The sequence below is a fragment of the Streptomyces sp. RFCAC02 genome, from assembly GCF_004193175.1.
Taxonomy (GTDB): domain Bacteria; phylum Actinomycetota; class Actinomycetes; order Streptomycetales; family Streptomycetaceae; genus Streptomyces.
Genome location: NZ_SAUH01000001.1, coordinates 4,187,501 through 4,245,171, shown reverse-complemented (window position 1 = coordinate 4,245,171; position 57,671 = coordinate 4,187,501). Strand labels below are relative to the sequence as shown.

At 73.0% G+C, this 57,671-nt stretch carries 42 protein-coding genes, 2 rRNA genes, 1 other RNA gene and 1 pseudogene (1 of these 46 cut by a window edge); 18 read left to right on the top strand and 28 right to left on the bottom strand.

Annotated features, from left to right (window positions below; all coding sequences use genetic code 11):
• Both EMA09_RS19715 and EMA09_RS29305 read right to left on the bottom strand, forming a co-directional pair.
• On the bottom strand, positions 1 to 971 hold the 5' portion of the coding sequence (locus tag EMA09_RS19715) for an ATP-grasp domain-containing protein (RefSeq protein ID WP_129842328.1). Its footprint begins 340 nt before the window's first position; only the first 971 of its 1,311 coding nucleotides appear in the window; the start codon lies at positions 969 to 971; its stop codon lies off the left edge, out of view.
• Positions 972 to 1,030: 59 nt separating this feature from the next.
• On the bottom strand, positions 1,031 to 1,159 hold the full coding sequence (locus tag EMA09_RS29305; protein WP_276324195.1) for a hypothetical protein: 129 nt from the start codon (positions 1,157 to 1,159) through the stop codon (positions 1,031 to 1,033).
• A gap of 215 nt (positions 1,160 to 1,374) precedes the next feature.
• Here EMA09_RS29305 and EMA09_RS19710 point away from each other — a divergent pair, with 215 nt between their 5' ends.
• The gene (locus EMA09_RS19710) at positions 1,375 to 2,301 is read left to right on the top strand and encodes a helix-turn-helix transcriptional regulator (RefSeq protein ID WP_129842327.1); all 927 of its coding nucleotides are present in this window, start codon (positions 1,375 to 1,377) and stop codon (positions 2,299 to 2,301) included.
• A gap of 23 nt (positions 2,302 to 2,324) precedes the next feature.
• On the top strand, positions 2,325 to 3,329 hold the full coding sequence (locus EMA09_RS19705) for a helix-turn-helix transcriptional regulator (RefSeq protein WP_129842326.1): 1,005 nt from the start codon (positions 2,325 to 2,327) through the stop codon (positions 3,327 to 3,329).
• 10 nt (positions 3,330 to 3,339) lie between these two features.
• Here the strand turns inward: EMA09_RS19705 and EMA09_RS19700 are convergent, their stop codons facing one another.
• From EMA09_RS19700 to ftsE, 6 genes are all read right to left on the bottom strand, one after another.
• The gene (locus EMA09_RS19700; protein WP_129842325.1) at positions 3,340 to 5,277 is read right to left on the bottom strand and encodes a penicillin-binding transpeptidase domain-containing protein; all 1,938 of its coding nucleotides are present in this window, start codon (positions 5,275 to 5,277) and stop codon (positions 3,340 to 3,342) included.
• Positions 5,278 to 5,424: 147 nt separating this feature from the next.
• Positions 5,425 to 5,794: a transfer-messenger RNA gene (gene ssrA, locus EMA09_RS19695) on the bottom strand.
• A gap of 139 nt (positions 5,795 to 5,933) precedes the next feature.
• Positions 5,934 to 6,413 (bottom strand): SsrA-binding protein SmpB, encoded by a 480-nt coding sequence (smpB, locus tag EMA09_RS19690; protein WP_129842324.1) that lies wholly within the window; start codon positions 6,411 to 6,413, stop codon positions 5,934 to 5,936.
• Positions 6,414 to 6,507: 94 nt separating this feature from the next.
• Positions 6,508 to 7,632 (bottom strand): S41 family peptidase, encoded by a 1,125-nt coding sequence (locus tag EMA09_RS19685; protein WP_129842323.1) that lies wholly within the window; start codon positions 7,630 to 7,632, stop codon positions 6,508 to 6,510.
• A gap of 80 nt (positions 7,633 to 7,712) precedes the next feature.
• Positions 7,713 to 8,624: a permease-like cell division protein FtsX gene (ftsX, locus tag EMA09_RS19680; RefSeq protein ID WP_129842322.1), complete on the bottom strand. Its 912-nt coding sequence runs from the start codon at positions 8,622 to 8,624 to the stop codon at positions 7,713 to 7,715.
• Positions 8,625 to 8,644: 20 nt separating this feature from the next.
• The gene (gene ftsE, locus EMA09_RS19675) at positions 8,645 to 9,334 is read right to left on the bottom strand and encodes a cell division ATP-binding protein FtsE (protein WP_129842321.1); all 690 of its coding nucleotides are present in this window, start codon (positions 9,332 to 9,334) and stop codon (positions 8,645 to 8,647) included.
• Positions 9,335 to 9,551: 217 nt separating this feature from the next.
• On the opposite strand from ftsE, the gene EMA09_RS19670 reads away from it, so the two are divergent.
• Complete coding sequence (locus EMA09_RS19670) at positions 9,552 to 9,746, top strand: hypothetical protein (RefSeq protein WP_129842320.1); 195 nt, start codon at positions 9,552 to 9,554, stop codon at positions 9,744 to 9,746.
• A 139-nt stretch (positions 9,747 to 9,885) separates the two neighbouring features.
• Here the strand turns inward: EMA09_RS19670 and EMA09_RS19665 are convergent, their stop codons facing one another.
• The 4 genes from EMA09_RS19665 to EMA09_RS19650 all read right to left on the bottom strand — a co-directional run bounded on the left by EMA09_RS19665 (position 9,886) and on the right by EMA09_RS19650 (position 15,224).
• Complete coding sequence (locus EMA09_RS19665; RefSeq protein WP_129842319.1) at positions 9,886 to 10,713, bottom strand: LPXTG cell wall anchor domain-containing protein; 828 nt, start codon at positions 10,711 to 10,713, stop codon at positions 9,886 to 9,888.
• Positions 10,714 to 10,942: 229 nt separating this feature from the next.
• Entirely contained in the window at positions 10,943 to 12,049 is a 1,107-nt protein-coding gene (gene prfB / locus EMA09_RS19660; RefSeq protein WP_129842318.1) for a peptide chain release factor 2, read from the bottom strand.
• Between the two features lie 47 nt (positions 12,050 to 12,096).
• Positions 12,097 to 13,404, bottom strand: coding sequence for a serine/threonine-protein kinase (locus EMA09_RS19655; RefSeq protein ID WP_129842317.1), 1,308 nt, complete (start codon positions 13,402 to 13,404; stop codon positions 12,097 to 12,099).
• 116 nt (positions 13,405 to 13,520) lie between these two features.
• Positions 13,521 to 15,224 carry a serine/threonine-protein kinase gene (locus EMA09_RS19650; RefSeq protein WP_129842316.1) on the bottom strand — a complete coding sequence of 568 codons (1,704 nt, stop codon included), beginning with the start codon at positions 15,222 to 15,224 and terminating at the stop codon, positions 13,521 to 13,523.
• Between the two features lie 433 nt (positions 15,225 to 15,657).
• Here EMA09_RS19650 and EMA09_RS19645 point away from each other — a divergent pair, with 433 nt between their 5' ends.
• The 7 genes from EMA09_RS19645 to galE all read left to right on the top strand — a co-directional run bounded on the left by EMA09_RS19645 (position 15,658) and on the right by galE (position 25,441).
• Positions 15,658 to 18,258: an FtsK/SpoIIIE domain-containing protein gene (locus EMA09_RS19645; RefSeq protein ID WP_129844142.1), complete on the top strand. Its 2,601-nt coding sequence runs from the start codon at positions 15,658 to 15,660 to the stop codon at positions 18,256 to 18,258.
• Positions 18,259 to 18,461: 203 nt separating this feature from the next.
• Entirely contained in the window at positions 18,462 to 19,823 is a 1,362-nt protein-coding gene (locus tag EMA09_RS19640) for an ABC transporter substrate-binding protein (RefSeq protein WP_129842315.1), read from the top strand.
• Positions 19,824 to 19,876: 53 nt separating this feature from the next.
• Positions 19,877 to 21,175 (top strand): ABC transporter permease subunit, encoded by a 1,299-nt coding sequence (locus EMA09_RS19635; RefSeq protein ID WP_129842314.1) that lies wholly within the window; start codon positions 19,877 to 19,879, stop codon positions 21,173 to 21,175.
• Between the two features lie 92 nt (positions 21,176 to 21,267).
• Positions 21,268 to 22,098, top strand: a complete 831-nt coding sequence (locus EMA09_RS19630; RefSeq protein WP_240796698.1) for a carbohydrate ABC transporter permease — start codon at positions 21,268 to 21,270, stop codon at positions 22,096 to 22,098.
• A gap of 192 nt (positions 22,099 to 22,290) precedes the next feature.
• Complete coding sequence (locus EMA09_RS29060; protein WP_240796473.1) at positions 22,291 to 22,881, top strand: glycosyltransferase family 2 protein; 591 nt, start codon at positions 22,291 to 22,293, stop codon at positions 22,879 to 22,881.
• Positions 22,882 to 22,901: 20 nt separating this feature from the next.
• Entirely contained in the window at positions 22,902 to 24,479 is a 1,578-nt protein-coding gene (locus tag EMA09_RS19625; RefSeq protein WP_240796472.1) for a CDP-glycerol glycerophosphotransferase family protein, read from the top strand.
• Positions 24,467 to 25,441: a UDP-glucose 4-epimerase GalE gene (gene galE, locus EMA09_RS19620; protein WP_129842313.1), complete on the top strand. Its 975-nt coding sequence runs from the start codon at positions 24,467 to 24,469 to the stop codon at positions 25,439 to 25,441. The genes EMA09_RS19625 and galE overlap by 13 nt, the downstream gene beginning before the upstream one ends.
• Positions 25,442 to 25,451: 10 nt before the next feature.
• Here galE and EMA09_RS19615 read toward each other — a convergent pair whose 3' ends face one another.
• Positions 25,452 to 25,970, bottom strand: a complete 519-nt coding sequence (locus EMA09_RS19615; RefSeq protein ID WP_129842312.1) for a CGNR zinc finger domain-containing protein — start codon at positions 25,968 to 25,970, stop codon at positions 25,452 to 25,454.
• Positions 25,971 to 25,996: 26 nt separating this feature from the next.
• On the opposite strand from EMA09_RS19615, the gene EMA09_RS19610 reads away from it, so the two are divergent.
• Positions 25,997 to 27,022, top strand: a complete 1,026-nt coding sequence (locus tag EMA09_RS19610; RefSeq protein ID WP_129842311.1) for an EamA family transporter — start codon at positions 25,997 to 25,999, stop codon at positions 27,020 to 27,022.
• Positions 27,023 to 27,037: 15 nt separating this feature from the next.
• Here EMA09_RS19610 and EMA09_RS19605 read toward each other — a convergent pair whose 3' ends face one another.
• The 5 genes from EMA09_RS19605 to EMA09_RS19585 form a co-directional block, all read right to left on the bottom strand.
• A complete protein-coding gene (locus tag EMA09_RS19605; protein WP_240796471.1) occupies positions 27,038 to 28,225 on the bottom strand; it encodes a hypothetical protein in 1,188 nt (395 codons plus the stop codon).
• A 10-nt stretch (positions 28,226 to 28,235) separates the two neighbouring features.
• On the bottom strand, positions 28,236 to 29,060 hold the full coding sequence (locus EMA09_RS19600; protein WP_129842310.1) for a polyprenol monophosphomannose synthase: 825 nt from the start codon (positions 29,058 to 29,060) through the stop codon (positions 28,236 to 28,238).
• Positions 29,061 to 29,130: 70 nt separating this feature from the next.
• A complete protein-coding gene (locus tag EMA09_RS19595) occupies positions 29,131 to 34,074 on the bottom strand; it encodes an NAD-glutamate dehydrogenase (RefSeq protein ID WP_129842309.1) in 4,944 nt (1,647 codons plus the stop codon).
• A gap of 240 nt (positions 34,075 to 34,314) precedes the next feature.
• Positions 34,315 to 35,016 carry an HAD family hydrolase gene (locus EMA09_RS19590; protein ID WP_129842308.1) on the bottom strand — a complete coding sequence of 234 codons (702 nt, stop codon included), beginning with the start codon at positions 35,014 to 35,016 and terminating at the stop codon, positions 34,315 to 34,317.
• Between the two features lie 46 nt (positions 35,017 to 35,062).
• Positions 35,063 to 35,566, bottom strand: coding sequence for a hypothetical protein (locus EMA09_RS19585; protein WP_129842307.1), 504 nt, complete (start codon positions 35,564 to 35,566; stop codon positions 35,063 to 35,065).
• Between the two features lie 217 nt (positions 35,567 to 35,783).
• On the opposite strand from EMA09_RS19585, the gene EMA09_RS19580 reads away from it, so the two are divergent.
• On the top strand, positions 35,784 to 36,215 hold the full coding sequence (locus tag EMA09_RS19580) for an Rv3235 family protein (protein WP_240796470.1): 432 nt from the start codon (positions 35,784 to 35,786) through the stop codon (positions 36,213 to 36,215).
• A 99-nt stretch (positions 36,216 to 36,314) separates the two neighbouring features.
• On the opposite strand, the gene secA is transcribed toward EMA09_RS19580, so the two are convergent.
• A complete protein-coding gene (gene secA, locus EMA09_RS19575; RefSeq protein ID WP_129842306.1) occupies positions 36,315 to 39,152 on the bottom strand; it encodes a preprotein translocase subunit SecA in 2,838 nt (945 codons plus the stop codon).
• Positions 39,153 to 39,284: 132 nt separating this feature from the next.
• Here secA and EMA09_RS19570 point away from each other — a divergent pair, with 132 nt between their 5' ends.
• A complete protein-coding gene (locus EMA09_RS19570) occupies positions 39,285 to 40,505 on the top strand; it encodes a crosslink repair DNA glycosylase YcaQ family protein (RefSeq protein ID WP_129842305.1) in 1,221 nt (406 codons plus the stop codon).
• Positions 40,506 to 40,518: 13 nt separating this feature from the next.
• Here EMA09_RS19570 and EMA09_RS19565 read toward each other — a convergent pair.
• From EMA09_RS19565 to mtnA, 7 genes and pseudogenes are all read right to left on the bottom strand, one after another.
• Positions 40,519 to 41,184, bottom strand: a pseudogene (locus tag EMA09_RS19565) (response regulator transcription factor); the annotation flags it as partial.
• Between the two features lie 205 nt (positions 41,185 to 41,389).
• Complete coding sequence (raiA, locus tag EMA09_RS19560) at positions 41,390 to 42,115, bottom strand: ribosome-associated translation inhibitor RaiA (protein WP_240796469.1); 726 nt, start codon at positions 42,113 to 42,115, stop codon at positions 41,390 to 41,392.
• A 323-nt stretch (positions 42,116 to 42,438) separates the two neighbouring features.
• Positions 42,439 to 43,200: a phosphoribosyltransferase family protein gene (locus EMA09_RS19555; protein WP_346655842.1), complete on the bottom strand. Its 762-nt coding sequence runs from the start codon at positions 43,198 to 43,200 to the stop codon at positions 42,439 to 42,441.
• Between the two features lie 113 nt (positions 43,201 to 43,313).
• Positions 43,314 to 45,206 (bottom strand): LpqB family beta-propeller domain-containing protein, encoded by a 1,893-nt coding sequence (locus EMA09_RS19550; RefSeq protein WP_129842302.1) that lies wholly within the window; start codon positions 45,204 to 45,206, stop codon positions 43,314 to 43,316.
• Positions 45,196 to 46,995 carry an MtrAB system histidine kinase MtrB gene (gene mtrB / locus EMA09_RS19545; protein WP_129842301.1) on the bottom strand — a complete coding sequence of 600 codons (1,800 nt, stop codon included), beginning with the start codon at positions 46,993 to 46,995 and terminating at the stop codon, positions 45,196 to 45,198. Before mtrB ends, EMA09_RS19550 begins: the two co-directional genes overlap by 11 nt.
• Before the next feature lies 1 nt (position 46,996).
• Entirely contained in the window at positions 46,997 to 47,674 is a 678-nt protein-coding gene (gene mtrA, locus EMA09_RS19540; protein WP_052848402.1) for a two-component system response regulator MtrA, read from the bottom strand.
• Positions 47,675 to 47,698: 24 nt separating this feature from the next.
• Positions 47,699 to 48,748 (bottom strand): S-methyl-5-thioribose-1-phosphate isomerase, encoded by a 1,050-nt coding sequence (gene mtnA / locus EMA09_RS19535; RefSeq protein ID WP_129842300.1) that lies wholly within the window; start codon positions 48,746 to 48,748, stop codon positions 47,699 to 47,701.
• A gap of 144 nt (positions 48,749 to 48,892) precedes the next feature.
• Between mtnA and EMA09_RS19530 the strand changes: the two genes are divergently transcribed.
• Genes EMA09_RS19530 through EMA09_RS19510 form a run of 5 tightly spaced genes read left to right on the top strand, consistent with a single transcriptional unit; the run spans position 48,893 to position 54,241 of the window.
• Positions 48,893 to 50,035, top strand: a complete 1,143-nt coding sequence (locus EMA09_RS19530) for a glycerophosphoryl diester phosphodiesterase membrane domain-containing protein (RefSeq protein WP_129842299.1) — start codon at positions 48,893 to 48,895, stop codon at positions 50,033 to 50,035.
• Between the two features lie 3 nt (positions 50,036 to 50,038).
• Positions 50,039 to 50,731 carry a DUF4129 domain-containing protein gene (locus EMA09_RS19525; RefSeq protein ID WP_129842298.1) on the top strand — a complete coding sequence of 231 codons (693 nt, stop codon included), beginning with the start codon at positions 50,039 to 50,041 and terminating at the stop codon, positions 50,729 to 50,731.
• Positions 50,728 to 51,963: a DUF4350 domain-containing protein gene (locus tag EMA09_RS19520; RefSeq protein ID WP_129842297.1), complete on the top strand. Its 1,236-nt coding sequence runs from the start codon at positions 50,728 to 50,730 to the stop codon at positions 51,961 to 51,963. The genes EMA09_RS19525 and EMA09_RS19520 overlap by 4 nt, the downstream gene beginning before the upstream one ends.
• Entirely contained in the window at positions 51,960 to 52,934 is a 975-nt protein-coding gene (locus EMA09_RS19515; RefSeq protein ID WP_129842296.1) for a MoxR family ATPase, read from the top strand. Before EMA09_RS19520 ends, EMA09_RS19515 begins: the two co-directional genes overlap by 4 nt.
• Positions 52,934 to 54,241, top strand: a complete 1,308-nt coding sequence (locus EMA09_RS19510) for a DUF58 domain-containing protein (protein WP_129842295.1) — start codon at positions 52,934 to 52,936, stop codon at positions 54,239 to 54,241. The genes EMA09_RS19515 and EMA09_RS19510 overlap by 1 nt, the downstream gene beginning before the upstream one ends.
• 105 nt (positions 54,242 to 54,346) lie before the next feature.
• Here EMA09_RS19510 and rrf read toward each other — a convergent pair.
• Both rrf and EMA09_RS19500 read right to left on the bottom strand, forming a co-directional pair.
• Positions 54,347 to 54,463: ribosomal RNA gene (gene rrf / locus EMA09_RS19505) — 5S ribosomal RNA — on the bottom strand.
• Between the two features lie 58 nt (positions 54,464 to 54,521).
• Positions 54,522 to 57,618: ribosomal RNA gene (locus EMA09_RS19500) — 23S ribosomal RNA — on the bottom strand.
• Between the last annotated feature and the right edge of the window lie 53 nt (positions 57,619 to 57,671).

Below are 57,671 nucleotides of genomic sequence, written 5' to 3'. Positions count from 1 at the left end.
CCGGCGCAGCGGCCCCGCGCGGCGGTGTCCGTCCGCGCCGGTGGCGGCGCGGGCAGGCCGAGCGCGGCGGCGATCGCGACGGCGTACAGGTCCGTGCCGGTGGCGGCGCGCACCAGCGCGGCGACGCACGGGTCGCCGGGGTGGGCGTGGGACTCGATCAGCCGCGGGCCGTCCGCCGTGCGGACGACCTCGGTCTGCGACAGGCCGCTGCGCTGGCCCGCCGCGGTGAGCGTGGCGGTGACGAGGCGGTGGATGTCCTCCTCCGCCGCCGGGTCGAGCGCGGCGGGCAGGTCGTAGCCGCCGGCGTGGGTGCCGTCGGGCGACGGCGGGTGTTTCCTGGTGACCGCCAGGACGGTGTGCCGGCCCGCCACCGAGAGCGCCTCCGCGCTGTACTCCGGTCCGTCGAGGAACTCCTCGACGATCAGGGCGGGTTCGGGAGCCAGTTCGGCGGCCAGGAGCGCCGCGTCCGCCGCGTCGCGCAGCAGGTGGACGTCCTGGCCGCCGGAACCGGTGCGTGGCTTGGCCACGCAGGGGAAGCCGACGCGTTCGGCGACGGGGACCAGATGCGCCGCGCGGTCGCACCGCTCGAACCGGACGGGGGCACCGGTGAGCTGGTTGACCTTCCCGCGCAGCGCGGCCTTGTCCGTCAGATACGCGACGGCGGCATGGGGGTTGCCGGGGAACCTGAGCGCCTCGTTGGCGCGGGCCGCGGCCAGGGCCGACCGTTCGGCGAAGCCGAGGACGGCGGCTCTGGCCGGCAGGTCGGCGAGATGGCCGACGGCCATCATCAGCCGCGGGTGGTCGCGCCATTCGACGGTGAGTGACGCGTCGGCGGCCGCGGCGGACTCCCGCATGTCCGGGGCCGACAGGTCGGGGGCGAGCACGAGGGTGCGCGCGCCGGCGCGGCGCGCGGCCGCGACGACCGCGGGGCGGGGGCTGAGCAGTACCGCCAGGGGTGCCTGGGGCGTCATCGTGCCGCCTCCTTGTCCGTCGTGCCGTTCCGGGGCAGTCCGCGCCCGGGACGTGCCCGTCAGGCCCAGACGCTGCTGGCCGGGGCGAGCGTGTCCGCGGCGGAGTCGACCGTGTCGGCGGCGGCGATTCCGGAGGACGCACCGACGATCAGGAACGCGGCGGCGAGGCTGAGAACGAACTTCTTCACGGGATTCCCTCTTCCGTGTCCACATCGGCGACCATGAGTGGCATGCTGGCGCCATCACTCTCACGAGCTTTCACACCGAAGTCGATAGAGTCGCTGTGGCATCATCTCGCCTGTCAGGTTGACGCCATGGGGCTGGCCGACGGCGTTCGGGGAAGAAGAGCGTGAGCGAAACCGGCAAAATAGACGCGACGGCGGCCCGAGTCTACCGACTCCGTGTGATCCATCCCACGGATTCGATCGCGCGCATCGCGGCCCGCGCCGGCCTCACGCCCGAGGACGTGGCCAACGCCGAGTCCCGGCTCTCCGCACTGGGGCTGCTGCGTCCCTCCCCCAGTGGCGGCCGGGTCGCCATCAGCCCCGAGAGCGCTGCCGACGCGCTGCTCGCGCCGGTGGAGCAGGAGATCATGGAGCGCAGGATCGCCATGGCGGCCACCCGCGCCCGGCTCCACGCCCTGTCCGGCGACTACCTGGAGGCCCGCAGCCTGCGGTCGGTCAAGAGCAGTATCGAGATTGTCGAGGGCCTGGACAACATCCGCGCCGTCATCGAGGATCTGGGCCGCACCTGCGCCAAATCCCTCGACTCGCTGGTGCCGGGCGGCGCCCAGCCCGACGCGTCGCTGCGGGCGGCCGTCGCCGTCGACATGGAACTGCTCTCGCGCGGCATCAGGATGCGCTCCCTGTTCCAGCACGCGGCCAGGAGCCATCGCGCGACCGCCGTCTACGCCGCCACCCTGGCCGGCGCGGGCGGCCAGGTCCGCAGCACCAGCGTCCTGCCGACCCGGATGCTCATCTACGACAACTGCGCCGTCCTGCCCATCGATCCGCTGGAGACGGGGGCGGGCGTGGCGATCGTGCGCGACCCGGCGGTGCTCACGTTCCTCAAGCAGCTCTTCGAGCACTACTGGGACCGCGCGCTGGACTTCGCCGACGACGGGCAGAAGGCCGGCCGTGAACCCACGGGAGTGGAGCGCGAGGTGCTCCTCCTCATGGCGACGGGCAAGAAGGACGAGGCGATAGCGCACCAGATGGGCATGTCACCGCGCTCGGTGAGCCGCATCGTCGCGCGTCTGATGGAGCGCCTTGAGGCGGAGAGCCGCTTCCAGGCCGGTGTGCGGGCCGCGCAGAGCGGCTGGCTGTCCTGAACGGCGGCTCCGTGGACGGCGGGATGACGAGCGGCGAGGGCGCGGACGGCGAACGGGAGCTGGACGCCGACATCCTCCGCGTCTACCAACTGCGTGTCACCAACCCGACGGACGGCCTGTCCCGGCTGGCGGCCCGCGCGGGGCTCACGCCGGAGGAGGCGGCCCGCGCGGAGGTGCGGCTGCTCGCGCTCGGCCTGCTCCAGCGCTCCCCCAGCGGCGGCTGGGTCGCGATCGACCCCGAGTCGGCCGCCGACCACCTCCTCGCCCCGGTCGAGCAGGAGATCCTGGAGAAGCGCATCGCCATGGCGGCGACACGCGAGCAGCTCCTCGCCCTCTCCGGCGACTACGTGGAGGCCCGCAGCCTCCGGTCGATCAGGAGCAGCATCGAGAACGTCGCCGGGATCGACAACATCCGCGCCGTCGTGGACGACCTGGTGCGCACCTGCGCCGGCACGCTCGACGTGCTCGTGCCGGGCGGCGGGCAGAGTGAGGCCGGCATCCGGTTCGCCACCCCGCTCGACCTCGACCTGCTCGCGCGGGGGGTGCGCATCAGGGCGCTGTTCCAGCACACCGCGCGCCGTCACCGCGCGACCCTCCAGTACATGCGGCGCATCGCGTCCGCCGGGGCGGAGGTGCGCTCGAGCAGCACGCTGCCCGCCCGGATGCAGATCTACGACCGCGAGTGCGCCGTCCTGCCGATCGACCAGGAGGACACCGGCGCGGGCGTGGCGATCGTCCGGGATCCGGCGATCCTCGCCTATGTCTCCCGGGTGTTCGACCAGTGCTGGGCGGACGGCACGGACGTCGCCGAGCATGCGGAGACACCGTGCGTCTCCGGTCCGTCCGGTACGGAGCGCGAGGTGCTCCACCTGCTCGCCGAGGGCCGTACGAACGAGGAGATCGCCCGGCTCCTCGGGCTCTCGCAACGCTCCGTGAGCCGTACGGTCGCCGCGCTCATGGCCCGCCTGGACGCCGGCAACCGGTTCCAGGCGGGCGCGGCTGCGGTCCTGCGGGGCTGGCTGGACTGACGCGCCGGCGTCACAGGGCGTTCAGGAACGCGGCGGCGACCGGCCCGGCGTCCGAGCCGCCCGACCCGCCGTCCTCCAGGACGACGGCGAACGCGAGGTCGCCCTCGCCGAGGTAGCCGATCATCCAGGCGTTGGTGGACGTCTCCCCGTCCCCGTCCGCGTCGAACTCGGCGGTACCGGTCTTCGCGGCCGGCTCCCCCGGCACGTCGCGCAGCGCGCTCGCGCTGCCCTCCGTGACCGTGTCCCGCATCATCGTGCGCAGGGCGGCGACGGTCTCGTCGCCGAGGGCGGCGGGCGCCTCGTACGGCTCGGTCACGGCGTCGGGCACCAGCACCGGCTGGTGGAAGGTCCCCTCGGCGACGGTGGCGGCGACCGACGCCATCACGAGCGGGCTGGCCTGGACGCGGCCCTGTCCGATGAGGGCGGCGGCGAGCGCGTTGTCGTTCTCGGGGGCGGGCACGGCGCCGTCGAAGCTGGCCGCGCCGACGCTCCACTCGCCGCCGATGCCGAACGCCTGGGCCGTCTCGGGCAGCGTCCCGGGGTCGATGAGGTCGCGGTTGCCGATGAACGCGGTGTTGCAGGAGGCGGTGAACGCGTCGTGCAGCGTGGTGTCGGCGCCCAGCGAGAACCCGCCCTGGTTCTCGAACCGCTGGCCGTTCACGACGACCTCCTCCGGGCAGCCGAGCACGTCGTCGGGCGCGGTGCCGCCCTCCAGGAGCGCCGCCGAGGTGATGACCTTGAACGTGGAACCCGGCGCGAGCTGCCCGAGGAAGGACCGGTTGAAGTCGTCCTGCGGCCAGTCGGCCGCCGCCAGCACATGGCCCGTGGAGGGCTGGACGGCGACCAGCGCGCCCGTCCGGTCGACCGCGCCGAGCGCCTCCTCGGCGGCCCGCTGCACGGCCGGGTCGATCGTGGTCCGCACCGGCGTCCCCGGCTCGCCGCCCTCCTGCGTGTACAGGGTGTCCACGGCGTCGCCCGACTCGCGGTCGGCGATGACGACGGCGGCGGACGGGGAGCCGGCGAGCTGCTCGTCGTACCGTTCCTGGAGGCCGGAGACGCCGGTTCCGGCGTCGTCGATCGAGCCGACGAGCGGACGCGCGGCCAGCGCGAGCGACCGGGTCGTCTCGGTGGACTGGAGCCCGGGCACGGCCCGCAGCTCCTCCTCGTGCTCCCGGAAGGCGGCGTCCCGCAGCGAGACGACGGCGACGGCCTGGTCCGGCTCGGCCGCCTCCACCCGGTCGGCGAGCGCGCCGGTGTCGATGCCGACGTCCAGCGCCTCCAGCGCCTCCCAGGCGGCCTCCGGGTCGGTGAGCCGCTCGGGCCACACGCTGATGTCCCAGACGGTGGCCGGGCCGGCGAGCTGGCTGCCGTCCGCGGCGAGCACGGGAGCGCGCTCGGGGCCGTCCACGGACAGCACGAGGGTCTGCCCTTCGGCCAGTTCGGGGTGGACGAGGTCGGAGCCCCACGCGACGGTCCAGCCGTCGTCGCCGTCCGGGCCGCCGTCGGGGTCGGGCACGAGGACGGCCGTCGAGCCGTAGCTCCACTCGCCGATGCCCTGCAGCGTGAACGTGGCGGTGAACGGCACGCCGACCGCGCCGGCCGGCAGCCCGTCGCCCTCGGCGTCACCCGGCTCCCCGGTCAGGTCGAACGCGACGGACTCGGGCCGCATGTTGTCCTGGACCGACTCCAGCAGTGACGCGGCGGACTCCGGATCGTCGGTGAGGCGCGCCGCTGCGTCGAGATCACCGGCGGCCCAGGCGTCGAGGAACCTCTCGGCCTCCGCTGAGGCGTCGCCGCCGCTGTCGTCCGATCCGCTCCCGCGCAGGAACAGCACCGCGACCACCGCGAGCACCGTCACAACGACCGCGCCCGCTATGGCTTTTGTCCGGTACGTGCGCCAACTGCCGGGCTGCCGTTCGGCGTCGGCCCCCGGTGCGTCGTTACCCATGGCGCGACCCTACCCCCCGTGCCGCCGGGAGCCCATGACCCACCGCGCCTGTCCGGGGGATGAGACACGCGAGCCCCGGCCCGGGTGACCCGGGTCGGGGCTCGTGAACGACGACGATCGCGACGGCGCGCGGCGCGATGGCACAGAGAGTGGAGATGGCGGGAATCGAACCCGCGTCCAACGAAGTGGAAGGAGGGCTTCTCCGAGCGCAGTCCGCTGCGATTTTCTCGGCCCCGGAGATCACGCGGACAAGTCTCCGACGGGCTCAGTCACTGTGTGATGTCCCGCGCCGCTCCCGTGACCGGAACGTGCGGTGAGTCCCCTCGCTGATGCCAGGACCCGGGCCGGGAACACTCCCGGGCTGACACTTCACCGTCGCTGCTCAGGCAGCGAGGGCGAAGGAATCGCGCTTGGTGTTGGCGATTATTTTTTTGCGACACATGGTTAACGAGATCATTGCCGCTTCCTCGGCTCGCTTCCCCTGCTTCGACATCCGCTGTCGAAACCGATCATCCCCGGGGTGGTGCAGCCTCTGTGCGCACGCGCTCTGCAGTTGTCAATCGTCGTCCGTCACCGGGTACAACACCCGGGGCGGCCCGGATGTTCCCGGACGGGGGTGTCCCCGCCGACGGGCCCCAGTGTACGACACCGGGGGCTCAGGCGCGCTGGCGCCGCCGGGCGGCGGAGATGGCGCGGTCCGCCTCGCGGCGGTCCTGCTTCTCCCGCAACGTCTGCCGCTTGTCGTACTCGCGCTTGCCGCGCGCGAGGGCGATCTCGATCTTGGCCCGGCCGTCCACGAAGTACAGGGCCAGCGGCACCAGGGTGACGCCCGTCTCCTGCGTCTTGCCGATCAGCTTGTCGATCTCGGCGCGGTGCAGGAGCAGCTTCCGCCTGCGGCGGGCGCTGTGGTTCGTCCAGGTGCCCTGGGCGTACTCGGGGATGTGGACGTTGTGCAGCCACACCTCGCCGCCGTCGATCTGGGCGAAGCCGTCCACGAGCGAGGCACGCCCCTGCCGCAGCGACTTGACCTCGGTACCGGTCAGCACCAGACCGCACTCGTACGTATCCAGAATGTGATAGTCGTGCCGCGCGCGCTTGTGCTGCGCGATCAGCTTGCGGCCCTTTTCCTTCGCCATGTCCCGCCTCTGTGCCCGATCCCGCCCAGTCTACGTCGGCCGCCTCCGCCCCCGCCGCCCCTTTGTCACCGGCCGGGAGGCCCGGCTCCCGCGGTCAGCCGCCGGCGCCGAGCCCGTCGAGGACCGTGAGCGCGCGCGCCAGCGGGTCGTCCCCGGGCTCCACGGCGAGGTCCGGCTCAAGACCGCCCTCGTCCACCACGCGCCCGGACGGCGTCGCGTAGTGCCCCACGGTCAGCTCCGCGACCGAGCCGTCCGGCTGGGTGCTCGGCATCTGCACCGTGCCCTTGCCGAACGTCCGGGTCCCGACGACGACCGCACGGCCGCGGTCCTGGAGCGCGCCGGTCACCAGTTCGGCGGAGCTCATCGTGCCGCCGTCCACGAGCACCACGAGCGGGGTGGCCGTGTCACCGCCCGGCTCGGCGTGCAGCGCGTGCTGCTCGCCGCGTACGTCGTAGGTGGCGACGAGACCGCCGTCGAGGAACACGGACGCCGCCCCCGCCGCCTCGCTCAGGAGCCCACCCGCGTTGCCCCGCAGGTCGAGGATCAGGCGGTCGCCGTCCGGGGCGCCGTCCACCGCGTCGCGCAGCAGCCGCGCCGCCCCCTGCGTGAACGAGGCGACCCGTACGCGCGTGACGCCCGGCGCGTCGCGCGTGACGGTGACCGTCTCGCTGACCAGCCGCGCCCTGGCGATCTCGGCACGCCAGCGGTGGCCGTCCCGCTCCAGGTCGAGGACGACGGTGGACCCGGGTCCCGCCTGGCCCGCCTCGTCGCTGCCGCGCAGCCGGGCGACGGCGTCGGTGACGGCCCAGCCGTCGACGCGCTCGCCGTCCACGGCCCGGATGGTGTCACCGGCGCGGACACCGGCCCGCTCCGCCGGGCTGTCCTCGTGGACCTCGCCGACCTCGATGCGCCCGGCCGCCGTGCGGACGACCGCTATCCCCGTCCCGACGTACTCGCCGGCGAGGGCGTGGCGCACCCGCTCGTACTCCTCGGCCGAGTAGGCGGTGGCCCACGGGTCACCGCTGCGGCCGACGACGCGCGCCGCGTCGTCACCCGGCACGCCGTCCGCCGTGTCGGCGGCGGGCTCCGCCCCGCCGGCCGCGTCCTGCGGCCAGGAACCGGTGGCGGCGCCGGTCGCCAGGACACCGGCGAAGACACACGCCAGCGCCACCCCGCGGCGTACGGAGTGGCGGCGACGGCCGTGACGCGGTCGTGACATGGTGCGGAGTGTAGGGCACCGGACGGGAGCGTACGGAGGGCCGACGGGAGGGCGCGGCCGGGACCGGCCGCGCACCGCCGTCACACCTTCAGGTACTTGCGCAGGGCGAAGAACGCCGCCACCGACGGCATCAGCGCGCCGACCACGAGGACGTACGGCAACACCCCTATGACCGCGTCCCAGCCGATGAACTCGATGAGCGGGATCTCCTGCGCGAGGAAGTTGTTGATCGCGAAGTACTTCACCCCCACGATCAGCACGCAGGCGAACAGCGCCCCGAGCACACCCGCGATGGCCGCCTCCAGGATGAACGGCATCTGGATGTACAGGCCGGACGCGCCGACCAGCCGCATGATCCCGGTCTCGCGGCGCCGGCTGAAGGCCGAGACGCGCACGGTGTTGACGATCAGCAGGAGCGCGACGACGAGCATGAGCGCCATGAGGCCGAGGGCCGCGTAGTTCACGCCGTTCAGGAGATTGAAGAGGTTCTCGAGCTGGGAGCGCTGGTCCGTCACCTCGTACACGCCCGGCCGCGCCGCGAACGCCGACGAGATCACGTCGTACTTCGTCGGGTCGCGCAGCTTGACGCGGAACGACTCCTGCATCTGGTCCGGCGTGACGACGGCGGCGAGCGGCGAGTCGGCCTGCTGCTCCTGGTAGTGCTCATAGGCCTGCTCGGCCGACTCGTAGTAGACCTCCTCGACGATGTCGAACTCGTTCAGCTCGGCCTCGATCGTGTCCTTCTGCTCCTGGGTGACGGCGCCGCGCTCGCAGGCACCGCCGGAGTCGGCGTCGAGCTCGCTGCAGAGGAATATCGACACCTCGACCCTGTCGTACCAGTAGTCCTTCATGCTGTCGACCTGCTGGTTCGCGAGCAGCGCGCCGCCCAGCAGGGACAGGGACAGGGCGACCGAGACGATCACCGCGAAGGTCATGGTGAGGTTCCGGCGGAGACCGACGCCGATCTCCGACAGGACGAAGTGGGCGCGCATGGCGTCCTTTCCGTGGGGACTCAGTGCTGGTAACCGTAGACGCCGCGATGCTGGTCGCGGACGAGGCGGCCCTTCTCCAGCTCGATCACGCGCTTGCGCATCTGGTCGACGATCTGCGCGTCGTGGGTGGCCATGACCACGGTGGTGCCGGTCCTGTTGATGCGGTCGAGCAGCTTCATGATGCCCACCGAGGTCTGCGGGTCCAGGTTGCCGGTGGGCTCGTCCGCGATGAGGAGCATGGGCCGGTTCACGAAGGCGCGGGCGATCGCGACGCGTTGCTGCTCACCACCGGACAACTCGCCCGGCATGCGCTCCTCCTTGCCGCCGAGGCCCACGAGGTCGAGGACCTCCGGCACGGTCTTGCGGATCTGCCCGCGCGGCCGGCCGATGACCTCGAGGGCGAACGCGACGTTCTCCCCGACGGTCTTGTTGGGCAGCAGCCGGAAGTCCTGGAAGACGGTGCCGAGCTGGCGCCGGACGTGCGGGACCTTCCAGTTGGACAGCCGTCCCAGGTCCTTGCCGAGGACATGGACCGACCCGGTCGTCGCCCGCTCCTCACGCAGCAGGAGCCGCAGGAACGTGGACTTGCCGGAGCCGGAGGAACCCACCAGGAACACGAACTCGCCGCGCTCGACCTCCAGGGAGACGTCTCGCAACGCCGGCGCGTTCTGCCGGGGATACGTCTTGGACACGTTGTCGAATCGGATCACGGTTGCACCATGTCGTTTCGGGGTACATGCGAGGGGCTCCCCCTTGCTGGGCAGACCTTACGCGAAGCCGCGCCCCGCGCGCAGGCAGCGTCCCGCCCCATCCCCCTTTGTCCCGTGGCGTGTCGGTTGTCCGCCGTCCTTCGTGCGCCCGGTTCCTGCGGTCGCCGCCCGGGGCTGGCACAGTGGAGGGGAGGGGGAGACGAGAGGAGACGATCGCATGACCGCCGAGTGGCTGGTGTGCGCGAACTGCGCGGGGCGGGTGAGCGAGGGCCGCTGCGCCGTCTGCCGTGCCGAACGGGCGCGGTTGCGGGAGGAGCGCGGCACCTGGGCCGCGCTGGGCGGCCCCGCGGGGCTGGCGGCGCTGCTGCTGGCGCTGGTGGCCGTCTGCCTGCTGGTGACGAAGCCGGCCTGAGCCGGCCGGTCCGCACCGGAGCCGTCACCGTCTCCGGCACGGCAAGCGCGGAAGGGGGCCGGAGCGCGTGCGCGCTCCGGCCCCCTTCTTCATGCGCTGGACGTACGCGGTCGTGCCCGCGTACGCGTCACGGTCGCCGTCAGGCGGCCGCGCCACCGCCCTTGTTGATGAGGCGCGGCAGGTAGCGGAAGGCCACACCGCCGGCGATCATCGTCGCGGCACCGACGAAGAGGAGCGTCTGGTTCGACGAGGAACCGGTCTGGGCCAGCTCCTCGCGGTCCTCGTCCTCTGCGCCACCGGTGGTCTGCTGCTCGGTGAGGTCCTCGTCCGGCGCGGGCTGCTCGATCGGGCTGCTGCCGCCCTGGTTGTCGGTCTCGAGACCGCCGGTACCGCCCTCGTTGACGCCCTGGACGCCGCCGCCCTCGCTGTCGCCCGGCTCCTCGGACGAACCCTCGTCCGTGCCCGGCTCCTCGGACGAACCCTCGTCCGTGCCCGGCTCCTCGGAAGTGCCCTCGTTGTCGCCCGGCTCCTCGGACGAACCCTCGTCCGTGCCCGGCTCCTCGGAAGTACCTTCGTCGGTGCCCGGCTCCTCGGAGGTGCCCTCGTCGGTGCCCGGCTCCTCGGTGGTGCCCTCGTCGGTACCTTCGACAGCACCCTCGTCCGTGCCCTCGACGGCGCCTTCGTCGGTGCCCTCGACAGCACCCTCGTCGGTGCCCTCGACGGCGCCCTCGTCGGTGCCTTCGTCGGCACCCTCGTCGGTGCCCTCGGAGCCGCCGCCCTCGGTCAGGCCGATGACGGTCTCGCTCGCACCCTCGGCCACGCCGAGGATCGCGTTCTCGTTGGCCTTCGGGTTGCTCCCCTCGGTCGACGCCGAAGCCGTGCCGACGACCGCGAGCGAGGCGCCCGCGGCGAAGACGGCAGCCGCGGCGACGCGGACCATCGTGGTCCTGGTCTTGGGACTGGCCATGTATCCACTACCCCCTGTAGCTGTCTGAACTGACATCGACCCGTATGCGGGGCAGCCTGAGGCGAGGGCGGCTGCGGTACGGGCGGCGCCGTTCGCAGTCGGCCGCCTCTCGCGCGACACGTCCCCGGTTCATATAGGCATGCCAGACGAACAGCTTTCCCGCTGAAACGTGAGCAGTCAAGCGGGATGCCCGGTAAATGCCGAGCCGGACAGGAAAGTTGTGTGAAGGTTACTTCTCCTGCTGTTTCCGCCAGCGGATTCCGGCTTCGAGGAAGTCGTCGATATCACCGTCGAGAACACCCTGCGGGTTTCCGACTTCATGATCGGTTCGCAGGTCCTTCACCATCTGGTACGGCTGCAGGACATAGCTGCGCATCTGGTTGCCCCAGGAGTTGCCGCCGTCGCCCTTCAGCGCGTCCATCTTCGCCTGCTCCTGCGCCCGCTGGTGGGCGAGCAGCCTCGCCTGGAGGACGCGCATCGCGGCCGCGCGGTTCTGGATCTGGGACTTCTCGTTCTGACAGGAGACGACGATCCCGGTCGGCAGGTGGGTGATCCGGACCGCGGAGTCCGTCGTGTTGACGGACTGCCCGCCCGGCCCCGAGGAGCGGAAGACGTCGATGCGGATGTCGTTCTCGGGAATCTCGATGTGGTCGGTCTGCTCGACCACCGGCAGCACCTCGACACCGGCGAACGACGTCTGGCGGCGGCCCTGGTTGTCGAACGGGGAGATGCGCACCATGCGGTGCGTGCCCTGCTCGACGGACAGGGTGCCGTAGGCGTAGGGCGCCTTCACCGCGAAGGTGGTCGACTTGATGCCCGCCTCCTCCGCGTAGGAGGTGTCCAGGACCTCGGTCGGGTAGCCGCGGCGCTCCGCCCAGCGCAGGTACATCCGCTGGAGCTGCTCGGCGAAGTCCGCCGCGTCCACGCCGCCGGCCTCCGCGCGGATGGACACCATCGCCTCGCGCTGGTCGTACTCCCCGGACAGGAGGGTGCGGACCTCCAGCTCGTCCACGGCCTTCCGGACGGCGGCCAGCTCGGCCTCCGCCTCGCGGCGGGCGTCCGCGTCGCTCTCGGCCTCCGCCAGCTCGAAGAGGACCTCCAGGTCGTCGATGCGGCCGTGCAGCTCCTCGACCTTCCTGACCTGCGCCAGCACGGCGGAGAGCTTGCTCGTCACCTGCTGGGCGTGCTCGGGGTCGTCCCACAGGGTGGGGGCCGCGGCCTGCTCCTCGAGCGAGGCGATCTCGGCCCGGAGCCTGTCGAGGTCCAGGACCGCCTCGATTGACTGCATGGTGGAGCTGAGGGACTTCAGAGCTTCGGATACATCGACGACTGCCACGCGACCAGCGTAACCGCACGGCGGCCGGTGACGGCGGCCGGAGCGGTTCAGGAACCGGCCGGGTCGCCCTCGTGCCCGTCGCCCGCCGACTCCTCCACACCGGACGTGCCGCCGCCGCTGCCGTCCCCGCCGCCGGAGCCGTCCGAGCCGCCGGCGAACAGCAGCAGCCCGGCGATCGCGCCCGCCACCACGACGCCGGCGGCGGTGAGGGCCAGGCGCCTGCGGCGGCGGTCGGACGAGCCCCGGCGCGCGGACCCGGCGCGGCGCGCACCGGTGGCCCGGGGGGCGCGGGCGGTGCCGTGCGCGCCGCCGGCCAGTTCGTCGGCGTCGGGGACCCGCATCCGGGTGTGGGTGGTGCGCCCGTCGTCGGGCGCCGCGCCGCGGACCAGCGGCACGGCGGCCCGTGCGGCGGCCGCCCCGGTGCGGACGGCGGCCGCGCCCGCGGGCTCGGCGGCGACGGGCTCGGGAACGTCCGGCACCGGGTCGCCGATGTCCAGCGGCGGCAGGCCGGTGAGCAGCGGCGTCAGCTCACGCAGGCGGGAGGCCAGCTCCGCGGCGCGCAGCCGGGAGGCGGGGGCCTTGGCCAGGCACTGCTGCATGACGGACCACAGCTCCGGGGGCAGTCCGGGCAGCTCGGCGGCCTTCTCGGTGACCTGGCGGCGCAGGACGGCCCCCGGGTGGCCGCCGCCGAAGGGCGTGAAGCCGGCGAGCAGCTCGTACAGCACGGTGACCAGGGCGTAGATGTCGACGGCCGCGCGCGGCGGGAGCCCCTCGACGATCTCGGGGGCCATGTAGTCGGGAGTGCCGACGACGCCGTTGCGGCCGCCGTGCCGCGGCTCGTCGATGAGCTTGGCGACGCCGAAGTCCGCGAGGAGCGCGGTGGTGGCGCCGTCCGCCGTGTCGAGGAGGATGTTCTCCGGCTTCACGTCGCGGTGGACGATGCCCGCGGCGTGGGCGACGGCGAGGCCGGTGGCGATGTCGGCGACGATGCCGACCGCCTCCAGCGGGGCGAGGCGGCGCTCGCGCTCCAGGTGACCGCGCAGGTCGGGGCCGCGCACCAGGTCCATGACCAGGGCGATGTCGCCGTGCCCGCCCTCGTCGTCCCGGCCGCCCTCGGCGCCGGACGTCCCGATGACGAGGTCGCGGACGCCGACGATGTTCGGGTGTTCGAGACCGAGGAGGGCGTGGCGCTCGTGGGCGAACCGTTCGGCCAGGTCGGGATCGGCCGCCAGGTCCTCGCGCAGCAGCTTGATGGCCACGGGGCCGTCCGGCCCGTCGCCGAGCCAGACCGTTCCGGCGCTGCCGCGGCCGAGGACGCGGTGGGCGGTGTAGAGGCCGCCGATGTTCCGTGCCATGGCGTGAGGCTACGACGGCAGCCGGGCGGCGGGGGGACGAGCGCGCCAGGGTTGCCCGGTTTTGTGGGCATGCCCCCGCGAAAATTCAGCTCCGGGAAGTCGATAAATCCCCGAGGTCACTCGCTATTCGGCAGGTTCTCCTGGATGTCGTTCACCGTGTCGTTCGCCTCGTCGATGAGACCGAGCCATTCGCGGACGTCGTCGAACCAGTCGGTGACGGTGTCCCAGAAACTCCTGCCGTCCGCAATCCACTCCTGGAGCGGCGTGAAGTTCCAGACGAGAAATGCGATCACCACAAGGACGACGATCACCAGGAGGCAGCCCTTCAGACAGCCGAGCCCCGGGATCCGCATGGGGTTCGCGCTGCGTGACCGCCCGCGCTCGGGACGGGGCTCGTCCCGCCGGCGGGGCGGGACCGGCTGCTGCGGCGGGACGGGCTGCCGGTACTGCTGGGGCTGCTGGTACTGGGGGGCCTGCTGATACGGCTGGGGCTGCGCGTAGCCCTGCGCCGGCAGGCCGGGATCCTGACGGCGGGGCGCGGGCGCGGGACGGCGCTGCGGCCTGCGCTGCGGGGAGCGCTGCAGCGGGTCGTGCCCCGGGTCGACGGGCTGCACACGGGTCGGCTCGTTCCGGTCCCGGGCGGCGCGGAGCTGGTCCTGCCACGGATGGGGGTCGTCGGCGGACGGTCCGGTCGTCGGCAGCGCGCGCGTCGACCCGAGGTCGTCGCCCCCGTCGTCCTGGCCCGGGCGATGCGGCAGCACGCTGGTGCGGCCGAGCGGGTCGGCGGCGCCGGAACCGCCCGGCATGACCTGGGTCGGCTCCGCCGAGCCCGGTGGGCTGATGCCGGTGCCCGGCACCAGCACCGGACGCGGGTCGGGCGTGAGCAGGGCACTGACACCGAGCGCGGCGTCACGCTGCTCGGTGGTGGCGCGGTCCCCGATGCCGGCGGCCACGGTGCGCAGCGCGCGGGCCAGCCCCGCGGCGCTCGGGCGCTCGTCCGGGCGCTTGCGCAGGCAGCACTCGATGACGGTCCACAGCGGCCCGGGCAGGCCGTCGGGGCGGCGCGGCTCCTCGCTGAGGTGGCGGCGCAGGACCTCCAGGGTGCTGCCGCCGCCGAACGGCGGGTGGCCGGTGACCAGCTCGTAGAGCAGGATGCCGGCGGCGTAGACGTCGACCGCCGACGTCTGCTGCCTGCCCTCGGCGGACTCGGGCGCGACATAGGAAGGGGTGCCGACGAACTCGTGGGCGCGGGTCACGCCGGGGCTGTCGGCGAGCCGGGCGATCCCGAAGTCGGTGAGCATCGGGCGCATGGGGCGCGGCTCGGTGCCGGGGGCGAGCACCATCGTGTCGCCGCCGCCGGCCAGCAGGACGTTGGCCGGCTTCAGGTCCCGGTGGACGATGCCCTTGGCGTGCGCGGCGGTGAGCGCGTCGGCGATCTGCGCGGTCAGCAGGGCGGCGGCGACGGGGCTGAAGGTGCCGTTCTCGTACAGGTAGCGGTGGAGGTCGGGACCGTCGATGAGGTCCATGACGAGGGCGATCAGATCGCCCTCGACGACGAGGTCGCGGGTGCGGACGATGTTCTGGTGGCTGTCGCCGCCGAGGCGCAGGAGGACCGCGCGCTCCCGCATGAAGCGCATGACGACGTCGGGGTCGCTCGCCAGCTCCTCCTTGAGGACCTTGATGGCGACGGCCTCGCCGGCCTCGCCCGTCACGGCGGCCTCGTCGCCGGCGGCCCGGCGCTGCCGCCCGCGCCAGACGGTGCCGGTGGCACCGCGTCCGAGGGCCTCTTCGAGCAGGTATTTGCTGCCTACCGGCCGCACGTGCGCTCCCTGGTCTGGTGTCGGGCTGGCCCGGTGTCGGGATCCGAGTTCCCTACTGTAGTGGGCCGCCAGGGTGTACGAACGTCCGTCCGGTCGGCTGTGCGGGATACGGACGGATACGGGCGGGAAGGCGTTGTTCCGGGGGACGGCGGACGCGCCGGGCCCCGTACGATCACTGCGCCGTCAGCCGGGGCCGGGTGCGGGGAACCGGCCCGGGACGGGCGGCGACGACCGGTTCGCCGGGTGGGCCGGCGCGCCCCACCGATCGATTCTGGTCAGATATCTCCAATCAAGATCATTAACTGTCGGCGGCACACCCTGTTGTCGGTGGTGGGTGCGAGGATGCTTTCAGCATCAGCATCCGATGCGACCGGTGCCGCGGCGGTTGTCAGGAGAGCCGGGGCCGGCGGAGTGACCGGGAGGGTCGATGCCGATTCGGATCAGGTTGACCGTCTTCACGGCCGGCGGCGCGCCGGGGACGGCCGCCGGCGTGGACGTGTCGGTCGGCGCCCCCGCCGGCACCCCGCTCGACGCCGTGCTCGGCGCCCTGGCCGCGGCGGTGGCCCCGGGTTCCGCCGTGCCGGGCGCCGTCTTCTGCGAGGACCGGCGCATCGACCCCCGCCGCGCCCTGCTCGGCGAGCCGCCGCTGGTGGACGGAGCCGTGCTCGCGTTCCACCGCCCGCTGGAGGAGACCGCGCCCGGACCCGTCCCCGCGACGCTGCACGTGGTCGCCGGGCCGGACGCGGGCGGTGTGCACCTCCTGCGCGGCGGCGAGGCCAGGATCGGCAGGTCCGCCAGGGCCGACGTCCCCCTCGACGACCCGGACGTGTCCCGCGCCCACTGCGCGCTCACGGTCGGCCCCGACGGCTCGGTCACCGTGACGGACACCGGCTCGACCAACGGCACCCTCCTCGACGGCAGGCCGGTCACCGGCGGCCCCGTGCCCGTGCCGCACGGGGGCGTGCTGCGGCTCGGCGAGTCGGCGCTGCGCGTCCTGGTCCCGGCGGGTCCGGCGTCCGGTGCCGCCCCGGCGCCCGGCGCCGGCGCCGGGCCGGCGGACGCCCCCGACGAGCCCGGGACCCGCAGGACCGGGCGGCGCGGCCTCGCGGGCTGGGCGCGCGGCCGGCCGGCCGCCGCCGAGACGGCGGTGCGCGAGATCCCGCGCTTCGACGGCGCGGCGCACGACACGGCGGCAGCGGCGGACGAGGCCCGCTGTCCCGACGCGGCGGCCGTCCTGCTGACCGCCCTGGACCGGGGGCCCGCCCTGTGGTCGCGCGGCCCGGCCCACCCGGACACCCTGCGGGTGCGCCTCGGCACGTTCCACCGGCCGTCGCGCGCGCTGCCGCCGTCCGCCGTCGCCCTGACCGAGGCCGGCTCGCTCGGCATCGCGGGGCCGCGCGAGCGGACCCTCGGAGTGGCGCGGTCGGTCCTCGCGCAGCTCGCCGCGCTGCACCCGCCGAGCACGCTCGAACTGGTCGTCATCGCGCCCGGGCACGAGGACGACTGGTCGTGGCTCGGCTGGCTGCCGCACGTGCGGCCCACCCGGGGCCAGGACTGCGAGCTGCTCCTCGCCTTCGACGCCGAGCAGGCTGCCGCCCGCCTGCAGGAGCTGACCTCCCCCACCGGGCCGCCGGAGCCGGCCGGGGGCCGGCGCACCGTCGTCCTCGCCGACGGCGACCCGGGCGGGGCGGGCGCGCGCACCGCCCTCGCGCGGCTGGCCGCCGCCGGGCCGCAGCGCGGCGTCCACCTCATCACCCTCGCCGACGTGCCGCCGGCCACCGCGGACTCCCCGGCGGGCCGGGCGCTGGCCGCGGCCCGCGCCCTGTCCCCCGTCTTCGCCGCGTGCGGCGCCGCCGCCCTGCTGAGCGGCGTCGTCGCCACGTCGGTGCGGGTCACCGGGCCGGACGGCGCGGCCGGCCCGCCCGCCGGTGTGGACGCCGTGTCGGCGGCCTGGGCCGAGCGGTTCGCCCGCGCCCTCGCCCCGGTCACGGAGGAGAGCGCGGGCCGCGCGGTGCCCGTGCCGGCCGCGCCGGGCGGCACGGTGCCGGAGACCTGCCGCCTGCTGGACGTCCTGGAGCTGGCCCGCGTCACCCCCGGCACGCTCCGCGAGCGGTGGACGCAGCGTCCGTCGCTCACCGCCGTGCTCGGCGAGGGCGCCCGCGGTCCGGTGGGCGTCGATCTGGCCGCGCTGTCCGGGCCGCTCGCCATCGAGGGCGGCACGGGCGCCGGCCGCACGGAGCTGCTGGTCACCCTGGCCGCCTCGCTCGCCACGGCCAGGTCGCCGCGCGACCTGTCGCTGCTGCTGGTCGAGGGCACGGGCGAGGGCCTGCGGCCGGCCGCCGAGCTGCCGCACGTCGCGACCTGGCTCGGGGCCAACGACCCCCTGCGCATGCGGGCGTTCGCCCAGGCGCTGCGGGCCGAGCTGAAACGCCGCGCCGCGCTCCTCGGCGACGCCGACTTCACCGCGGCGCGCGGGCGCTCGGGGCGCGTGGTCGGTCCCCGGCCGGCCGGGGACGAGGCGCTGCCCGAGCCCGAGGGGCCGCCGATACTGGCGCGGGGCAGCGATCCGCTGCCGTGGCTCGTCGTCCTCGTCGACGACTTCGGCGAGCTGCTGGCGCCGGCGCTCGGCGCGCCGGGCCGCCAGGCGGCCGGCTCCGTGGTCAGGATCCTGGACGCGGTCGTGAAGGAGGGGCGCAGGCTCGGCGTCCGGCTGGTGACGGCGGGCGGTCCCGTGCCGCCCGGCGGCGGCATATCCGTGGCGCTGACCGGGCAGCCCGCCGGGCGCGGTGAGCTGCGCCGCGGCGGGGGCGGGGCCGGGGAGACGTTCCAGGCCGGCCGGGTGACGGGCCGCATCCCGCGCACGGCGACACTGCGGCCGACGGTCGCCCGGGTGGACTGGGCACGCGCCGGCGACGCGCCGCCCCGCCGGCCGGTCCGCGAACTGGGCAACGGGCCGACGGACATGGCCCTGCTCGCGAGCGCCGCGGCACGGGCCGCCGAGTCCGACCGCTCCACGGCCGCCACCCTCGTGTGAGCCGCCGTCCCCGCACCGTCCTGCGCCGACCTGCGCCGCACCGCCCCGCCTTGCGTAACAGCCCCATCACAAACGGAAGTTGGGCGAGCACGCGGTATTGCCCGGGGAAGGGGGCAGGCGTAGGACACATGATCAGGACGTGCGGCGCGGCAGGCCCTGCGACGGTTGGGCGTCGCCGCACCTGAAGGGGTGAGGCGGTGTTCATGCACGGTTCGGGCCGGACCTCCCGGCACAGGACCTTCCGTGCGGCGGCGGCGTTGGCCGCGGTGGCCGCCCTGACGCTGTCGGCCTGCGGCGGCGGGGACGAGACGGCGGACGGCGACTGGCCGGAAACGATCGAACTGCCCGACCTGAGCGGTGAGTCGCTCGAGGTCGCGGCGGTGTGGACGGGCGCCGAGCGGGACAACTTCCTGCGGGTGCTGGACGAGTTCGAGGCCAGGACGGGCGCCTCGGTCAGCTTCGTCCCGAGCGGGGACAACGTGTCGCAGTTCGTCGGCACCAAGATCGAGGGCGGTGCGCCGCCGGACATCGTGATGGTCCCGCAGCCGGGCGTCCTGCAGGAGTTCGCGGAGCAGGGCTGGATCGCGCCCGTCGGGGACCTCGTGCAGGAGCAGCTCGACGCCAACTACTCCCAGGGCTGGCAGGACATCGCCGCCCGTGACGGCGTGCAGTACGGCGTCTACGTGAAGGCGGCGAACAAGTCTCTCGTCTGGTACAGCGCCACGGCGTTCGACTACGCCGGGGTGTCCGCCCCACAGACGTGGGACGAGTTCGTGGACACGGCCTGGACGCTGTGGGAGTCGGGCACGACCCCCCTGTCGGTGGCCGGCGGTGACGGATGGACGCTGACCGACTGGTTCGAGAACATCTATCTCTCCCAGTCCGGCCCCGAGATGTACGACAAGCTGATCGCGCATGAGATCCCGTGGACCGATCCGAGCGTGACCGAGGCGCTGACCGCCCTGGCCGAGGTGTTCGGCGAGGACCGCCTGCTGGCGAGCGGGGCACTGCAGACGGACTTCCCCACCTCGGTGACGCGGACGTTCGCCGACCTGGAGACGCCCGAGGCCGCCATGGTCTTCGAGGCGGACTTCGTCGGTGCCGTCATCACGGACAGCACCGACGCGGTGATCGGTGAGGACGCGCGCGTCTTCCCCTTCCCGTCCGTCGACGGCGGCGACCCGCCGGTCGTCAGCGGCGGCGACGCGGCCGTGGCGGTGGCGCCGGACGGCGAGGCCAGCGAGGCCCAGGAGGCGCTGCTCGCGTTCCTCGCCTCGACGGACGCGGCGTGGATCTGGGCCCAGCCGGGCGGCTACATCTCGCCCAACCGGTCCCTCGACCTCGCGGCGTACCCCGACGACGTGCAGCGCGGCATCGCCGAGGCGCTGATCGCCGCGGGTGACGACTTCCGGTTCGACCTGTCGGACCAGACGCCCGCCGATTTCGGCGGCACCACGGGCCAGGGCATGTGGCAGGGCCTGCAGGACTTCCTGCGCGACCCGGGCGACATCGAGGGCGCCCAGCGCTACCTGGAGGAGCAGGCCGACGCCGCGTACGGCGGCTGACGGTCCCCCCACCCGACCCACTGATCTCATCGACGGACGGAGACTGACTTCCCATGGCATCCGGCAAGGCGGTGATCAGAGCCCGGCCCTGGGCCGTCGCGTGCTTCCTGCTGCCCGCGCTGCTGCTGCTCGGCGCACTGGTCGTCTATCCCATCGCGTACTCGGTCTGGCGGAGCCTGTTCGACGCGTCGGGCGACGGGTTCGTCGGCCTGGACAACTTCGCGACGCTCTTCACGGACGGCGCGATCCGCGACGCGCTGCGCAACAACCTCATCTGGCTCGTGGTGGCCCCCACCGCGGCGACCGGGCTCGGCCTGATCTTCGCGGTCCTGACGGAGCGCATCCGCTGGGCGACCGCGTTCAAGCTCGTCATCTTCATGCCGATGGCCATCTCGATGCTGGCGGCCGGCATCATCTTCCGGCTGGTGTACGAGCAGGACCCGGACCGCGGTCTGGCGAACGCCGTCATGACCACCGTGCACGACACGTTCACCGGTGACGCGTCCTGGCCGGACGCCGAGCCGCGGCCGGACGGCCCGCTCACGGCCCAGGAGGACGGCTCGTACCTGCTGGACGCGCCGGTCTCGGCGGGCGAGCCGGTCCTGCTGCCGCTCGTGGCGGTGCCGCAGCCGGAACTGGAGGGCGCGGAGCGGGCCGTCGCCGCGTCCGCCGACACCGAGGGGGTGACCGGCACCGTGTGGATGGACTTCACGCGCGGCGGCGGGGTCCCCGACACGGTGGACCCGGAGGAGAAGGCGCTGGCCGGCATCACCGTGGAGGCGGTGCGCGACGACGGCGAGGTCGTGGCGTCGGCGACCACCGGTGACGACGGCACGTTCTCGCTGCCGGCCGAGGCGGACGGCACGCGGCTTCGGCTGGCGGCCGACAGTTTCACCGCCCCCTACAACGGCGCGGACTGGCTCGGCCCGACGCTGGTGACACCGGCGATCATCGGCTCCTACGTGTGGATGTGGGCCGGGTTCGCGATGGTGCTCATAGCCGCCGGCCTGGCCGGCGTGCCCCGGGAGACGCTGGAGGCCGCCCGCGTGGACGGCGCCAACGAGTGGCAGGTCTTCCGCCGCATCACCGTCCCGCTGCTGGCGCCGCTGCTCGCGGTGGTGATGGTGACCCTGATGATCAACGTGCTGAAGATCTTCGACCTCGTGTACGTCATCCCGCCGAGTTCCAGCCAGGGCGACGCGAACGTCCTGGCGCTCCAGCTCTACCTGGAGTCCTTCGGCACCGGCGGCGACCAGGGTGTGGGCAGTGCCATCGCGGTGCTGCTGCTCATCCTCGTGGTGCCGGTGATGATCTTCAACCTGAGAAGGCTGCGACGGGAGAACCAGCGGTGACCGCGACGACCCTGACCGCTCAAGAGCCCGGACCCGAGTCCTCCGCACAGCCCGGGGCCTCGGGACCGCCGGCCCGCCCCCTCGTCTCCCGCCTGGCCTCGGCCGCGGCCGGCGGCGCCACGCGCGTCGTCCTGGTCGTCCTGGCCGCGATCTGGCTGCTGCCGACCCTCGGGCTGCTCGTCTCGTCCTTCCGCGACCCGCGCGACATCGCGTCCTCCGGCTGGTGGGACGTGCTGACGGACCCTGGGCAGCTCACCGGCGCGAACTACGACGCGCTGCTGGGCAACGGCACGTTCACCGACTCGGTGTGGACGACGGTCCTGATCACCGTGCCGTCCACCGCGCTGGTCATCGTGCTGGGCGCGCTGGCGGCGTACGCCTTCGCGTGGCTGGACTTCCCCGGCCGCGACTGGTGGTTCCTGCTCGTGGTGGCGCTGCTGGTGGTCCCGGTGCAGGTGGCGCTCATCCCGGTGGCGCGGCTGTTCAACACGCTGGGGATCTTCGAGACGACGTTCGGCGTGGTGCTGTTCCACTCCGCGTTCGGGCTGCCGTTCGCGATCTTCCTGCTGCGCAACTTCTTCGCCGAGATCCCGCGCGAGCTGCTGGAGGCGGCGAAGCTCGACGGCGCGGGCGAGCTGCGGCTGTTCACCCGGGTGGTGATGCCGCTCGCGGGTCCCGCGATCGCGGCGCTCGCCATCTTCCAGTTCATGTGGGTGTGGAACGACATGCTGGTGGCGCTGATCTTCGCCGACTCCGGGTCGCCGCCGATGACGGTGGCGCTGCAGCAGGAGATGCGGCAGTTCGGCAGCAACTTCGACGTGCTGGCGCCGGGCGCGTTCCTGACGATGGTGATCCCGCTGGCGATCTTCTTCGCCTTCCAGAAGCAGTTCGTCGCGGGCATGATGTCGGGCGCCGTGAAATAGCGGGCGGCACGCACACGCGGCCCGCCCGTCCCCGTCCGGTGCGACGGGGGCGGGCGGGCCGCGTGCTGCTCTGCTGCTCCGAACGGACGGATCGCGGGCGCGACACTTCCGGCTTCCCCGGCGGGACACCCCGGAAGAGAGATTGTCGGATGGTCCTTAATCATCCGATATGCCGCTCGTGGATGTGGTGCCGTGCCCCGTTTCAGCGTCATCGTGCCCGCCTACCAGGTGCAGGCGTATCTCCCCGCCTGCCTGACCTCCGTGCTCACCCAGGACGCCGGGGACCTCGAACTCATCGTCGTGGACGACGCGTCACCGGACGCGTGCGGCGACATCATCGCCGAGTTCGCCGCTGCCGACCCCCGGGTCACCGGCCTCCGCCTCGACCGCACCGCCGGTCCGGGACCGGCCCGCAACGCCGCGCTCGACCACGCCCGCGGCGAGTACGTCCTCTTCCTCGACGGCGACGACATCCTCACGCCGGGCGCCCTCGCCGCCATCGACGCCCGCCTCACCGCCACCGGCGACCCGCAGCTCCTCGTCCACGACCACGCGGTCCTCTCGTTCGACGGCACGCTCGGCCCCGGTCTGCCCCGCGACCTGCTCACCGCCCCGAGCGCGGCGCCGCGCGGGACGTCTGCTCCCTCACGACCCGGCCATCGCTGCTCCGCCTCCCGCCCACCGCGTGGGGCCGCGTCCTCCGGCGCGACTTCCTCACCGGCCTGGGACTGCGCTTCCCGCCCGGCCACCACCAGGACATTCCGTTCGCCTACCCCGCGCTGATCGCCGCCGGGACGGTGACCGTGCTCGACCGGGTCTGCCTGCACCACCGCGCCCGCAGACGCGGCGGCCGCACGACCGGCACGACCGAGGGGCACCTCGACCTCGTCGAGCAGTACGAACGCACCTTCGCCCGGCTGCCGTCGGCCAAGTGGCGCGCGGCCCTGTACCGCCGCATGGCCGAGCACCTCGCCGCCGTGTACCGCGCGCCGGCGACGCTGCCCGCGGCGCGGCGCGCGGAGTTCTTCCGGCGCGGCGCGGCCCTGTGCCGGCGGTACCGGGCGGCGGCGGGGGCCACCGCCCTCGGCGGGCGCCCGGAGGGGGCGCACATGCTCTTCCGGCTCGGCGCGCGGCGGGCGTTCCGGCTCGCGACGGCGTTCCAGCGCCTCGGCGGGCGGCTGCGCGCCCTCCTCCGGGGCGCGCGGCGGCACGTACGCGCCATCGCCCTGCGGGCGCACTACCGGTGGCACCTGCGCCGCCCGCTGGACCCCGGCCTCGCGGTCTTCACCACGGGCCGGGCCGGCCGGTACACCTGCCACCCGGCGGCCATCGAGGCGAAGGTCCGCGAACTGGCCGGCGGCGTCCGCACCGCCTGGGTCACCGGCCCGGGACAGGCCCTGCCGCCCGGCGTGCAGCGGCTGGTCCCCGGCACCGCTGCCTACTGGACGGCCCTCGCCCGCGCCCGTTACCTCATCAGCAACTGCGGTTTCCCCGACGTCCTCGCCGACCGCCCGGGACAGATCCGGCTGATGACCCACCGCGGCACCCCGGTCGCCCACCGCGGCCTGGACACACCGGTGCGCGACGTGCCCCGGCTCCTGCGGCAGATCGACTCCTGGGACTACGCCCTGTCCGGCAACCGCCACGCCACCCTCGCCTGGGAGGCCGCCTACCCGGCCGACTACGTGACGCTGGAGTACGGTTCGCCGCGCGCCGACGTGTTCCTCACGGCCGGCGCGGCCGATGTCCTGCGCGCCCGCGCGCGCCTCGGCGTACCCGACGGAGCGCTCACCGTCCTCTACGCGCCCGCCCCGCGCGCGTATGCCCACCGGCGGCGCGTCCCGCTCGACACCGCGGCGCTCGCCCGGGCGCTCGGGCCACGCTTCCACCTGCTGACGGCCGACGACGACGCAGTCACCGAGCAGTGCCTGGCGGCGGACGCCCTGGTCACGGACTACGCGCCCCTGCTGTTCGACTACGCGGCCCTGGACCGCCCGATCGTCCTGTACGCGGACGACTGGGACACCTACCGGACCGTGCACGGCGCGTACGTCGACCTGCCCGCCGTCGCGCCCGGACCCGTGACCCGCACCCCCGCCGAACTGGCGGCCGCCCTCACCGACCCCGCGCTGTGGACCGACCCGGCGCAGGCGGCGCGCCGCGCCGCGTTCCGCGGCCGCTTCTGCCCGTACGACGACGGACTCGCCGCCGAACGCGTCGTCCGCGCCGTCTTCCTCGGCGGGCGTGGCGTCCCGCCCGTCGTCCCCGACCACGCGCGCCGCCCCGCCCCCGGCGCGGTCGCGGTGGCCGGCCCGCGCCCGCCCGCCGCGCGGCGCGGCACCCCACGCGAGCACCAGGGAGTCACCGCATGTCCTTTCTGATCACCGGCGGCGCCGGGTACATCGGCGCCCACGTGGTGCGCGCCCTCGTCCTCGCGGGCGAACGGGCCGTGGTGTACGACGATCTGTCCGCCGGCGACGCGACCCGGCTGCCGGAGGGCGTCCCGTTCGTCCAGGGCTCGCTGCTCGACCGCGGGGTCCTGGACCGGGTGTTCGCCGACCACCGGGTGCACACCGTGATCCATCTCGCGGCGCGCACGGAGGTCGCCGAGTCCGTACGGCAGCCGCTGCGCTGTTTCCGCGAGAACCTCTACGGCCTGCAGATCCTGCTGGAGGCGGCGCGCGGCGCGCGGGTGGCCCGCTTCGTCCTGTCCTCGTCGGCGGCGGTGTACGGCTCCCCGTACACGGACCTCGTGTCGGAGGACACGCCGTGCGTCCCGCTGAGCCCGTTCGGCGAGACGAAGCTGGCCGGGGAGTGGCTGGTCCGGGACGTGGGCCGGGCGTACGGCATCGCGACCGCGAGCCTGCGGCACGTGAACGTCGCGGGCGCGGCCGCCCCCGAGCTGGCCGACCGCGGCACGGCCGGGCTGCTGCCCATGACGTTCGACAACCTGTGCGCGGGGCAGCCGCCGCAGATCTTCGGCGAGGACTACCCGACGCCGGACGGGACCTGCGTACGGGACTGGGTCCACGTCGAGGATCTGGCGGAGGCCCACCTCGCGGCGGTGCGCGCCCTCGCCGCGCGGCCGGAGCCCGCGCACCTGACCGTCAACATCGGGCGCGGCCGGGCCGTGTCGGTCCGCACGATGGTCGAGCGCGTCATCCGGCTCACCGGCCACACGCGTCTCGTGCCCGTCACCGCCCCCCGGCGGCCCGGTGATCCGGCCCATGTCGTCGTCAGCCCCGACCGCGCCGCCGACCTGCTGGGCTGGACCGCGCACCGCGGCCTGACCGACATGATCACCTCGTCGTGGAAGGGCTGGCTGCACCACGCGGCGGTGTGACCGGCCCGGTTCAGACGGCGGCGCGGGCGCTGCGGTGACGGGCCACGGCGTCGTTGTTCGCGCAGCGGACGGTGCAGTAGGAGCGCCGTCCGTTGCGCGAGGTGTCGACGTACGCCCTGCCGCAGCGCGCGCAGCGGCCGAGCCGGTGGGGGGCCGCGAAGCACACGACGGACGCGAGCCCGGCGGCGGTGGTCGCCCGGATGTGGGCGGCCGCGTCGGAGCCCGGCGCGCTGTAGTGCAGGTGGGGGGCCTGGCCGTCGTGGGTGGTGATGCGGGGGCTGCTCGACGCGTCGGCGAGCAGCCCGTTGATGGCGGCGCAGCGTTCATCGATGTCCTGGTCGCCGAAGCAGCGGGCGAGCCGGCGGCTCCAGGCGTGCAGGCCCGCGATCTGCTCGGTGGTGAGCCGGCGGCGGATGATCTCGTGCTCGGCCAGGATCGGTTCGAGCTGGTCGGGGGTGAGCGGCCAGGGCGCGTTGACGAGGGCGGCGGCGAGGCGGGCGGACTGACCGCCGTAATGGTTGAACTGCACAAGACCATGACACCACGCTGGACGGCATGACTCCAGCGCTGCTCGTCCTCGGCCAGATCGTCAGCATCCAGCTCGGCTCCGCCGTCGCGAAGGGTGCCTACGACCAGGCGGGACCCATGACGCTCGCGGGAATGCGGCTGGCGTTCGCGGCGCTCGCGCTGTGGGTCGTGGCACGCCCCCGCCCGCGGCGGCTCACCCGGGAGCAGTGGCGGGCCGCGGCCGGCCTCGGCCTGACCATCGCGGTCATGAACGCCGCCTACTTCTCGGCCATCGAACGCCTCCCCCTCGGGGTGGCCGCCACCCTTGAACTCCTCGGCCCCCTCCTCCTCGCCGTCGCCCTCTCCCGGCGGCCCGCGCACCTGGCGGCGGCCCTGCTGGCCATCGGCGGCGTCCTGCTGCTGGCCGCCCCCGGCGGATCGCTGCCGGCGGCCGGCGTGGCGTTCGCGGCGACGGCCGCGCTGTGCCGCGCGGTGTACGTGAGCCTGAACGGCCGGGTCGGCCGCCTCTTCGACGACTGGTCGGGCCTGGCCGTGGCCCTCGCCATCGGGGCCGTCCTCATGACACCCGTGGCAGCGGCGACCGGCGGACGGGCCGTCGTGGACCACCCGTCCCTCCTCGGCCCCGGGTGCGCGGTCGCGCTGCTCTCCTCCCTCATCCCCTACTCGCTGGACATGGCGGCGCTGCGCAGGATCGGCCCCCGCACCTTCGGCGTGCTCCTCTCCCTCGGCCCGGCGGTCGGCGCGGGCGTGGGCCTGGTGTTCCTGGACGAGGAGCTGTCCGCGCGGCAGATGTGCGCCGTCGCGCTGGTGGTCGCGGCCGCCGCGTGGTCGGTCGCCCAGGGACGGCCGGCACCGGCACGCGGCCCGGTGGCGTCCTCCCTGCCCGTCCGCCCCACGGAGCGCTGCCCGGTCTGCATGCGCCCGGGCGGCGGCGAGTGGACGCTGCGCTCACGCCACAGGACCTCGGAGGGCGAGACCGAGTACTGCGCCACGCCCGGCGGCTGCCTCGTGGTCATGCTCGACGGCCGGATCGTGAAGCACGTGTCCCGCTGACCGCGCGCCGGGCCGTCAGGGCGGTCCCGAGCCCAGCAGCGTGAACGCCCCGTACGCCCCCGACGCGAGCGCCGCCGCAGCCAGCACCGCCGCGCACCGGCCCCGGCGCAGCCGCACCAGCGCCACGGCCGCCGGCAGCAGCAGGCCGAACGCCGGCATCATCAGCCGGGGCCGCGAACCGAAGTAGCCGGACCCGACGAGCGACGTCACGACCATCACGGCCGTGAACACCAGCAGCGGCAGCGGCTGCCCCTGCCGCACCCCCAGCACGACCAGCCAGCCGACCAGCGCGAGCGCCGCGATCAGGCCGAGACCGCCCACGACGGTGGACGTCAGGTTGTCCACCACGAAGGCGAGCAGCGCGAGGCCGCCGTCGAAGCCGTTCCCCCACCCCGCCTGCACGTCGAAGTACCCGAGCACACTGCCCTGCCGGACCCCGACGTAGGCCACGTAGCCGAACCAGCCGAGCGGCGCCAGGGCCACCCCCAGCAGCACGCGCCCCCACGGCCGGCCCCCGGGCGCCCCGGCCGCCTCCCCGCGGCGCGCCATGACGTACGCGACCACCGCGGGAATCCACACCGCCGCCACCACGGCGGCACCCGACGGCCGCGCCAGCCCGGCGACGGCCGCGAGCAACCCCGCCGTCACCCAGCGGCCGGTCAGCACCGCGTACAGCGCCCAGGCCGCGAGCGCCGTGAACAGGGCCTCCGTGTACCCCATCGACTGCACGAACGCCGTCGGGTACGCCGCCCACAGCGCCACCAGCACGACGCCGACGGCGCTGCGCCCGGAGACCAGCCGGCCCACGGCCCAGATGCCCCAGGCGGCGGCGAGTGACGCGGTCCAGCCGACCAGCAGCCCGGCGTCCCCCGCGCTCAGCGGCGAGACGGCGGCCACAGCCCGCTCAAGGGCCGGCAGCAGGGGGAAGAACGCCAGATCGGAGTGCACGTCGCCGTCCGGCAGACGGATCTCGTACCCGTAGCCGTTCTCGGCGATCCGGGTGTACCACACCGAGTCCCAGCGGGCGCTGAGCAGCGTGTGCGGGCTCCTGCCCTCGGCCGCGGCCCAGCCGGCGAGCACCAGCAGGCCGACGGCGCGGACGGCGGCGTAGACGAGGAGCGCGGGCGCGGCGGCCCGCGGCGTGGGACGGAACCGGGCCGCCGCAGCGACCTCGGTGTCCCGTATACCGGTGAGAAGTGCCATGGGCGGGACGTCACCGGTTCCGGGTGGCGGGCGGGCGGGGCGGCGCCGCGCCGGGCTCCGCCACCGGGTCACCGCCGGGCCGCGCGGCGGCCGGGCGGGCCAGCAGCAGCCGCCAGGGCAGCCACGCCGCTTCGAACTGCACCCGCGCCGACATCTTCGACGCGCCCTGCCGCCGCTCCTCGAACCGGATCGGGATCTCCACGGCCGCGTGCCCGGCCCGGACGGCGGCGTACTTCAGCTCCACCTGGAAGCTGTAGCCGTTGCTCCGCATCCCTTCGAGGCCGAGCGCCCGGACGACGTCGGCGCGCCACAGGACGAACCCGGCGGTCGCGTCGCGCAGCCCGGTGCGCAGGACCGCGCCGACGTAACGGTTCGCCCAGCGGGACAGCAGCCGCCGGTGCGGCGCCCACTCCTCGGCGAGGCGGCCGCCCGGGACGTACCTGCTGCCCACGACGAAGCCCGCGTCCGTCGCCAGGGCGGTGCCGACGAGCCGGGGGACGTACTCCGTGCCGTGGCTGCCGTCCGCGTCCATCTGGAGGACGTACGCGGCGCCCTCGTCGACCGCGTGGAGCATGCCCGCCACATAGGCGCGGCCGAGGCCCTCCTTCGCCGTGCGGTGCAGCACGGACACACGGCCCGGGTGGGCGGCGGCCAGCTCGTCGGCCAGCTTGCCCGTGCCGTCGGGGCTGTCGTCGTCCACGACGAGCAGCCGCAGCCCCGGCAGCGGCAGGGCGAGCAGGCGCTCCGCCGTCCCGGGGAGGCTGTCCGCCTCGTTGTACGTCGGCATGACGACCGTGACCACGGGGTCCGACCCGGCCGAGCAGGCTCCCGCCATGGCAGCGCTCCCGTCACGGATGAGGCGATGATTCGACCGTCATCCTAGGTGCTGCCATGGCGGGCGCTCATCAGCGGTTGCTGCGCAGCATGGTCCGCATGGTGCGCATGGCCACCGAGAGGTTCGCGAGGTCGAACGACTCGGACGCCAGGATCTCCGCCAGGGTCGAGCGCGCGCGGCTGAGGATCGCCGCGTTGCGTCGCGACCAGGACGCGAACCGCTCGTCCGGCGCGGCCTGCTCGTCGCCCTCGGCCAGCACATCGGCCGTGATGAGCTGGTGGGCGGCGTAGAGGTCCTCGCGGATCGAGGTGCGCGCCATCGACTGCCACCGGTCCGCCCTAGGCAGCGCGCTGACGCCGTCCTGGAGCCGGGCGATGCCGAGCTGGTCGCTCAGGTGGTAGTACACCTGGGCGACGTCCATCAGCTCGCGCCCGGTCCGGTCCGCGACCGCCACGATGTCGAGCGCGGGGAACGCGGCCGAGAACCCGGCCACGCGCGCCGCCAGCTCCTCCGGCACACCCGCGGCGGCCAGCTCGTCGTGGTGGGTCGTGTACGTCTGGAGGTCCTTGCCGCGCAGGAGCTTCGGCAGTTCCAGCCAGACCTCGGAGACCCGCTCGGCGAAGAGCTGGATCGTGTCGGCGAGCGCCAGCGGCTGGGGGCGGTTGTTCAGCAGCCAGCGGGCGCCGCGCTCCACGAGCCGGCGGGCGTGCAGCCGGATGCGGGTGAGCGTCTCGGCGGGCACCTCGTTGTCGAGGCGCTCGGCCGTGTCCCAGATCTCACCGAGCCGGAAGATCGCGCGGGAGGCGGTGTGCGCCCGCACGATCTCCTCGGTCGAGGCGCCCGACTCCTCCTGCATGCGGTGCAGGAACGAGGAGCCGCCCACGTTCACCGTGTCGTTGACCAGCAGCGTCGTGACGATCTCACGGCGCAGTGCGTGCGTCTCGATCTGCTGCGGGAACCGCTCGCGCAGCGCGGACGGGAAGTACGCCTGGAGCAGGCGGCTCACGTACGGGTCGTCGGGCAGTTCGGTGCCGAGCAGCTCGGAGGTGATCGTCAGCTTGGCGTAGGCCAGCAGGACGGACTGCTCCGGCTGGGTCAGCCCGCGCCCGGCGGCCCGGCGCTCGCGGAACTCGTCGTCGGGGGGCAGGAACTCCAGCTCGCGGTCGAGCTTGCCCTCCTCCGTCAGGCGGCGGACGAGCCGCTGGTGGGCCAGGACGAGGCCGGACGCGGTGGTGGCGCCGTTGGCGAGGGCGACGTTCTGCGCGTAGTTGTTGCGCAGGACGAGGGCCGCCACCTCGTCCGTCATCTCGGCGAGCAGGGCGTTGCGCTGCTTCACCGTCAGGTCCCCGCTCGCCACGACCGCGTTGAGGAGGATCTTGATGTTGACCTCGTGGTCCGAGGTGTCGACACCGGCGCTGTTGTCGATGGCGTCGGTGTTGCACCGGCCGCCGGCGGTGGCGTACTCGATCCGGCCGCGCTGGGTCAGGCCCAGGTTGCCGCCCTCACCGATGACCTTCGCGCGGATGTCGCGGCCGTTGACGCGGATGGCGTCGTTGGCCTTGTCGCCGACGTCGGCGTGGGTCTCGGCGGAGGACTTCACATAGGTGCCGATGCCGCCGTTCCACAGCAGGTCGACGGGCGCGCGCAGGATCGCCTGCATCAGCTCGGCGGGAGTGAGCGCGGTGACCGAGCTGCCGAGCCCGAGGGCCTCGCGGACCTGGGGGGTCAGCGGGATCGACTTGGCGGCGCGGGAGTGCACGCCGCCGCCCTTCGAGATCAGGGAGGTGTCGTAGTCCGCCCACGAGGAGCGCGGCAGCTCGAACAGGCGCCGCCGCTCCGCGTAGGAGACGGCCGGGTCCGGGTCCGGGTCGAGGAAGATGTGCCGGTGGTCGAACGCGGCGACCAGCCGGATGTGCTCCGAGAGCAGCATGCCGTTGCCGAACACGTCACCCGACATGTCGCCGATGCCGGCGGCCGTGAAGTCCTCGGTCTGCGTGTTGTGCCCGAGCTCGCGGAAGTGCCGCTTCACGGACTCCCAGGCGCCGCGCGCCGTGATGCCCATGCCCTTGTGGTCGTATCCGGCGGAACCGCCGGAGGCGAACGCGTCGCCCAGCCAGAAGCCGTACGCCTCGGCCACCTCGTTGGCGATGTCGGAGAAGGTGGCGGTGCCCTTGTCGGCCGCGACGACGAGGTAGGTGTCGTCGCCGTCGTGCCGCACCACGTCGGCGGGCGGGACGACCTTGCCGTCCACGAGGTTGTCCGTGATGTCGAGCAGGCCGGAGATGAACGTGCGGTAGCACGCGATGCCCTCGGCGAGCCACGCGTCGCGGTCGGCGGCCGGGTTCGGCAGGCGCTTGCCGACGAACCCGCCCTTGGCGCCGACGGGGACGATCACCGTGTTCTTGACCTCCTGGGCCTTCACGAGGCCCAGGATCTCGGTGCGGAAGTCCTCGCGCCGGTCCGACCAGCGCAGACCGCCGCGCGCGACCTTGCCGAAGCGCAGGTGGACGCCCTCGACCCGGGGCGAGTAGACCCAGATCTCGTACGCCGGGCGCGGCTCGGGCAGGTCGGGGATGCCCTTGGGGTCGAGCTTCACGGACAGGTAGTCGTGCGGGCGGCCCCCGTCACCCGAGGCGTCGCGTGTGCCCGTCCGCTGGAAGTAGTTGACGCGCAGGGTGGCCTTGATGACGTTGAGGAACGCGCGCAGGATGCGGTCCTCGTCGAGGTTGGAGACCTGTTCGAGGGCGCCGTCCAGCTCTTCGAGCAGGCCGTCGGTCAGCTCGCGGCCCGCGGTCTGGCGCTGCGGGGAGAGGCGTGCCTCGAAGAGGTTCACCAGGAGCCGGGTGGTGTGCGCGTTGTGCTGGAGGGTGGCCTCCATGGTCTTCTGCGTGAACCGGGCGCCGGCCTGCCAGAGGTACTTGGCGTAGGCGCGCAGCACCATGGCCTCGCGCCAGGTGAGACCGGCGGACAGGACCAGGGCGTTGAACCCGTCGTTCTCGGCCGAGCCGGTCCAGGTGGCGGCGAACGCCTCCTGGAACCGCTCGCGCGCGTCCCCGCCGAGCCCTTCGGCCAGCTCGGGCGGGAAGCGGAGCCCGAAGTCGTAGATCCAGGCGGTGGCGCCGTCCGTCAGGCGCAGTTCGTAGGGCCGCTCGTCGACGACCTCGGCGCCCAGGGCCTGCAGCACGGGCAGGACGGCGGAGAGCGACACCGGCTCACCGGTGCGGTAGATCTTGAACCGGCGCTCGCCGGGGGCGGCGTTCACCGGCTCGTAGAGGCTGACGGCGAAGTCCCGCCCGCCGTCGCGCGTGAGGCCGGTGACGTACTGGAGGTCGGCGACGGCCGCGCGCGGCGGGAAGTCCGCCTTGTAGCCCTCGGGGAAGGCGCGGGCGAAACGGCGGCCCAGCTCGGCGGCCCGCTCCTCGCCGCACTCGGCCAGCAGCGCCTCGCTGAACGCGTCGGCCCAGGACCGGGACGCCTCCGCGAGCCGCGCCTCGATCCGGTCCGAGTCGGCGTCGGTCAGCTCGGGCAGCTCGGTGCCGGGCTCGACGCGGATCACGAAGTGCAGCCGCGAGAGGACGGACTCCGTGTTCCACACGGTGAAGTCGACGTTCGTGCCGGACAGTTCCTCGGTGAGGATCTCCGTCAGGCGCAGGCGCACGGAGGTGGTGTAGCGGTCGCGCGGCAGGTAGACGAGCGCCGAGTAGTAGCGCCCGTACTCCTCGCGGCGCAGGAACAGCCGCAGCCGGCGCCGCTCCTGGAGGTGCAGCACGGCGGTGGCGATGTCGCGCAGCGTGTCCACGGGGGTCTGGAACAGCTCGTCGCGCGGGTAGGTCTCCAGGATCTGGAGCAGGTCCCGGCCGCTGTGGCTGTCCGGGCCGAAGCCGGCGGATGCGAGGACGGCCGCGACGTTCCGCCGGATGACGGGGATGCGCCGCACCGACTCGGTGTAGGCGGCGGCGGAGAAGAGCCCGAGGAAGCGCCGCTCGCCGATCACGCGGCCCTCGGCGTCGAACTTCTTGACGCCGACGTAGTCCAGGTAGGACCTGCGGTGCACGGTGGAACGGCTGTTGGCCTTGGTCAGGATCAGCAGGCGCGGCTCGCGGGCCTTGGCGCGGGCCGACGGCGAGAGCCGGCCGAACGCGGTGGAGCCGGCGGGCTCGCCCGAGTCGGAGGCGAGCAGGGGGTCGGAGCGCAGGATGCCGAGACCGGTGCCGGGGACGGCGCGCAGCGTGTCGCCGTCGCCGTCGGACCGCACGAGTTCGTACTCGCGGTAGCCGAGGAAGGTGAAGTGGTCGGCGGCGAGCCAGCGCAGCAGCTCCCTGGCCTCCTCGACGTCGCCCCCTGCCAGCTCGGCGGACAGGGGCTCGTCGGGCAGTTCCTCGGCGAGGGTGAGGGCGGTGCCCCGCATTTTCTGCCAGTCCTCGACGGCCTCCCGGACGTCGCTGAGGACGCGGCGCAGGTCGGCCTCCATGCGGACCAGGTCGTCGCGGTCGGTCTCCCGGTCCGTCTCGACGTGGATCCACGACTCCACGACGGCGTCGTCGGGACGCCCGTCCGCCGTGCCGTCCAGCACCTCGAGCAGGCGGCCGGTGATGTCACGGCGCACGACGACCTGCGGGTGGACGACGAGGTGGATGCCACGGCCCTGCCGGGACAGCTCGCTGGTGACCGAGTCGACCAGGAACGGCATGTCGTCGGTGATGACCTCGACGACCGTGTGCGGCGACGTCCAGCCCATCTCCTCGACGGTGGGCGTGTGCACCCGCACGTTCACGGTGCCCTGGGGGCGCTCGGCGGCGAGCCGGTAGTGCGACAGGGCGGCGCCGTAGAGATCCACGGGATCCCGGTCGGCGAGGTCCTCGGAGGCGATGTAGAGGTAGTAGCGCTGGAGGTACGAACGGAGTGCCTCGGGGTCGAGGCCGTGGCCGGGCGGTCCTCCGACCGCGCCGTGCTCGGCTACCCGTGCGGCTTGTGCCAGTCGTTGGGCTTTGGCTTCGTCCAGCTTGTTGTGCATGTCCCCTGGCTCCTGTCGCGCGCCGTCGCGTGACGTCGGGTGATGGTCACCGGGCGGCGCTCGATCACGTCGATGGGATGCGCCCGGCGGTACGGACCAGCGGATCGGCCGCCTGCGGCGCAGCCCGGGCACCCGGCGGTGGCGTCACTGCCACTCGTCGGTCGCGCACCCGGTATTCCGCTGATCACGCCTGCCAAGATATCTCTCCCTCTCCCGGCGCACCTCAGGAGTTGAGCAGAATCAGAGGGTCCGTCCCACGGGCCGCGCCGTCATCTCCCGGGCGGTCCGCACGGCTTCGGCCAGGCTGTCGACGACGGGCACACCGGCCGTCATGAGGCTGCGGCGGCTGTGCGTGCCGCCGGTGTACAGGACGGCGCGCGCTCCGGCGTGCGCCGCCGCGACGGCGTCGTCGGTGGCGTCCCCGATGACGACGACGTCCGCGGGCGACACCCCGTCGAGAGCCGCGAGATGCCGCGCCATCTGCGCCGCCTTGCTCGTGAGCGGCTGGCCGGCGACGCTGCCGTCCACTCGCAGGAAGTGCCGGTCGATGCCGTAGCGGCGCAGCAGGCCGCCGAGGATGTCGTGGCCGGCGAGGGAGCACAGGGACTGGGTGTGCCCCTCCGCCTCCCAGTCCGCGAGGAGCCGGGCGGCCCCCTCGGCCAGCGCTGTGCCGCCGGCGAGCGCCGCGTACTGTGTGGCGAACGTCTCGTCCAGCAGGCGCCGCTCGGCCGCGGTCGGCGCGCGGCCGATGAGCCGCTCCTGGAAGGTGGCGAGGGGCAGCGTGTACAGGTCCCGGTAGCGCTCCAGGGTGAGGGGCGCCACGCCCAGGGCGGCGAACGAGGCGTTGCTCGCGGCCACGACGGCGTCGGTGTCGTGGAGGAGGGTGCCGTTCCAGTCCCAGACGATGTGTGCCCGCTGCCGCGTGCCGGTGAGGTCAGCCATGTCACCGACCGTACGCGCCGCCACTGTCAATCGGGCTACGCGCGCGTCACAGGATGTGGTCGATCTCCTGCACCGCGTACCACAGGAGTTCGTGGTCGGCGGCGCCGTCCACGGTGAACGCGGCGTCCGTGTCCCCGGCGTCGGCGGCCGCGACGGCTCCCGCGGCGGCCGTGACGTCCGCCTCGGCGTCACCGTCGTCCATGTGCACCGAGGCGATCAGCCGCAGGGGCACGGCCGCGGTGAGCCGGACCTCGCCGGGCCGGCCCGCACCGTCGAGACGCCCCGGATCGGCCTCGACCTCCGTCTCCGGGACGTCGGCGGCCACCACGACGCGGCGGCGCGGAGCCGCCGGATCGGCGGCGACGAGCCGCAGCGACGCCAGGGCGGCCCGCCCGAGGGCGGCGTACTCCAGCTCCTCCTGGTCGCCCGACACGTACCACTCGCGGAGCGCCGGCGTGACGGCGTAGGCGGTCAGCGGGGCCGGGCCGGCCTCGCCGGCCTTCCGGAGGGCGGCGAGGCCGCTCACCGTGAGGGGGAGATAGACGCGCACCGTGCCGCTCCTTTCCTGCCCTTGTCGGCGATGCCCCGGCCCGCGCTCCGGGCGCGGGGGGCGCTCACTGTACCAGCGGGCCCGGGAGTTCCCACCCCCTTGCCGGACAGTGACGCACTGGTTACAATCCGCATCAGTTACCCACCAGTAGCTTCCCTTCTTCTCTTCTCCCCGGGACCGCCGTGCCCCGGGGCAGCCCGCACGGGGGTGGAACGCCATGAGGACAGACAGCCGCGGCCCGAGCCGCGCCGGCCCACCGCGCCGGTCCGACACCGGCCGGCCGCAGCGCGCCCTGACGCCCGCGGCCCGCCCGGCCGCGCACCCGCGGCCGCAGGACTGGTTCGCCGAACAGCTCCTGCTCGTCCTGAGCGGACGGCGCCCGGTGCACGCGCTCCTCGGCCACGCCCGCGCCGTCGCGTACGACCAGTTGGTCCGCCTGGCGCCCGGGGCGCCGCTGCGGCCGTCACCGGGCGAGCGGTGCGAACCCGCCCTGCGCGCGGTCGGTGTGTGCCGGCCCGGTCCCGGCGTCATCGAGGCGTTCGCCAGGATCGCGGTCGGCGACCGGACGCGGGCACTGGCGTTCCGCCTGGAGCGGACACCCACCGGCCGCTGGATGTGCTGCGCGATCGAGCTGGACACCGTCGCATGACCCCGTCCGCACAGCGGCCGGCGGACGGGCCCCGTGCGGGGCCGCCCACCGGCCGTCCATCCGTCGCGCCGCCCGCCCGTCACCGGCCGGGAGCGGCGGTCACTTCTTGCGGCGCCGGCCGCCCTTCTGCGCCTTGCGGCGCTCGGCGCGGGTCGTGCCGTCGCCGACGGTGGTGTCGGCCGTGCTCTCGGCGGTGAAGTCGCCCTCGACCACGCCGCCGGCGCCGTCCACGGTCGGCGCGGAGAAGTGCAGCCGGTCCGCGCGCTTCGGCGTCTCCAGGCCCTTGGCGCGGATCGCCGGCGCGCCGCCGCGCGCCGCACCGGCGCCCACGGCCTCCTGCTCGGCACCGGCCGCGGCCTGCTCCTTGTCGGCGGCGCCCGCCTGCACCGGCACCTGCTCGACCTGCCGCTCGACCTGGACCTCCAGGTTGAACAGGTAGCCGACCGACTCCTCCTTGATGCCCTCCATCATGGCGGTGAACATGTCGAAGCCCTCGCGCTGGAACTCCACCACGGGGTCGCGCTGCGCCATCGCGCGCAGGCCGATGCCCTCCTGGAGGTAGTCCATCTCGTAGAGGTGCTCGCGCCACTTCCGGTCGAGGACGGAGAGCACGACACGGCGCTCCAGCTCGCGCATCACCTCGGCGCCGAGCTCCTCCTCGCGCTCCGCGTAGCGCGCGTGGATGTCCTCCTTGATGGAGTCGGCGATGAACTCGGGCGTCAGACCGTCCCGGCCGCCGGCCTCCTCCTCCAGGTCCTCCACCGTGATCCGCACGGGGTAGAGCTGCTTGAACGCGCCCCAGAGGCGGTCCATGTCCCATTCCTCGGCGAAGCCCTCCACGGTCTCCGCCTGGACGTAGGCGTCGATCGTGTCGTCCATGAAGAAGCCGATCTGCTCGCGCAGGTCCTCGCCGGCGAGGACGCGGTGCCGCTCGCTGTAGATCACCTCGCGCTGGCGGTTCAGGACCTCGTCGTACTTCAGGACGTTCTTGCGGATCTCGAAGTTCTGCTGCTCGACCTGGCCCTGCGCGGAGGCGATGGCGCGGGTCACCATCTTGTTCTCGATCGGCACGTCGTCCGGCACGTTGGCCATGGCCATGACGCGCTCGACCATCTGCGCCTTGAACAGCCGCATGAGGTCGTCCCCGAGCGACAGGTAGAAGCGCGACTCGCCCGGGTCGCCCTGGCGTCCGGAACGGCCGCGGAGCTGGTTGTCGATACGGCGGGACTCGTGCCGCTCGGTGCCGAGGACGTAGAGCCCGCCCAGCTCCTTGACCTCCTCGAACTCCTTCTCGACCGCCTTCTCCGCCCGCTTCAGGGCCTCCGGCAGCGCTTCCTTCCACTGCTCGGTGTGCTCGACCGGGTCGAGGCCCTTGGCGCGCAGCTCGGCCTCGGCGATGTCGTCCGGGTTGCCGCCGAGCTTGATGTCGGTGCCGCGGCCCGCCATGTTGGTGGCCACGGTGACGGCGCCCTTGCGGCCCGCCTTGGCGACGATCGCGGCCTCGCGCTCGTGGTTCTTCGCGTTGAGGACCTCGTGGCGGACGCCGCGCTTGTTGAGCTGCTGGGAGAGGTACTCGGACTTCTCGACCGAGGTGGTGCCGACGAGGACCGGCTGCCCCTTCTCGTGCTTCTCGACGATGTCCTCGACGACCGCGGCGAACTTCGCGACCTCGGTCCGGTAGATCAGGTCCGACTGGTCCTTGCGGGCCATCGGCCGGTTCGTCGGGATCGGCACGACACCGAGCTTGTAGATCTGGTGGAACTCGGCGGCCTCGGTCATCGCGGTACCGGTCATGCCGGCGAGCTTGTCGTAGAGGCGGAAGTAGTTCTGGAGCGTGATCTTGGCGAGCGTCTGGTTCTCGTCCTTGATCTTCACGCCCTCCTTCGCCTCGATCGCCTGGTGCATGCCCTCGTTGTAGCGGCGGCCGGCGAGGATGCGGCCGGTGTGCTCGTCGACGATGACGACCTCGCCGTCGAGGACGACGTAGTCCTTGTCCTTCTTGTACAGCTCCTTCGCCTTGATGGCGTTGTTCAGGTAGCCGACGAGAGGGGTGTTCACGGACTCGTAGAGGTTGTCGATGCCGAGCCAGTCCTCGACCTTGCTCACGCCCGCGTCGTGGATGGCGACGGTGCGCTTCTTCTCGTCCACGTCGTAGTCGCCGGTCTCGACGATCTGGCGCGTCGGGACGGCCGGCTCGCCCTTCTCCAGCCGCTGCACGAGCTTCGCGAAGTCCGAGTACCACTTGGTGGCCTGGTCGGCCGGGCCGGAGATGATCAGCGGGGTCCTGGCCTCGTCGATCAGGATGGAGTCGACCTCGTCGACGACGGCGAAGTTGTGCTCGCGCTGGACCAGCTCCTCCTTGGACCAGGCCATGTTGTCGCGCAGGTAGTCGAAGCCGAACTCGTTGTTCGTGCCGTAGGTGATGTCGCAGCGGTACTGCTCGCGGCGCTTGGCGGGGGTCATGCCGCCCGTGATGCACCCGACGGACAGCCCGAGGTAGCGGTGGACACGGCCCATCCAGTCCGAGTCGCGCTGCGCCAGGTAGTCGTTGGTGGTGATCAGGTGGACGCCCTTGCCCGACAGCGCGTTCAGGTAGGTGGGGAGCGTGCCGACGAGGGTCTTCCCCTCACCGGTGCGCATCTCGGCCACGTACCCGAGGTGGAGGGCCGCGCCGCCCATCAGCTGCACGTCGTAGTGGCGCTGGCCGAGCACGCGCTTGGCCGCCTCGCGCACGGTGGCGAACGCCTCCGGCAGCAGGTCGTCGAGCGTCTCGCCGTCCGCGTACCGCTGCTTGTACTCGTCGGTCAGGGCCCGCAGCTCGGCGTCCGACAGTTCAAGGAAGTCCTCTTCAATGGAGTTCACCTGGTTGGCGATGCGGTGCAGCTTGCGCAGGATCTTTCCCTCGCCTGCACGCATGAGCTTGTTGAGGACGGACACGGGAGCTGGTCTCCTTGCCGGTCGGGCCTGGCGCCTTGGTGGATGTGCGGGCACAGCGAGTGGCCCCGCCGCACCGGCCATGGTATGCGAGCGCCGGGACGCGTGTCAGTGGTCGGCTCTACGATCGCTTGCATGAACGCCCCTTCCGTGCTTCCGCCCGTCACCGCCCCGGTCGTCCGGCTCGCCGCCGACGAGGCCCGCCGGCTCGCGCTCCGCGCCCAGGGCCTCCTGGGCGCGGTGGACCGGTCCGGCGGTGTGGGCGGCGTCCTGCGTCGGCTGGGCTCCGTGCAGCTCGACACGATCTCGGTGCTCGCCCGCTCGCACGCCCTCGTGCCGTACGCGCGGCTCGGCGCGGTCGGGCCGTCGGCCGTGGACGAGGCGTACTGGAGCGGCGACCATGCCTTCGAGTACTGGTCGCACGCCGCATGTGTGCTGCCCATGGCGGAGTGGCCGCTGTTCGCGTTCCGCAGGCGGGCCTACCGCGCCCGTGCCGCGCAGCGCGGGACGGCGCAGTCCCCCGCGCGCGACAAGGTGCTGGCGCGTCTGCGGGCCGAGGGGCCGCTGACGGCGACCGAGCTCGGCGGCGCGAAGAACGGCGGGGCGTGGTGGGACTGGAGCGACACCAAGATCGCCGTCGAGCGGGCGCTGATGACGGGGGACGTGGTGGTCTCGCGGCGGCGCGGCTGGAAACGCGTGTACGACCTGCCCGAGCGCGCGATCCCCGCCGACCTGCTGCACGACGACCTGGACGACGCCGCCTGCCTGCGGCGGCTGGTCGCGCAGGCGGGCACGGCGCTCGGCGTGGCGACGGTGGCCGATCTCGCGGACTACTACCGGCTCACGGCGGCGCAGGTCAGGTCGGTCGTCGGGGACAGCGGGCTGGTCCCGGTCGAGGTGGCGGGCTGGGGCGGGGACGGGCCGGGCCGCGCCTGGGCGGACCCGGCGGCGCTCGCGTCCGAGACGCGCGGCCGGCACCGGACGGTGCTGCTGTCCCCGTTCGACTCGCTGGTGTGGGACCGGCGGCGCACCGAGCGGGTCTTCGGCTTCACCCACCGGCTCGAGGCGTACGTGCCCCGGCCGAAACGGGTGTACGGGTACTTCGTGATGCCGCTGCTGTCGGGCGGGCGGCTGCTCGGCCGGGTCGATCCCGCGCGCGAGGGCGGGACCCTGGTCGCCCGGCACGCCGCCTTCGAGGGCGGCGCGGCCGGGGCGGCGCGGTCGGTGCCGGCGATGGCGCGGGCGCTCGGGGAGGCCGCGCGCTGGGTCGGGTGCGACACGGTCCGCGTCGAGCGGACGACGCCTGCCGAGGCGCTGGGGCCGCTGGTCGCGGAGCTGGCGCGGGCGGCCGGCTGACCGGTCCGGTCGCTCAGCCGGTCTCCAGGTCGAGGATCTTCTCGCGGACCGCGTAGACCACGGCCTCCATGCGGGAGTGGAGCTGGAGTTTCTCCAGGATGTTCCGCACGTGGTTCTTGACGGTGTTCTCGCTGATGAAGAGTTCTTTGGCGATGTCCCGGTTGTTGCGTCCCGTGGCGACGAGCCGCAGGACCTCCGTCTCGCGGTCGGTGAGCCGGGGCGCAGGCAGGAGTCTGCGGTCGTCGGTGCGCAGGATCATCGACTTGAACTCGGTCAGCAGCTTCGCCGCCATGGAGGGGCTGATCTGCGACTGTCCGTCGGCCACGGCGCGGATGGCTGCGGTCACCTCGTCGGTGGAGATCTCCTTGAGGAGGTAGCCGGTGGCGCCCGCCTTGATGGCCTCGTAGAGATCGGCCTCCTCGTCGCTGATGGTCAGCATGACGATGCGGGTGCTGGGGGCGACCTCCTTGATGGCGGTGCACGCCTCGATGCCGCCGCGCCGGGGCATCCGCACGTCCATCAGGACGATGTCGGGCAGGAGGTCGGCGGCCTTCTCGACGGCCTCGGCGCCGTCCCCCGCCTCACCGACGACCTCGATGTCCTCCTCGTGGGCGAGGACGATCTCCAGGCCCCGCCGGAAGAGTTCGTGGTCGTCGACGACGAGGACGCGGATGGGTTCGGGCTTCTCGTGCGCTCCGGGCGGCCCGTCGGGGTCCTGGCCCGTCCGTGCGTGCGGCATCGTCGGTCCGAAAGTGTCCGCCATGCATCCTCCCCCTGCCGGCCGTCATCGGTCTGCCACCCTCGGCGACCCCATGATTCCACGGGGACACCCCCGGACGGGCGGTGAAACCGGCCGTCCGGGGGTGCCGCCACGGACCTCCGGTTCAGCCGCCGAGCGCGCCGCCCGCGCCCTGGGGCGGGATGGTGACGGACACGTCGGTCTTCAGGTGCATCACGCCGTAGTCGTAGGCGTGCCGCCGGTAGACGACGCTCGGCAGGCCGCTGGCCGAGTCCACGAAGAGGTAGAAGTCGTGGCCGACGAGCTCCATCTCGTACAGCGCCTGCTCCAGCGTCATGGGGGCCGCCGTGTGGGTCTTCTCGCGGACGACGAGCGGGCCGTCGCCCTCGACGACGAGCGGGCCGACCCGCCGGACCGGCGGGGACTCCGGCTCCTCGTCGGCGCCGGCCGTCCAGCCGTCCCCGGAGAGCACGGCCGCCTCGGGGACGGCGTCGAGGACCTCGCCGGCGGGGATGCGGTCCCGGCCCCGGCGGCAGCGACGCTTGTCGTGCTGCCTGCGCAGCCGGGACTCCAGCTTCTCCACGGCCCGGTCGAGGGCGCCGTACGGGTCGGCGGCGGATGCCTCCGCGCGCACCACCGGCCCGCGGTGCCTCAGCGTGATCTCCACCCGGTCGGAACGGTCGGCCTGACGCGGGTTGTGCTCCTTGGACACTTCCACGTCGAGGCGGGTCACCTTGCCGTCGATCTTCTGGATCTTCTCCAGCTTGAGCTTCTCGGCCACGTGCCGCCGGAAGCGGTCCGGCACCTCGGTCTTGCGGCCCTTGACGACGATGTCCACGCAGAACTCCGTTCCCGGAGGTGCAGCCCGCACCGCGGCGCACCTCCTGTGGTGCACTGGGCCGACGGGCCGGTGAACTCCGCGCCCCGTCGGCATTGCATCGGGGTTTCGACTTCACCTCCTTCTCCCCCGGGACCAAGATCAACATCCGTCCCGATCGGAGGCCGGGTGATCGAAGATCGGCCGTCCCTGACCGGCACCCGCCTCGGCGTGTCGGGATTGTTCCCTTATCGCCTGCTTCCGAACGTACCTCTTTCGAGTGCCGCCGGACAGCCGAACCTCCTTCACCACGATGTGCTTCCCGGTCCCGGGGCCGGTCCGCGCCTCCGGCCGGCCCGCGGCGCCCCAGCCCTTTCTCAGAACCACTCGTCCGGGGGACCCGCCACCACCGCCGCGCCGAGGACGGCGGCGCCCGCGGCCCGGACGGCCCGCGCCGCCTCGGCGAGGGAGGCGCCCGTCGTCACCAGGTCGTCCACCAGCAGCACCGGGTCGTCCCGCCGGAGGGCACCGTGCCGCACGACGAGCGCCCCGGCGAGGTTCGCCGCACGCCGGGCGGCCGGAAGCCCCGACTGGTCGGCGACCGCACGCCGCTGCCGCAGGACCGGTCGCATCCGGGCCTCCGCTCCCCACCGGCGCAGCCACCCGGCCGCCACCCGCGCCATCCGCCGCACCGGGTCATGACCCCGCCCGCGGACGGCCGCCCGCGCGGAGGGCACCGGCACCAGCAGGACCGGGCGCGCCGGCGCCGCACGCGCGACGGCTCCCGGGGCGGGCACCGGATCGCCCCGGCTCGGCGGCCCGGTCCCGCCGCGCGGCCCGATGGCGGCGGCCGCGCTCAGGGCCAGCGCCCGCCCGAGCGGACCGACGAGCATCAGGGCGCCGCGCTCCTTGTGGGCCAGGAGCACGGCGCGGGCCTGGTCGCGGTAGGGCGCGGCGGCGTGCACACGCGGCAGGCCGGGCGGCCGCGGCACCGGCCGGACCCGGCGGGGCCGACTCCCGCACAGCACCACGACGCAGGCCGGGCAGAGGCCCGCCCGTCCTCCTCCGCACCCGGGGCAGGGCGTCGGCAGGGCCAGTGAGATCATTTCGCGCGTCCAGACGCGCAGCACATCGGTCATGCCTCAACACTGACGGAACGGAGAGTCACCGACCAGTCGCCGAAAGTAGGTGGACGCGTGACTTTCGTATCGCGGCCCCGCCGCCCGCCGGACGGCCGGACCGCACCCCGCCCTCAGCCCGGATAGACCGGTGCCGACCCGCCGTCGATCTTCTTCCACTGCGTCCCGTCGGCGAGCCAGGCGATGCCGCCCGCCGTCTCGGCGAGCAGCGGCTCGCTCTCCTCCTCGGCGGCGGCGACACCCGTCGCGTCGTTCAGCCCGGGAACCGAGGGGGTGTTCACCATGGACCCGTCCGTCTGGACGTACAGCAGCTGCTCCACCCCGTCCGACGGCCGCCCGACCACGACCAGCCGGCTGTCGCCCGCCCACGAGACGGCGGCCACGTCGACCAGTTGCGGCGCCACCGGCCGCAGATCGCTGACCGCGACCTCGACACCGTCCGCGCCCTCGGCACGCTCGATCCGACCGAGCTGCAGCGTCTCCTCCTCGTCCGGACCGCTGATCAGCATCGCGATCCGCACCCCGTCCGACGCGACCCGCACCGCCTCGATCCGCTGCCCGCTGCGCAGCCCGTCCACCGGAATCTCCACCGCCTCGCCCCGGCCGCCCGTCAGCCGCAGCAGCGCGGGGTCGTCCGGGTTCCGGTCGGCCACCCACAGGTCACCGAGCCCGTCCCAGCTCGGCGCGCTCAGCCCAGCGTCCTCCCCGGCGGTCGCCCCGGCGTAGACCTCGGTCACGCCCTCCCCGCCCGTGAGCGGCGCCGTGTACAGCCGCTGACCGTCCGTGCTCACCCCGGCCGCGTACGCGCGCGTCCGGTCGATCGCCACCGACCGCAACCCCGGGTTCTCCGCGTCGCTGCGGCCCAGGACGCCCTGCACCGGACGCGCCGTCCCGTCGTCCGCCACGGACACCAGCCGGTGCTCGGCGTCCAGGAAGTACGGGCGCTCCGTGTCCCCGTCGAGCAGCCCCGGCGCATGCTGCTCCGCGCCGCTCTCCGACAGGCTGCACAGCCGCCCCCCGGACTCGGTCAGCAGCCGCGCCTCCGACACCTCGACCGATGTGGAGTCCCGCACGTCCCGCACCGTGTGCAGCAACTGCGCCGCCATCTCCTCGCACCGGCTGGGCGGCCAGTCGGCCGGTATGCCGGCCAGCCACAGCGTGAGGCGCTGCGAGTCGTCGACCCGCGCCCCGTCGCCGACCATCCGCGCACCCGGCGGGAACGCCGAGCCGACCACCGGATCGAGCCACTCGCTCGGGCCGTCGAGCAGCGCCTCGATCGCGTCGGACACCGGCTCGATGCGGCGCCGCACGACCACCGGGTCGGCCACCAGCACATCGCCGCCCTGCTCGACCCGCCCCGACTCCGCCCCGAGGTCCGCGTAATAGAACGTGTTCACGGAGCGGTAGATGCGGCTGAAGTCGGCGTCCCCCATCACCAGGCCGTCGGGCAGGTCGTCGATGCGCCACTGCCCGTCCGTACGCCGCAGCAGGAGCGTCGCCTCGTAGTCCCCGGACCGCGGCGCGTACACCCGCGACTCGTCCACCGACGCCATCCGCGTGCCGCTGAGGGTGATCCGCTGCGTGTCGTCCTGCGCCGCGTCCACCCCGTGCTCGCCGCTTTCCACCGGACTGTCCGTGACCGGCGTGACCTGCGGCCCGGCCGACAGCACGGACGTCCCCGCGAACGGCTCCCACTCCTCGCGCCGCTCCGGCGTCAGGTACTCCTTGGCCGTCTCGAAGTCCGGATCGTCACTCGTGATCGCTTCGAGGAAGCCGCGCACGATCTGCGTCGGCGAGTCGTCGTCCTCCGGCGGGACGGCCCACACCCGCACTCCCTGCGTGTCGTTGTCCGACCGCTCGGAGGTCTCCACCCGCTGCACGGGGCCGTCGCCCGGCATCGCCGCGCAGCCCGCCACCACGAGACCGGCCGCGAACAGCCCGGCACCACGCCGCCACCGCCGCACACCCGCCCGTATCCGGCCACCGGCCGCCCGCTCACCGCCCATGACCGTCATCCCCGCCACCCGTCGCGTCCCGCACGTCCGCCGCACCGTCGAGTACGGCCGTCCCCGCCTGGCGGGGCACCCGCACCGCCGCGCCGGCCGCCCGCCGCGCCCGCGCGTCCCGCGGCTCAAGCGGCAGCGGCGAGCCCCGCAGCGGATCCCCCGTCGCCCGCGGCAGCGTCAGCCGGAACTGCGCGCCCCCGCCCGGCTCGCCCCACGCCTCGAGACGCCCGCCGTGCAGATGCGTGTCCTCGACGGCGATCGACAGTCCGAGCCCCGTGCCGCCCGTCGTCCGCGCCCGCGCCGGGTCCGCGCGCCAGAACCGGTTGAACACCTGCTCGGCATCCCCCGGCCGCAGCCCGATGCCGTAGTCCCGCACCGCGATCGCCACCGCACGGCCGTCCCGCCCCGCCGCGAGCCGCACCACGACGTCCCGGCCCTCGCCGTGCTCGATGGCGTTGACCACCAGGTTGCGCACGACCCGCTCGATGCGCCGCGGATCCACCTCGGCCACGACCGGCCGCGCCGCCCCCCGCACCAGCAGCCGGCTGCCCTTGCGCTCCGCCAGCGGCTCGGCACCCTCCACGACACGCTTCACGACGTCCCGCAGGTCGGTCTGCTCGGCCTCGAGCTGCGCCGCACCCGCGTCGAACCGCGAGATCTCCAGCAGGTCGGCGAGCAGCGACTCGAACCGGTCGAGCTGGCTCAGCAGCAACTCCGCCGACCGCGCCGTCGCCGGGTCGAACTCGGTGCGCGCCTCATGGATCACGTCCGCAGCCATCCGCACCGTCGTCAGCGGCGTCCGCAGCTCGTGCGACACGTCCGACACGAACCGCCGCTGCATCCGCGACAGCTCCTCGAGCTGCTGGATCTTGCCCTGCAGATTGCGCGCCATCTTGTTGAACGACTCGCCCAGCCGCGCGATGTCGTCCTCGCCGCTGACCTTCATCCGCTCCTGCAGCCGCCCCGCCGCCAGCCGCTCGGCGATCCGCGCCGCCATCCGCACCGGCGTCACGACCTGCCGCACCACCAGCCACGCGATGGCGCCGAGGAGCACCACCACGAACACACCGGCCGTCGCGATCGTGCCCGTCACCAGGCTCAGCGACTTCTCCTCCTGCGCGAACGGGAAGAGGTAGTACAGCTGGTACGGGTTGCCCTGGTTGTCGGTGAGCCGCTTGCCGATGACGAGCGCCTTCTCCGTCTCCCCGTCCGGCCGCACGATCGTCCCGTACTGCCGGTGCGTCGCCGGATCGCGGTCCAGCGCCTCCCGCATCTCCGCGGTGATGCTCGACGGCTGCACGTCCTGCGAGCCGCGCGGCGCCCACCGCGTCAGGTCCGACTCACCGGGGAACGGCTTCGACTGGTCCGAGCTCAGCGCGAGCACCGAGTAGACGCCCTGCCCGCCGCTCGCGAGCTGCAGCACCATCGAGTTCAGCCAGTTGCGGGAGTCGACCGGCTGCCCGTTCGCCGAGTCCGCCGCGTCCGTCGCCAGGTCGAGCGCGACGGCGAACCCGCCCTCGGCCTGGCTCTGCGCCGTCTGCCGCTTCGCCTCCAGCAGCCCGTTGCGCACCTGCCCGATGACCACGATGCCCAGCACCAGCACCACGGCGAGCGACAGCAGCAGCGTGCTCACGACCACGCGGAGCTGGATGTTCCGCCGCCACAGGCGCATCACCGACAGCAGCGGCCCCCGCGCCCAGCGGCCGAAGATCCGGATGGCGGGCTGCGCCCCGGTCGCCGCCCCCTCCGTCAGCAGCCGGGACCCGTGCCTCCACAGCCGGTCGGGCACGTCAGCCCGACCCCGCCTTGTACCCCACGCCCCGCACGGTCACGACGATCTCGGGACGCTCCGGGTCCCGCTCCACCTTCGAACGCAACCGCTGCACATGCACGTTCACCAGCCGCGTGTCCGCCGCGTGCCGGTACCCCCACACCTGCTCCAGCAGCACCTCGCGCGTGAACACCTGCCACGGCTTGCGCGCCAGCGCCACCAGCAGGTCGAACTCCAGGGGCGTCAGCGAGATCGTCTGGCTCCCCCGCTTCACCGAGTGCCCCGCCACGTCGATCACCAGATCACCGATGGCGAGCTGCTCGGGCGCCGGCTCCTCGGACCGCCGCAGCCGCGCCCGGATGCGGGCGATCAGCTCCTTCGGCTTGAACGGCTTCACGATGTAGTCGTCGGCACCCGACTCGAGCCCCACGACGACATCGACCGTGTCGCTCTTCGCCGTCAGCATCACGATCGGCACACCGGACTCGCCCCGGATCAGCCTGCAGACCTCGATCCCGTCCCGGCCCGGCAGCATCAGGTCGAGCAGCACCAGATCCGGCTTGATCTCCCGGAACGCGGCCAGCGCCTTGTCCCCGTCGGCCACGAACGACGGATCGAAACCCTCGCCGCGCAGCACGATGCCGAGCATCTCCGCCAGAGCGGTGTCGTCATCGACGACGAGTACGCGTCCCTTCATACCCTCATCATCCCATCCCCTGATTCACGACTTCGCGCCGCGTGAGCCGGAACACAGCGCCGCAAGACTGTCACGCCCCACCGGCGACACCACACCCGCCTCCGTCACCAGCGCCGTCACCAGCTCCGGCGGCGTCACGTCGAACGCCGGGTTGTACGCCTGCGCGCCGACCGGCGCCACCACCACCCCCGGCCGCAGCTCCGTCACCTCGTGCGACGCCCGCTGCTCCACCGGGATCGCCGCACCGTCCGGCGTCTCCGGGTCCACGCTCGCCACCGGCGCCACCACGAGGAACGGCACCCCGTGGTGCCGCGCCAGCACGGCCAGCGGATACGTCCCCACCTTGTTCGCGACCGACCCGTCCGCCGCGATCCGGTCCGCCCCCACCAGCACCGCGTCCACCTCGCCCGCGGCGAACAGCGACCCCGCCGCCGCGTCCGCCAGCACCGTGTACGGCATCCCGGCCCGCGCCGCCTCCCACGCCGTGAGCCGCGCGCCCTGCAGCAGCGGACGCGTCTCCCCCACCCACAGCCGCCGCAGCTCCCCCGCCTCGTGCGCCCGCCGCGCCACGGCGAACGCCGTCCCCCGCCCGCCGGACACGAGCATCCCCGTGTTGCAGTGCGTCAGCAGCCGGTACCCGCCGCCCGGCACCAGCTCCCCCAGCAGCCCGAGCCCGGCCTCCTCCATCCGCTCACCGGCCAGCGCGTCCTCCCGGTGCATCGCCCGCGCCTCGGCCAGCGCCGCCGCCGCACCGCCCGACCGGTACGCCGCGACGGCCCGCCGCACGCCGTACGCCAGGTTCACCGCCGTGGGCCGCGCGTCGGCCAGCAGCAGGGCCGCCTCCTCCACGTCGAACCCGCGCGCGGCGGCCAGCGCCACCCCGTACGCCCCGGCGAGGCCGAGCACCGGCGCTCCCCGGACGACCAGCGCCCGCACCGCCTCGACCAGCCCCGGCACGTCCGTGACGACCAGTTCCTCCTCGGCGTCCGGAAGCCGCGTCTGGTCGAGGAGGACGAGCACCGGCCCGTCGGGAGGTTCCGCCCAGCGCAGGGCGGCGAGTCCGTGATCAGCCATTGGGCCAGTCTGCCCGCACCGCCTCCGCGTGAGAAGCCGGGAGGCGCGGTCGGCACGCCCGTCCCACCCCCATGGCACGATGGGCGGCAGCGGACGTGACGATCTCCCGCGGGCCGCACGGCCCCGACGGAACGAGGTGACAGTGTGAGTGACGCGCCGGGTTGGGTCCCGCCGGGGTCCCCGCCGCCGGAGGACGGCCCTCCGGACCACCGGCCCGCCGACCCGCCACCGCCCGCCCCGCCCCAGGCGCCCCAGGGCTGGGGCCAGGCACCTCCGCCGCCGCCCGGCTGGGGCGGCGGGCAGCAGGGCTGGGCCGCCCCCGGCTGGCAGCCGGCCGCGAGCGTGCCGAAACCCGGCGTCATCCCGCTGCGTCCCCTCGGCGTCGGCGAGATACTCGACGGCGCGGTCGCCACGGCCCGCACCCACTGGCGCACCGTCCTCACCGTGACGCTGCTCATCGCCGTCGTCACCCAGCTGATCTCGGCCGTCGCGATGCGCCTGTGGGTGGACGCCGACTCCCTCGCCCTCCTCCAGGACGACTCCGACCCGACCGATGAGGAGATCGAACGCGCCCTCGGCGACGTCCTCGCCTACGCGGGTGTCGCGGGCGTCGTCGCGATCCTCGGCTCCCTCATCGCCACCGCCATGCTCACCATCGTGGTGAGCCGCGCCGTTCTCGGCCGCTCGGTCACGGTCGGCGAGGCGTGGCGGGACTCCCGCCCGCGCCTGCTGCGGCTCCTCGGCCTCTCGCTCCTCGTCCCGCTGATCGGGGCCGCCGCCGTCCTCGTGCCGGTGACCGTCGGCGCCCTGTCGGGCTCGGGCGGCCTCACCGCCGTCCTGAGCCTGGCAGGTGTGGTCCTCGCCGTCTGGCTCATCGTCCAGTACTCGCTGGCCCCGCCCGCCCTCATGCTGGAGCGGCAGGGCGTCGTCGCGGCGCTGCGCCGCTCGTGGAAGCTGGTCCGCGGCTCCTGGTGGCGCGTCTTCGGCGTCCAGCTGCTGATGATGGTCCTGATCGTCATCGTCTCGAACATCATCCAGATCCCCGCCGGGTTCCTCGCCTCGGCCGTCTCCGGCGCGGACACGGGCGACACCCTGACCGGCGTCGGCAGCACCTCCGTCGGCTACCTCGCCGTCACGGGCGTCGGCGCGGTCATCGCGTCCGCCATCACCCTGCCGGTCCAGGCCGGTGTCGTCGCCCTCCTCTACATGGACCAGCGCATCCGCCGGGAAGCCCTGGACATCGAACTGGCCCGCGCCGCCGGCGCCGCCCCGTCCCCCGGGGCCTGAACGGTGCCGCGCCCGCCGTACGGTCTCCTCGCGCGGGCCGACGCGCCGGGGCCGCCGATCGACGTGGACCGCGGCACGGCCCGCGAGGAGGCGCGGCGCGAGCTGTCGCGGAGCCTCTACACGCAGCACGAGCCGGGGCCGTTCCGCCGCGCCCTCTCCTGGGTGTGGGAGCACGTCTTCGGCGTGCTGGAGGACGTCGCGTTCCGCACCCCGGGCGACTGGGTCGGCCTCACGGTCATCGGTGTCCTCCTCGTCGCGCTGGTCACGGCACTGTGGCTGCGGCTCGGCCGGCCGCGCGCCGCGGCACGGCGCCGCGGGGACGGCACCCTGTTCCCCGGCCGGCCCCGTACCGCGGCCGAGCACCGCGCGGCCGCTGCCGGGCACGCGGCGGCCGGCCGCTGGACCCCGGCCGTCCAGGAACGGATGCGCGCCGTCGTCCGCTCGCTGGAGGAACGCGCCCTCGTCGACCACAGCGCGGGCCGTACCGCGGGCGAGGCCGCCGCCGAGGCCGGCCGTTTCCTGCCCGCCCTCGCCGACGCACTGCGCGCGGCCGCCATGACGTTCGACGCCGTGACCTACGGCGGCAGGCCCGCCGACGCGACCGACTACGCCCGCGTCGCCGAGTTGGACGACGCCGCGGCGCACACGCGCCCCGTCCTGCCCACCCCCGCCGCCTCCGGGACGGCCGCCCGGTGACGACGACCGCTCCCGCCACCGGCTCCTCCGTGTCGCCCACCGCCCGCGCCCTGTGGCGGCGCGGCCGCGGCTTCCTCCTGGCGGCCGCGATCCTGGCCGCCGCCGGACTCCTCATCGCCCTCATCGGCGACGACGACCACGGCTCCCTCGACCCGCGCTCCGCCACCCCGTCCGGCACCCGCGCCCTCGCGGAACTGCTCGCCGACCACGGCGTCGACACCACCGTCGTCACCACCGCCCGCGAGGCGGCCGCGGCCGCGTCCGGCGAAACCACCCTCGTCCTCCCGCACGCCGCCGCCCTGAGCGACACGGCCGCGACCACCCTCCGCGGCGCCACGGCGGACACCGGCGGCAGGACGGTGCTGCTCGCCCCCGACGGCCCCGCCCTCGACGCGTTCGCCCCCGGGCTCACGGCCACGGAGCTGGGGACGACCGAGGAGGCCGCCGCCCCGTCATGCGCCTACGCCCCCGCCGGGCGCGCGGGCACGGTCCGCCTCGGCGGCCTCGGCTACACGGACAGCTCCTCCGGCACGACCGCCTGCTACCCGGTGGCCGGACTGTCCACCCTGCTGCTCCTCCCGGACTCCGGCGGCGACACCGTCGTCCTCGGCTCCCCCGACCTCCTGCGCAACGAACACCTCGACGAGGAGGGCAACGCCGCCCTCGCCCTCCAGCTCCTCGGCTCCCGCCCGCACGTCGTGTGGTACTTCCCCACCGGCGACGAGGTGACCGGCGGCAGCGGCGACTCCTCCGTCCTCGGACTGACCCATCCCGCCTGGCGCTGGGGCGCGTTCCAGCTCGCGATCGCCGCCGTCCTGGCCGCCCTCTGGCGTGCCCGCCGCCTCGGCCCGGTCGTCACCGAGCGGCTGCCCGTCGTGGTCCACGCGGCCGAGACGACGGAGGGCCGCGCCCGCCTCTACCACCGCGCGGGCGCCAGGGACACCGCCGCCGACGCGCTCAGGACGGCCGCCCGCACCCGCCTGGCACCGCTCGCCGGCCTCGCGGCGACCGCCGCCCACTCCCCGGGCGAGCTCCCGGGGGCCGTTGCCGCCCGCACGGGCGATCCCGCGCCGCACGTCCACGACCTGCTGTTCGGCCCGCCGCCGGCGGACGACGCCGCGCTGGTGCGCCTGGCCGGCGACCTCGATGCGCTCGAACGCCGGCTCGCCCCCGGCGCCCCGCACGCATCCAGTGACCCCGCACACCCGAGAGGCAAGGACCGCCCGACGTGACCGCACCGACAGACCCGGGACCGGCCGGGCCGCTCGCCGCACTCCAGGCCCTGCGCACCGAGATCGGCAAGGCCGTGGTGGGCCAGGACGCCGCCGTCACCGGCCTGGTCGTCGCCCTGCTGTGCCGGGGCCACGTCCTCCTCGAAGGTGTGCCGGGCATCGCCAAGACGCTCCTGGTCCGCACGCTGGCGACGGCCCTGGACCTCGGCACCAAGCGCGTCCAGTTCACGCCGGACCTGATGCCGAGCGACGTGACGGGCTCCCTCGTCTACGACGCGCGCACCGCCGAGTTCTCGTTCCAGGAGGGGCCGGTCTTCACGCACCTCCTGCTGGCGGACGAGATCAACCGGACGCCGCCGAAGACGCAGGCGTCCCTGCTGGAGGCGATGGAGGAGCGCCAGGTGTCCGTCGAGGGCGTCCCGCGCCCGCTGCCCGACCCGTTCATGGTCGCCGCCACGCAGAACCCGCTGGAGTACGAGGGCACCTACCCGCTTCCCGAGGCGCAGCTCGACCGTTTCCTGCTGAAGCTCGTGCTGCCGCTGCCGAGCCGCGAGCAGGAGATCGACGTCCTCACGCGCCACGCGGCCGGGTTCGATCCGGGCGATCTGGCGGCGGCGGGTGTCCGGCCGGTCGCGGGCGCCGCCGAACTGGCGGCGGCCCGCGCCGAGGTGGCGGCCGTGACCGTCGCGCCGGAGGTCACCGCGTACGTGGTGGACGTCTGCCGGGCCACCCGCGAGTCGCCGTCGCTGGCCCTCGGCGCGTCACCGCGCGGCGCGACCGCGCTGCTGCGCACGGCGCGCGCCTGGGCGTGGCTGTCGGGCCGCGCGTTCGTGACTCCCGACGACGTCAAGGCACTGGCGCTGCCGACGCTGCGGCACCGGGTGCGGCTGCGTCCGGAGGCCGAGATGGAGGGTGTGACGGCGGACGGCGTGCTGACCGGTCTGCTGTCGCGCGTCCCGGTGCCCCGCTGATGGCGCTGTCGGGACGTGCCGCGCTCCTTGCGGCGCTCGGCACGCTCGTGGTGGTGGGGTTCCCCGGCTGGGGGGCCGTCCTCGCGGTGCTGTTCGTCGTCCTCGCGGCCGTCCTCGTCGACCTCGCGACGGCCGCGCCGGTGCGGACGCTCGGCCTGGCGCGCGACGGGGCGGTCTCGGTGCGGCTCGGCGACGAGGCCCCGATCGTACTGACCGTGACGAACGGTTCGGGCCGTCCGCTGCGCGCGGACCTCCGTGACGCCTGGCCGCCGAGCGGCTGGCGCCCGGGCACCGCGTTCGCCGGGTCGCGGCACCGGCTGACCGTGCCTGCGGGCGAGCGGCGCCGCGTGACGACGACGCTCGTGCCGACGCGCAGGGGCGACCTGCGTCCGGTGCGGGTGACGGTCCGCTCGCACGGGCCGCTGGGCCTGGCCGCGCGGCAGGGCAGCCATGACGTGCCGTGGGTGCTGCGGGTCCTGCCGCCGTTCACGAGCCGCAAGCACCTTCCGGCGAAACTGGCGCGTCTGCGGGAGCTGGACGGCCGCACGACCGTGCTGTCCCGGGGTGAGGGCACGGAGTTCGACAGTCTGCGCGCCTACGTCCCTGGGGACGACGTGCGATCGATCGACTGGCGGGCGACGGCACGTCAGTCGGAGGTCGCCGTCCGCACGTGGCGTCCGGAGCGGGACCGTCGTCTGCTGCTGGTGCTCGACACGGGCCGCACGTCGGCGGGGCGGGTCGGTGACGCGCCGCGTCTTGACGCGTCGATGGACGCGGCTCTGCTGCTCACCGCGCTCGCGGCCCGCGCGGGGGACAGGGTGGATCTGCTGGCTTTCGACCGCGCTCCGCGTGCGGCGGTCCTGGGTGTGTCGGGGACGGAGGTGCTGCCCGCCGTCGTCAACGCCCTGGCCGCGCTGGAACCGGCGTTGGTGGAGACGGATTCCCGCGCGCTCGTGTCATCGGCCCTTTCGGTGGCGAGGCAGCGTTCGCTGGTCGTCCTGTTCACCGATCTCGACAGCGTGACCGGCGAGGCGGGGCTGCTGTCCGTGCTGCCTCGGCTGGCGCGACGGCACGTCGTGGTCGTCGCGTCGGTCACCGATCCGCGGATCGAGGACATGGCCCGTGAGCGGGGCACGGACGCGGGGGTGTACGGGGCCGCGGCGGCTGAGCGGTACCGCGCGGAACGGCGTGCGGCCGCCGAGCGCCTGATCCGTATCGGTGTCACGGTGGTGGAGGGGAATCCGGGGCAGCTTCCGCCGGCGCTGGCCGACACCTATCTGATGCTGAAGGCGGCCGGCCGCCTCTGAGATTGCGGGTGCCCCGGCGTCTCACCGCGGCCCGGGAACACAAAAAAGAAGAGGCTCTGTCAGGGAATCAACAACTCCCTGACAGAGCCTCTTCATTCAATAATTGTCCGGCGGTGACCTACTCTCCCACACGGTCCCCCATGCAGTACCATCGGCGCTGGAGAGCTTAGCTTCCGGGTTCGGAATGTAACCGGGCGTTTCCTCTCCGCCATGACCACCGGAACACCTTTGGGTGCACCAGCCAGGCCGGCTTCGAACTTCACAGTGGACGCGAGCATCTATGGACAAGCCCTCGGCCTATTAGTACCGGTCAACTCCACCCCTCACAGGGCTTCCATCTCCGGCCTATCAACCCGCTCGTCAAACGGGGGCCTTACCCCATCAAAGTGGGTGGGAGTCCTCATCTCGAAGCAGGCTTCCCGCTTAGATGCTTTCAGCGGTTATCCCTCCCGAACGTAGCCAACCAGCCATGCCCTTGGCAGGACAACTGGCACACCAGAGGTTCGTCCGTCCCGGTCCTCTCGTACTAGGGACAGCCCTTCTCAAGACTCCAACGCGCACAGCGGATAGGGACCGAACTGTCTCACGACGTTCTAAACCCAGCTCGCGTACCGCTTTAATGGGCGAACAGCCCAACCCTTGGGACCAACTCCAGCCCCAGGATGCGACGAGCCGACATCGAGGTGCCAAACCATCCCGTCGATACGGACTCTTGGGGAAGATCAGCCTGTTATCCCCGGGGTACCTTTTATCCGATGAGCGACGGCGCTCCCACAAGCCACCGCCGGATCACTAGTCCCTGCTTTCGCACCTGCTCGACCCGCCAGTCTCACAGTCAAGCTCCCTTGTGCACTTACACTCACCACCTGATAACCAACCAGGCTGAGGGAACCTTTGGGCGCCTCCGTTACTCTTTAGGAGGCAACCGCCCCAGTTAAACTACCCACCAGACACTGTCCCCGATCCGGATCACGGACCCAGGTTAGACATCCAGCACGACCAGAGTGGTATTTCAACAACGACTCCACCCAAGCTGGCGCTCAAGCTTCACAGTCTCCCACCTATCCTACACAAGCCGAACCGAACACCAATATCAAGCTATAGTAAAGGTCCCGGGGTCTTTCCGTCCTGCTGCGCGAAACGAGCATCTTTACTCGTAATGCAATTTCACCGGGCCTATGGTTGAGACAGTCGAGAAGTCGTTACGCCATTCGTGCAGGTCGGAACTTACCCGACAAGGAATTTCGCTACCTTAGGATGGTTATAGTTACCACCGCCGTTTACTGGCGCTTAAGTTCCCAGCCTCGCCCCCGAAAGAGCTAACCGGTCCCCTTAACGTTCCAGCACCGGGCAGGCGTCAGTCCGTATACATCGCCTTACAGCTTCGCACGGACCTGTGTTTTTAGTAAACAGTCGCTTCTCGCTGGTCTCTGCGGCCACCCCCAGCTCCAACCGAAAAGGTCTTCACCAGAAGCGGCCCCCCTTCTCCCGAAGTTACGGGGGCAATTTGCCGAGTTCCTTAACCATAGTTCACCCGAACGCCTCGGTATACTCTACCTGACCACCTGAGTCGGTTTCGGGTACGGGCCACCATGAAACATCGCTAGAGGCTTTTCTCGACAGCATAGGATCATCCACTTCACCACAATCGGCTCCGCATCAGGCCTCACCCACATGTCGCACGGATTTACCTGCACGACGGGCCACACCCTTACCCCGGGACAACCACCGCCCGGGATGGACTACCTTCCTGCGTCACCCCATCACTCACCTACTACCCCCTCGGACCACCGGCTCCACCACCACACCACCCGAAGGCAGTGCAGGGCTTCACGGGCTTAGCATCAGGAGATTCAGCGCTGGCGCTTCACAGCGGGTACCGGAATATCAACCGGTTATCCATCGACTACGCCTGTCGGCCTCGCCTTAGGCCCCGACTTACCCTGGGCAGATCAACTTGACCCAGGAACCCTTAGTCAATCGGCGCACACGTTTCTCACGTGCGTATCGCTACTCATGCCTGCATTCTCACTCGCGTACCGTCCACGACACCCTTACAAGGCCGCTTCACCCAGCACACGACGCTCCCCTACCCATCGCTTACGCGATGACACGACTTCGGCGGTGTACTTGAGCCCCGCTACATTATCGGCGCAGAATCACTCGACCAGTGAGCTATTACGCACTCTTTCAAGGGTGGCTGCTTCTAAGCCAACCTCCTGGCTGTCTCTGCGACTCCACATCCTTTCCCACTTAGCACACGCTTAGGGGCCTTAGTCGATGCTCTGGGCTGTTTCCCTCTCGACCATGGAGCTTATCCCCCACAGTCTCACTGCCGTCCTTCACTTGCCGGCATTCGGAGTTTGGCTAAGGTCAGTAACCCGGTAAGGCCCATCACCTACCCAGTGCTCTACCTCCGACAAGAAACAAACGACGCTGCACCTAAATGCATTTCGGGGAGAACCAGCTATCACGGAGTCTGATTGGCCTTTCACCCCTAACCACAGGTCATCCCCCAGATTTTCAACTCTGGTGGGTTCGGGCCTCCACGCAGTCTTACCCACGCTTCACCCTGCCCATGGCTAGATCACCCCGCTTCGGGTCTAGGGCATGCTACTCAAACGCCCTCTTCGGACTCGCTTTCGCTACGGCTCCCCACCACAGGTTAACCTCGCAACACACCGCAAACTCGCAGGCTCATTCTTCAAAAGGCACGCAGTCACGACAACAAGCGCAAGCACTTGTTGCGACGCTCCCACGGCTTGTAGGCACACGGTTTCAGGTACTATTTCACTCCGCTCCCGCGGTACTTTTCACCATTCCCTCACGGTACTATCCACTATCGGTCACCAGGGAATATTTAGGCTTAACGGGTGGTCCCGCCAGATTCACACAGGATTTCTCGGGCCCCGTGCTACTTGGGAAACACACAAGGAAGCCATCATGATTTCGCCTACGGGGGTCTTACCCTCTACGCCGGGCCTTTCGCATGCCCTTCGACTACCACAATGGTTTCTCACTCCCCCAGCTGCCGGCAGACAACTGAAGTGCGCTCCCACAACCCCGCCTGCGCAACCCCTGCCGGGTATCACACACAAACGGTTTAGCCTCCTCCGGTTTCGCTCACCACTACTCCCGGAATCACGGTTGTTTTCTCTTCCTGCGGGTACTGAGATGTTTCACTTCCCCGCGTTCCCTCCACACCGCCTATACATTCAGCGGCAGGTGACAGCCCATGACGACTGCCGGGTTTCCCCATTCGGAAACCCCCGGATCACAGCTTGGTTGACAACTCCCCGGGGACTATCGTGGCCTCCCACGTCCTTCATCGGTTCCTGGTACCAAGGCATCCACCGTGCGCCCTTAACAACTTGGCCACAGATGCTCGCGTCCACTGTGCAATTCTCAACCACCAACCAGTCCGCCCACC

Excerpts from the sequence above, each read along its gene's own strand:
- EMA09_RS19570 (WP_129842305.1), top strand. The coding sequence starts at position 39,285 with ATGAACGCCCCTTCCGTGCTTCCGCCCGTCACCGCCCCGGTCGTCCGG.
- EMA09_RS19580 (WP_240796470.1), top strand. The coding sequence starts at position 35,784 with ATGAGGACAGACAGCCGCGGCCCGAGCCGCGCCGGCCCACCGCGCCGG.
- mtrA (WP_052848402.1), bottom strand. The coding sequence starts at position 47,674 with ATGAAGGGACGCGTACTCGTCGTCGATGACGACACCGCTCTGGCGGAG.
- EMA09_RS19595 (WP_129842309.1), bottom strand. The coding sequence starts at position 34,074 with ATGCACAACAAGCTGGACGAAGCCAAAGCCCAACGACTGGCACAAGCC.
- EMA09_RS19635 (WP_129842314.1), top strand. The coding sequence starts at position 19,877 with ATGGCATCCGGCAAGGCGGTGATCAGAGCCCGGCCCTGGGCCGTCGCG.
- EMA09_RS19510 (WP_129842295.1), top strand. The coding sequence starts at position 52,934 with ATGGCGCTGTCGGGACGTGCCGCGCTCCTTGCGGCGCTCGGCACGCTC.
- EMA09_RS19670 (WP_129842320.1), top strand. The coding sequence starts at position 9,552 with ATGACCGCCGAGTGGCTGGTGTGCGCGAACTGCGCGGGGCGGGTGAGC.
- mtnA (WP_129842300.1), bottom strand. The coding sequence starts at position 48,748 with ATGGCTGATCACGGACTCGCCGCCCTGCGCTGGGCGGAACCTCCCGAC.
- EMA09_RS19655 (WP_129842317.1), bottom strand. The coding sequence starts at position 13,404 with ATGGCACGGAACATCGGCGGCCTCTACACCGCCCACCGCGTCCTCGGC.
- EMA09_RS19605 (WP_240796471.1), bottom strand. The coding sequence starts at position 28,225 with ATGGCACTTCTCACCGGTATACGGGACACCGAGGTCGCTGCGGCGGCC.
- EMA09_RS19600 (WP_129842310.1), bottom strand. The coding sequence starts at position 29,060 with ATGGCGGGAGCCTGCTCGGCCGGGTCGGACCCCGTGGTCACGGTCGTC.
- EMA09_RS19700 (WP_129842325.1), bottom strand. The coding sequence starts at position 5,277 with ATGGGTAACGACGCACCGGGGGCCGACGCCGAACGGCAGCCCGGCAGT.
- ftsX (WP_129842322.1), bottom strand. The coding sequence starts at position 8,624 with ATGCGCGCCCACTTCGTCCTGTCGGAGATCGGCGTCGGTCTCCGCCGG.
- smpB (WP_129842324.1), bottom strand. The coding sequence starts at position 6,413 with ATGGCGAAGGAAAAGGGCCGCAAGCTGATCGCGCAGCACAAGCGCGCG.
- EMA09_RS19550 (WP_129842302.1), bottom strand. The coding sequence starts at position 45,206 with ATGGGCGGTGAGCGGGCGGCCGGTGGCCGGATACGGGCGGGTGTGCGG.
- EMA09_RS19685 (WP_129842323.1), bottom strand. The coding sequence starts at position 7,632 with ATGTCACGACCGCGTCACGGCCGTCGCCGCCACTCCGTACGCCGCGGG.
- EMA09_RS19665 (WP_129842319.1), bottom strand. The coding sequence starts at position 10,713 with ATGGCCAGTCCCAAGACCAGGACCACGATGGTCCGCGTCGCCGCGGCT.
- EMA09_RS19590 (WP_129842308.1), bottom strand. The coding sequence starts at position 35,016 with ATGGCTGACCTCACCGGCACGCGGCAGCGGGCACACATCGTCTGGGAC.
- EMA09_RS19705 (WP_129842326.1), top strand. The coding sequence starts at position 2,325 with ATGACGAGCGGCGAGGGCGCGGACGGCGAACGGGAGCTGGACGCCGAC.
- EMA09_RS19555 (WP_346655842.1), bottom strand. The coding sequence starts at position 43,200 with ATGACCGATGTGCTGCGCGTCTGGACGCGCGAAATGATCTCACTGGCC.
- galE (WP_129842313.1), top strand. The coding sequence starts at position 24,467 with ATGTCCTTTCTGATCACCGGCGGCGCCGGGTACATCGGCGCCCACGTG.
- EMA09_RS19640 (WP_129842315.1), top strand. The coding sequence starts at position 18,462 with ATGCACGGTTCGGGCCGGACCTCCCGGCACAGGACCTTCCGTGCGGCG.
- EMA09_RS19610 (WP_129842311.1), top strand. The coding sequence starts at position 25,997 with ATGACTCCAGCGCTGCTCGTCCTCGGCCAGATCGTCAGCATCCAGCTC.